Raw genomic sequence first — 55,348 nt, forward strand, 5'->3', positions numbered from 1 at the left:
GCACCGCCTGGCTCCGGCTCGCCTGGGCGGCCGTGCTGCTGGTGCTGCTCGCCCGGCCACGGCGCCGCGACTTCACCCGTCGGGGCCTGGTCACCTGCGTGCTGCTCGGCGTCGCCACCGGCGGGGTGACCCTCTGCTTCATGGCGGCGGTGCAGCGGCTGCCGCTCGGCACTGCCAGCGCCCTTGAGTTCCTCGGACCGCTGTCGGTCGCGGTGGTGCAGGGCCGGGGCCGGGCGCGGTGGTGGGCGCTGCCGGCGGCGGCCGGGATCCTGCTGCTCACCGAGCCCTGGCACAGCGGATCCGGATCGGCCACCGATCTGGCCGGCGTGGCCTTCGCCCTGGGGGCGGCGGTGTGCTGGGCGGCCTACATCCTGCTGACCCAGCGCGCCGGCGACGAGGTGGAGGGGCTCAAGGGGCTGTCGGTCTCGATGCCGGTGGCCGCACTGGTGGCCACCGCGACCGTCGGGCTCACCGGGTCGGCGCCGGCGGTGCTGGACACCCTGGACCTGCCGCTGCTGCTCGCCGGCCTGGGTCTGGCGGTGCTGCTGCCGGTGATCCCGTTCAGCCTGGAGCTGCTCGCACTGCGCCGGCTCACCACTGCCGCCTTCGGTGTGCTGATGAGCCTGGAACCGGCGATCGCACTGGTCATCGGCGCGGTGGCGCTGCACCAGATCCCGCGGCTCGCCCCGCTGGTCGGCCTGTGCCTCGTGGTGATGGCCGGCATCGGCGCGGCCCGGGCCGGTGCCCGGCCGGGTCCGGAGCTCAGCGAGCGATCTCTGTCGCCCGCGACTCCCGGATGACGGTGACCCGGACCTGACCCGGGTAGGTCAGTTCCTCCTCGATCTGCTTGGCGACCTCGCGGGCCAGCACGTGCGCCTCCAGGTCGTCGACCGTCTCCGGCTTGACCATCACCCGGAGCTCGCGACCGGCCTGCATGGCGAAGACCTTCTCCACGCCCTTCTTCGCCGACGCGATCGCCTCGATCCGCTCCAGCCGCTGTACGTAGGACTCGAGCGACTCGCGGCGTGCCCCCGGCCGGCCGCCGGAGCAGCTGTCGGCGGCCTGGGTGAGCACGGCCTCGACGGTGCTCGGCGCGACCTCGTCGTGGTGCGCCTCGATGCAGTGCGCGACCTCCTCGCTCTCGCCGAAGCGCCGGGCGAGGTCGGCCCCGACCATGGCGTGCGAACCCTGTGCCTCGTGGGTGAGCGCCTTGCCGATGTCGTGCAGGAAGGCGCCGCGGGCGACGACCTTCGGGTCCATGCCGAGCTCGGCGGCCATCACCCGGGCGATGTGCGAGGTCTCGACGAGGTGGCCGAGCACGTTCTGGCCGTAGGAGGTGCGGTACTTGAGCCGGCCGACCAGCTTGACCAGCTCCGGGTGCAGGTCGGTGATGCCGACGTCGATGAGCGCGTCCTCGGCGGCCCGCCGGCACAGCGCGTCCACCTCGTCGCCGGCCCGCTCGAACGCCTCCTCGATGCGGTGCGGGTGGATCCGCCCGTCGTCGATGAGCATCTGCAGGGTGACCCGGCCGATCTCCCGGCGCACCGGGTCGAAGCAGGACAGCAATACGGCCTCGGGGGTGTCATCGATGATGACGTTGACGCCGGTGACCGTCTCGAAGGCGCGGATGTTCCGCCCCTCCCGGCCGATGATCCGGCCCTTGACCTCGTCGGCCGGGAGGTGCACGACGGAGACGACGGTCTGCGAGGTCTGGTCGGAGGCGACCCGCTGGATCGCCTCGGTCACGATCGCCCGGGCCCGCGACTTCGCGGTCGACTCGGCCTCGGACTCGATGCGCCGGATCATCACCGCGGCGTCGTGCCGGACCTTCTCCTCCTGTGCGGCGAGCAGCTCGGTACGGGCCGACTCGACGGTGAGGCCGGAGACCCGGACCAGCTCCTGCTCCTGGCGCCGGACGTCGGCGTCCAGAGCGGTCCGCTCGCCGGCCAGGGTGTCGCGTTGTTCCTGCAGCTCCGTCCGGCGCTGCTCGAGCTCGGTACGGCCGGCCCGGATCTCCTCCTCGCGGGCAGCGAGAGCGGCGCGCAGGCGGTCGAGCTCGTCGCGTTCCTGGCCGTGCCGCCGGCGTTCCGCGGCGAGGGCCTCCTGGTCGGTGTGCAGCGCCTCGACCGCGTCGCGCATCCGGCGCTGCCCGCGGGCGAGTTCGTCGCGTTCGCCGCTCAGCGCGTCGGCGGCCTCCTTGGCCATCCGCTCGCGTTCGGCGTGCACATGGGTGCGGAGTTCGGTGGCCTCGGCGCGGGCGGCGCCGAGGATCCGGTCGGCGTCTGCCCGCGCATCGGTGCGCTGCCGATCGGCGTCGGCCCTGGCCCGCTCCCGCAGCTCCGCCGCCGCGTCGGCCGCGGCCTTCCTGATCTCGGCGGCGGCCTCGGTCGCCTGTGCGCGGAGTTCGGCCGTTGCGTGGTCCGACCCCGGTGCGGTGGTGCCGACCGCGCTCTCCGCAGGGCCGGTGCCGGCAGGCGTGTCGTCGACCGCGTGCCGGGCGTGCTGCCCGGCCCGGTCGGTGCCGGCCGTCGTGCTCCCGCCGGAAGCGGTGGCGCCCTGCGAGACCGTCTCGGCCAACAGCCGGCGCAGCACGGACTCGTCGATCGGGGTGGCGGAGGGCTTGCGGCGGACCAGGAACAGCACGGCGACCAGCAGGGCGAGGACGACGACGACCAGCACGACGACCACTGCGGTGGGCATGTGACACCTCCCGATTCCGGCGCCGTCGCGCTGACGTTGCGGCACCGTCGCACAGACGGAGGGAGGATCACCGCGGACCGCCACCCGTGCGGACGGGTGACGTCGTACAGGCGATCGACCTGGGGTCGTCGCCTTGAAGATGCCCTGAGGGACCGGGCAGGTTCGATGCAGCTGTTCTATATGCGAGGCGTAACGGTGAAACGGTTCCGCGTCGTGATTCTCCTGTGACCTCCACGTTAAGGTCGCGTCCACCGGCGGTCAAGGCGAGCGCCGCCCGGGCGCGTCGCGCCGCAGCGGCCGGCGGGGTCGGCCGGGTGAGCGGGTCACGCCGAGCGGTAGGAGTCCACCGCCTGCTCGACCACCGAGATGGTCAGATCGGGTGAGTAGCCACGCCGGGCCAGGAAGGCCATCAACCGGCGTCGGGCCGCGTCCGGGCCGGCCGCCATCGCCGGTCCGATCCGCTTGGCGACGAGTTGGGTGGCCCGCTCGCGCTCGTCGTCGCCGTCCACCTGGTCGACCGCATCGGTCACGGCGGCCTTGTCGATACCGAGCCGGCGGAGCTCGTGACCCAGCGCGGAGCGGCCCAGCCCGCGATCACGGTGCTTGGTGCGGACGTAGGCCTGGGCGTACGCCGCGTCGTCGATCAGCCCGACCTCGGTGAGCCGGTCGAGCACCCGTTCGGCGACGTCGTCCGGGATCTCCTTGCGGCGCAGGGCCTGCTCGAGGCGTGACCGCGGCCGCGGCGCGATGGTGAGCAGCCGGAGGCAGATCGCCTTGGCGGCGGCTTCCTGCTCGGAGTCGGTCGGCCCCTGCTCGGTCGTCGCCGGATCCGCAGCGCGAGATCTCGCACGTCCCGACCGTCCGGCCGCGGAGCCGGACGTCCGGGACCGCCCCTCCGTGGGGTCCGATGGATGGTCGGACCCCACGGCGGCGATCTGCTGGACGAGCAGCGCCAACCTCGCTGCTCGATCCATGTCCTGCCCGGCGGCGATCCCCGGGTCGTCCCGGTGATCGGCCGGCATGATCAGAAGTCGACCGGGGCCGGGGCCTGCGCATCGACGTCGACGCGGGCACCCACGCCGAGCTTCTCCTTGATGCGCTTCTCGATCTCGTCGGCGACGTCCGGGTTGTCCTTCAGGAAGTTCCGGGCGTTCTCCTTGCCCTGGCCCAGCTGCTCGCCGTCGTAGGTGTACCAGGCACCCGACTTGCGGACGAGCGCCTGCTCCACGCCGACGTCGATCAGCGACCCCTCGCGGGAGATGCCGGTGCCGTAGACGATGTCGAACTCGGCCTGCTTGAAGGGCGGGGCCATCTTGTTCTTCACGACCTTGACGCGGGTGCGGTTGCCGACCACGTCGGTGCCGTCCTTCAGCGCCTCGATGCGGCGGATGTCGAGCCGGACGGAGGCGTAGAACTTCAGCGCCTTGCCACCGGTCGTCGTCTCCGGCGAGCCGAACATGACGCCGATCTTCTCGCGCAGCTGGTTGATGAAGATCATCGTGGTGCCGGTGTTGCTCAGCGCGCCCGCGGTCTTCCGCAGCGCCTGGGACATCAGCCGGGCCTGCAGACCCACGTGGCTGTCGCCCATCTCGCCCTCGATCTCGGCCCGGGGCACCAGCGCGGCCACCGAGTCGACGACCACCAGGTCGATGGCGCCGGAGCGGATCAGCATGTCCGCGATCTCCAGCGCCTGCTCACCGGTGTCCGGCTGGGAGACCAGCAGCGAGTCGGTGTCGACGCCGAGGGCCCGGGCGTACTCCGGGTCCAGCGCGTGCTCCGCGTCGATGAACGCCGCGATGCCGCCGGCGGCCTGCACGTTGGCCACCGCGTGCAAGGTGACCGTGGTCTTGCCGGAGGACTCCGGCCCGTAGATCTCGATGATCCGCCCGCGGGGCAGCCCACCGATGCCCAGCGCCACGTCCAGCGCGATGGAGCCGGTGGGGATCACCTCGACCGGCGCACGCCCGTCGTCGCCGAGGCGCATCACCGAGCCCTTGCCGAACTGCTTCTCGATCTGCGCGAGCGCGATGCCGAGAGCCTTCTCGCGATCAGGTGCCGTCATGGCCGTACCCGTACCTTTCGTGTTCCCCCCGGAGGTGGGGTTTCTGCTCATGTCCCGCCTGACGCTAGATTCCGGCACCGACAGTCGCCCGGAGCGGCGGAACCGCTGTGGACACTTCGGGATGTGTGGACAACTGTAGACGTACAGATGTTCGAGCACGAACACCTCGCGGCGTGTCGCGCGCAGTTTCTTCGCGACCGGTTCTGCCGGCCCGGCGCGGCACTGCCGGAAAGGCGCCGAGAGGCGACCGGGCCTGCCCGGAGCACGTCCGGAGCACCTCTGGAACGGCCGGTCGGGCAGAGAACGCCGCCCGGCGGTGGCCGGAGGGTGGGTCCGGTAGCTCCGGGGTCCGGAGGGGCGTGGTTCCGACCGGGCTCAGTCCGGCAGGCCGTGCCGCAGCTTCTCCGGCACGTCGTAGGCCTCGCACACCGCGAGCCACACCCGCTTCGGGTCCTCCCCCGCGTCCAGCGCCTGGTCCGCGGTGAGCCCGCCCAACTCGGCGAACACATGGTCACCGGCCACCGAGGCGGCCCGGTACGGGCCGAACTGGGTGGTCATCAGGGCCCGGAACTCCGTCATGCGCACGGGATCCCACAGTACCGATCCACCGCGCCCGACCCACCGCGACCGACCCGCCGCGACCGAACCATCGCGCCCGAACCATCGCGCCCGATCCACCGCGCCGAACCACCGCGACCGAACGACCGCGACCGAACGACCGCGACCGAACGACCGCCGACCCACCGCACCGGCGGGGAGCCGAGTCCGGCGCAACGGCCGCAGGATCTCAGCCCAGCGTCGCCGGGAAGAGCTGCTTCCACGCCTCGAACATGCTCTCGGCGGTGCTCTGGGTCCCGGTGGTGGCGGTCATGAAGTTGATAACCGGGGTGGCGGCGCCGCCGTCCCAGTAGACGATGCCCTCGCCCTCGAGCGTGGCGTAGATGTAGTTCCCCTGCTCCCCGTTCTCCGTCGACCACGTGCCGCTGCCGACCTGGGTCGCGTTCTGGGTGACCACTCCGGCCGCGGCCTGCAGGTCGGCCATGTTGTCGGCCTGCATCGAGACCAGCCCGAAGGTGTCCGAGGACTCCCGGCAGAGCGTGTAGGTGGTGAGCAGGGCCTCGACCTGCCGGGCCTGGTCCTGGTCCTCGAACCCGGACAGGTCCTTGGTGCAACTCATCGCGCCGAACAACTGCCCGGTGGTGGCGGTCATGCAGGCCGTGATGCCGCGGCTGTCCGGCTCGCCGCAGTCGCCCGCAGCCGGCGAGGTCACCGGGGGGTCGGTCGTCACCGGCGGCGAGGTCGGTCCGACCGGACCGGTCGTCCCGGGCCCCGTGGTCACCGGCGGCAGCGCGGGACCGGTGGTGCCCGGACCCGTCCCGCCGCCGCCGGCCTCGTTGCCCGAGGAGCGGTTGAGCAGGATCACCGTGGTCACCACGCCGAGCACGACCACCACGGCGGCGGCGATCAGCAGCTGCATCCGGCGTTTGCGTGCCGCCGCCCCGCCGTCGCCACCGCCCTGCCCGGGATGACCGGGCACGTACGCGGGAGGACCCCCGGAGAACGGCGCGGACGGCATCGGGCCGGACGGCGGGGCCGCGCTCCACGCCGGCTGCTGTACGGGTGCGGCCGGCGGCTGGTAGCCGCCCGCCGCCGGGTAGGGCGCGGCCGCGGGCGCGAAACCTTGCTGCGCCGGAGGTGCGGAAGGGACAGCGGGGCCGGCCGCGGCAGGCGGACGCTGACCGGACTGCGGCTGACCGGACTGCGACTGGCCCGGCTGCGGCTGAGCCGGCTGCGGCTGAGCCGGTTGCGGCTGACCGGATTGCGGCATCGACGGCGGTGCGGCCGGCACCGATCCCGTAGCGGACGGTCGGCCCGGAATCTCCGGCGCACCGGGGACGAAGGCGGTCCGGGTCTGCGGCCGGGACCCGGCCGGGGCCAGCGCCGCGCCCATCGCCACCGAGGTCTCCGGCTGGTCCAGGGTGGTGGCGACCACCCCGAGCCGTTCGGTGATCATGGTCGCCACCAGCGGGATCCGGCTCGACCCGCCGACCAGGTACACCCCGGCCAGCCGGGCCGGGTCCAGTCCGGCCCGGGCGACGGTGGTCGCCACCAGGTCCACCGTCCGGGCCACCACCGGCCGGATCAGGCCGTCGAACTCGCGCCGGGTGAGCAGCGTGTCCTCGAACGGCTCGGGCAGCGTCAGGTCGGTCTGGGCGTACCGCGACAGCGTCTCCTTGGCGGCCCGCACGTCCTCGCGCAGCGTCCGCGCGGCGCGGCGGTCGGCGGCGGTACGCGGGCGCATGATCGCCTGCCAGCGGGCCGGATCGGCGGCGGAGAGCCGGCTGCCGAGGTGGTCGACGACGGCCTGGTCGAAGTCGATGCCGCCGACGTCCGGGAGCCCGGCCTCGGCGAGCACGGAGAAGCCGGTCGGGGTGCTGGTCACCACGGCGACGTCGAAGGTGCCGCCGCCCAGGTCGTAGACGGCCAGGCTGGCGCCCTCCGGCAGCGACTTGCCGGGCAGCGAGGCGAAATGTGCTGCGGCGGCGACGGGTTCGGGCATCAGCACGATCTCCGGGCCGAGGCCTGCGGCGCGGGCGGCGGCCAGCAGCACGTTCTGCCGGGCCGAGCCCCACTGCGCGGGGTGGGTCAGGTGCACCTCGTCCGGCGAGCGGCCGTTGAGCTGCCGGCGGGCCTCCTCCGCGACCCGGGCCAGCACCGCGGCGATCGCGTCGACCACCGGCACCACCCGGACCCCGAGCAGCATCTCGCCGTCGTCGATGCGGCGCTTCGGGTTCGCCTCGAACCGCTCGGGCGCGAGGCGGGCCTTGCGCTCGGCATCCCGGCCGACGGCGAGCGACCCGTCGTCGTCGACGTACACGCAGGACGGCATCCAGCCGGACCCGTCGATCGACAGCACCCGCGGCTCGCGCCCCTCGGAGCGGAGCACCGCCACCGTGTTCGACGTGCCGAAATCCAAGCCCAGGACGTCCACCGGTCCCGCTCCTTCCCCACCGTCCCGGAGGCGTTCCGGCACGATCCGCAGGGCAGCGCTGAGGGTCCAGGCCGTCCGTGCACCAACGATTGCGGATCCAGGAGGCGGCACGGGGGCGATTCCGGACATCAGGATCCGGATCCGCCCCGCATCACATCCGGGACCTGTCCTTCATCGACGCAGCAGACCCGCTCCACGGTTCCATCGGCCGGTGTGCCGGGAGTGTGTCACGCCTCCGGCGGAGCCGGAAAGGAAACACAGGCGGAGCCGGGAAGATCCGGACGAACGGCTCAGACCGGGCCGGCGCCGCTGATGGCGCGCATCCCGGTGGCCAGCGACCGCAACCGGTCGGTGGTGTGTTCGAGCGCTTCCGGTTGTACGCGGAGCTGCTCACCGGCGGCCACGGTGTCGGTGGCCGCGGTGACCAGCTCGCCGTACTCGGCGACGCCCCGGTCGATCTCCTCTACGATCATCCGGACGGTGTCGTCCAGTCCGGCGCGGCCTTGCCCGGCGGACACGTCACGGGCGCGCAGCAGGCCGGCCAGCTCCTGGGCCCGGCGGCGCAGCCGCAGTTCGGCGGCGTCGGCATCGGCGATCACCTCGCGGCGCAGGGCCAGCACGGCGTCGTCGTCGACCAGCCCGATCATCCCGACCAGCTGGCGCAACCCGTCGGACAGCGCCCCGAGCCGCTGGATCTGCCGGCGCACCATCGGCGGCACGGCCGGGCGGTCGGGCTGCGGCGGCGGGAGGGTGTCGATCAGCTTGCGCCGGTAGCGCACGTCCTTGAGACCGAGGGTCACCTGCGGCACCGACCAGAGCAGCACCGCGAGGGCGAACACCGTCCAGATCACCGCACCGGCGGTGACCGCGTCGGTGACCATCCAGTACACCTGCAGCGCACCACCGGCGGCGGCGCCGAGGGAGACCAGCGACCACGCCACGGTGCGGCGCTTGGCCGCGGCATGCCGACGCACCGCGACCCGGGACGGGTCGCGGCGCACGCGCAACGCCTCACCGGCGACGTCCCGCACCTGACCGGCGGCCTGGATGCCCTTGACCAGCGCGGTGCGGGCCTGGCGGGTGCGGGCGGGAGGTCGGCTCATGGGTGTCGTCGAGGATCCGGAGCTGCGGCGGGTCAGCCCTGCTGGTTGGTCTGCTTGTCCAGCGGGATCTGGGTGCCCGCGGCACCGGCCGAGGTGTCGATGGCCCGTCCCTGCTGGGCGGACAGCTCCGGGTGCAGCTGGGCGCGCAGCTGGTCCAGGCGCGAGGCACCGGCCATCTCCAGCGTGGACTTCTGCACCTCGAGCATCCGACCCTCGACCGAGTTCTGGTGCAGCTCGCTGGCGCCGAGTGCGTTCGCGTACCGGCGCTCGATCTTGTCCCGCACCTCGTCCAGCGACGGGGTGTTGCCCGGCGCGGTGAGCGCGGACATCGACTGCATGGAGGCGGACACCTGCTCCTGCATCTTCGCCTGCTCCAGCTGGGACAGCAGCTTGGTGCGCTCGGCCAGCTTGGTCTGCAGGTTCATCGCGTTGTTCTCGACGGCCTTCTTCGCCTGCTCGGCGGCCTGCAGCGCCTGGTCGTGCATGCGCTTGAGGTCCTCCATCTGCTGCTCGGCGGCGACCAGCTGGGTGGCGAAGGTGGTGGCGGTCTGCTCGTACTCGCCGGCCTTGACCGCATCGCCCTTCGCCCGCGCCTCGTCGGCGAGCACCAGGGCCTGGCGGGCCGAGGCCTGCAGCCGCTCGACGTCGCCCATCTGCCGGGTCAGCTTCATCTCCAGCTGGCGCTGGTTGCCGATCACGGCGGCGGCCTGCTGGGACAGCGCGGCGTGCTGGCGCTGGGCGTCCTCGATCGCCTGCTGGATCTGCACCTTCGGGTCGGCGTACTCGTCCACCTTCGAGGAGAACAGTGCCATCAGGTACTTCCAGGCCTTCACGAACGGATTGGCCATCTTGGATACGTTCCTCTCGCCTCGGCGACATCCAGCGGCGACCGACGTCGTTCGCTTGTCTGCTCCCATGGTGTCAGGTGACGCCGTCAGCTTCCACCATCACCCCGGCCGAGGCAGCGAATTCCGGGTGATCCCCGAGCCGACCCGCACCGGATCCCCCCATCCCGCCGCCACCCGTCAGGGGTGGCCCGGGTGGTGGCAATGACCCCACTGCCGAGCGATCGGTACCACCCGAGGTGCACCGATCGACCGGTGAGGTCGAACGGCAGGTGGACGGCTGGCTACAGTTCGTACCAGAGTTCGTACCAGAGTTGCACCAGGCGTCGGTCGTCCGCGGTCCCGCGGACGGTACGGCGCTGCACCCGATCGGCCCCGATCCTGGCGCGCAGGGTGATCCGCACGAGAGGACCGCAGACCATGGGCCGGCACGCCACTGCCTCCAGCCGCCGCCGGGGCATCGCCGCCTGGCCCGTGGTCATCGCGGTGGTCGTCGTGCTCATCGTCGGCGCGGTGGTCGCGTTCGTTCTCGTCAACCGGGACGACGACCAGGCGACCACCGGCTGTGCGTCCACCACCACCCTGCAGGTCGTCGCCGCCCCGTCGGTGGCCCCGGCGATCACCGCCGCCGCGGCCGCCTTCGACGCGACCTCGCCCGTGGCCCGGTCCAGCTGCGTCAGCACCGAGGTCACGGCGATGGACGGCAGCACGGTGGCGTCGAACCTGATCGGTGGGTGGACGGTGACCGGGGTGCCGGCCCCGGCGCTCTGGGTCGCCGACGACGAGACCGAGTTGACCACCGTCGAGGACGAGAACGCCGCCATCACCTCCGGTCGGTCGACCACCCCGCTGGCCACCTCGCCGGTGGTCATCGCCGTGCGCTCGGCCAACGCCGGGACGGAGATGAGCTGGGCGGACCTGGCCGGCACCACCCCGCCGATGCTGACCGACGGGTCGACGGCGTCCCTGGTGCTGCCCACCACCAACGGCAACTCGGCCACCGTGGCCGCACTCGAATCGATCGTGGCGGCCGTCCCCGGCGGCTCCGCGGGCACCGCCGGTCTGACCGCCGCGCAGGTCGACGCCTCGTCCGCCCTGCTGTCCCGCCTCGCCGCCGGCGTCACCACCGGCAACACCGCGAGCACGCTGCGGGTGATGGCGGCCGGCACCGGGGCCGCCGTCCCGGCCTACGAAGCCGAGGTGGCGACGTCCACCCCGGCCGGCGACAACCCGCGGATCGGCGCGATCTACCCGACCGGCCCGACAGCGTCGGCGGAGATCTACTCGGTGCCGCTGAGCGGCGACTGGGTCGACCCGACCACCGGCGACGCGGCCGCGCAGTTCAACTCCTACCTGTCCGGTGCCGCAGGCACCCCGTTCTTCGTGCAGGCCGGGTTCCGGGTGCCGGACGGCACACCGGCCACCTTCCCCGGTGTCGACCTGGACCACACGGTGACGCCGCTCCCCCGCGCCGACGCCGCCGCTCGCGCGGCCCTGGTCGCCGCCGGTGCCCGCCGGGTGACCACCCCGAACACCGCCACCAGCACGCCGCCGACCAGCGGGAGCACCCCGCCTGCCAGCAGCACGCCGCCGAGCACCTCGACCAGCCCGAACGGCCCCGGCAGCACGACGAGCACCCCACCGACCACACCGACGACCCCCACCACACCGACGACACCGACGACACCGACAAGCCCGAGCGCCCCCGTGCAGACCGGGCCGACGGTGGTCGTGCTGGTGGACCAGTCGGCGGCGATGCTGGAGACGGTCGACGGCAAGAACCTGAACCAGTGGGTGCAGGAGGCGATCGCGGCCACCACCGGCGCAGCGCCGGAGGCCGGGTACGGACTCTGGATCACCAACTCCGAGGTCGACAACGACGCCACCGAGCAGCTCACCCCGGGCGTGCTCACCGCCGCCCGGACCGCCGAGCTGCAGCAGGCACTCGGCGGCTGGCAGCCGACCGGCAACAACCAGACCTACGGTGCGCTGCAGACGATCTGGCCGCTGCTCGGGTCGGTCGAGGTGCCGCAGGGGCAGCAGCGCCGGCTGATCCTGATCACCGCCGACGGCGACGACACCCCGGGCCTGTCCCGCGACGAGCTCATCACCCTGCTCGAGGGCAGCACCCCCGGGCAGCTGGACATCCTGTCGCTGACCAGCGCCGTCAACGAGGGCGCGCTCGACGAGATCGCCGCCGCTGGCGGCGGCACCCATCAGCAGGTGGACCCGTCCGGTCTGGCCGACGCCCTCACCGCCCTCGCCCGGTAAGGCCCTAGGCGAACGCCTCGATCGGCGGGCAGGAGCAGACCAGGTTCCGGTCGCCGAAGGCACCGTCGATCCGGCCGACCGGCGGGAAGTACTTCGAGGACGGCAAGACGCCGGCCGGGAAGACCGCCTCGGCCCGGGTGTAGGGGTGCTCCCAGTCGCCGGCCAGTTCCTCCGCGGTGTGCGGGGCGCCGCGCAGCGGGTTGTCGGTGGCCGGCCAGACGCCCGCACCGACCTTGTCGATCTCGCCCTTGATCGCGATCATCGCGTCGCAGAACCGGTTGATCTCGCGCAGGTCCTCGCTCTCGGTCGGCTCGACCATCAGCGTCCCGGCGACCGGGAAGGACATCGTCGGCGCGTGGAACCCGTAGTCCGCCAACCGCTTCGCCACGTCGTCGACGCTCACGCCGGTGGCCGCGGTGATCGGCCGCAGGTCCAGGATGCACTCGTGCGCGACGAAGCCGCGGGCGTCGGTGTAGAGCACCGGGAAGTGCTCGTCCAACCGCCGCGCGATGTAGTTCGCCGAGGCGATCGCGGTCAGCGTGGCGCGGCGCAGGCCGTCGCCGCCCATCATTCGGATGTAGGCCCAGGAGATCGGCAGGATCGACGCCGACCCCCACGGCGCGGCCGAGACCGCGCCGATGGAGCCGAACTCCGGCCGGTCGGCGCCGAGCTCGGCGTCCCGGCCGGCGGCCGCGGCCGAGCCGGCCAGCGGGTGCGAGGGCAGGAACGGCCGCAGGTGCTCGGCGACCGCGACCGGGCCGACACCCGGTCCGCCGCCGCCGTGCGGGATGCAGAAGGTCTTGTGCAGGTTCAGGTGCGACACGTCGCCGCCGAAGGCGCCGGGCCTGGCCACGCCGACCAGCGCGTTCAGGTTGGCCCCGTCGACGTAGACCTGGCCGCCCGCGGCATGCACCACCTCGGACAGCTCGGTGATGGTGTCCTCGAAGACACCGTGCGTGGACGGGTAGGTGACCATGATCGCGGCGAGGCTGTCGGCGTGCACCGCGACCTTGGCGCGCAGGTCGTCCATGTCGATGTTGCCGCCGGTGTCGGTGCCGACCACCACCACCCGCATGCCCGCCATCACGGCGCTCGCCGCGTTCGTGCCGTGCGCCGAGGCGGGGATCAGGCAGACCGTGCGGTGCTCGTCACCACGGGAGGCGTGGTAGCCGCGGATGGCCAGCAGGCCGGCCAGCTCCCCCTGCGACCCGGCGTTCGGCTGCAGCGACACCGCGGCGTAGCCGGTGATCTCGACCAGCCACTCCTCCAGCTGCCCGACCAGCTCGAGCAGGCCGGCGGCGTCGGACACCGGCGCATAGGGGTGCAGCCCGGCGAACTCCGGCCAGGTCACCGCCTCCATCTCGGCGGTGGCGTTCAGCTTCATCGTGCAGGAGCCGAGCGGGATCATCGTCCGGTCCAGCGCCAGGTCCTTGTCCGAGAGCCGGCGCAGGTAGCGCAGCATCGCGGTCTCCGAGCGGTACTCGTGGAAGACCGGGTGGGTCAGGAACTCCGAGGTGCGGGCGGCCGCCTCCGGCAGGCCGCCGAACGCCGCCCCGTCCCCGGCACCGGAGGCACCGAAGGCCCCGGCGACCGCGTCCAGGTGCTCGTCGGTGGTCGCCTCGGACACCGAGACCTGGACGTGGTCGGCGCCGTCGCGCCACAGGTTGACGCCGAGATCCCGCGCGGCGCCGACGATCTCGGCGGCCCGGCCGGGCACGTGCAGGCGCACGGTGTCGAAGAAGCCGTCGTGCTCCACCTCGACACCCGCCGCGGCCAGCCGGCCGGCCAGGGTGCGGGCCCGCCCGTGCACCCGCTCGGCGATCCGGCGCAGGCCCTCCGGGCCGTGGTAGACGGCGTACATCGAGGCCATCACCGCCAGCAGCACCTGCGCGGTGCAGATGTTGCTGGTCGCCTTCTCCCGGCGGATGTGCTGCTCCCGGGTCTGCAGGGCGAGCCGGTATGCCGGGTTGCCGTGCGAGTCGTGGGAAACGCCGACCAGCCGGCCGGGCAGCTGCCGCTGGATGTCGGCGCGGACGGCCATGAATCCGGCGTGCGGGCCGCCGAAGCCCAGCGGGACGCCGAAGCGCTGCGAGGACCCGACCGCCACGTCCGCGCCGATCTCCCCCGGCGCGCGCAGCAGGGTCAGCGCCAGCAGGTCGGTGGCCACGGCGACCTTCGCCTCCCGGCGGTGCGCCTCGGCGATCAGCTCGGCGTGGTCGACGACGGCCCCGGAGGCGCCAGGGTAGGACAGCAGCAGTCCGAAGAAGTCACCGACCGGCAGCTCACCGCCGGCGAGGTCGGCCACCACGACGTCGATGCCCAATGGTTCGGCCCTGGTGCGGATCACCGCGACGGTCTGCGGCAGCGTGTCGGCGTCGACCACGAACCGCGCCGACTTGGAGCGCGCGGTCCGGCGGATGAGCGTCATCGCCTCGGCGGCGGCGGTGGCCTCGTCCAGCATCGAGGCGTTCGCGACGTCCAGTCCGGTGAGGTCGGAGACGGCGGTCTGGAAGTTGAGCAGGGCCTCCAGCCGGCCCTGCGAGATCTCCGGCTGGTACGGCGTGTACGCCGTGTACCAGGCCGGGTTCTCCAGGATGTTCCGCTTGATCACGCCCGGAACCAGGGTGTCGTGGTACCCGAGGCCGATCATCTGCACCATCGGCGTGTTCTTCGCGGCCAGTGCGCGCAGCTCGGCGAGCGCGGCGACCTCGGACACCGGGGCCGGCAGCTGCAGGGCCCCGGACCGGATCGCGGCCGGCACCACCGCGTCGGCCAGCGCGTCCAGGTCCGCCTGGTCCTGCGCCTGCAGGATCGCGGCGATGCCGGGGGCGTCGGGCCCGATGTGCCGGGCGGCGAAGGACTGGGGATCCAGCGGCGAGGGCGCCGAGAAGTCCACGTGCGCGCCGCTGGTGTGGTCGATCGGGCTCATCCGGTCACCTCGTGCTCGGCCGGACGGCAGGCGCCCGGGTACGAAAGGGGAACGCGGCCCGGACGGGAACAGCACCGGACCTGCGTCTCCCCCTCTGTCATCGGTGCCTGAGAGCTTCGCCGCACGGCTTGCCCCGTCGGCGGACCCGCCTGGGCGGGTCGCTTTCCAGAGGTGTCTGTCCCCCGCGGTACGGGTGCCTGAGAGATTGTCGGGGAGAGTTGCTCCTTCGGCGCCGGCCGCCGTCCGGGGACGGTTGCCGGGCTCTCCCGCGGGGGGTGATCGACGCCGCCGACGATACCAGCGGACCCATCCGGTCAGCGGCTGCGCACTGTGGCGAGCACCTCGCCGGTCGCGTCCGCAGCTGCTCCGGCGGCCACGCCGGACCGGTCCCGCCGCCGCTGCTGACGGCGGGCCAGCACCAGCACCGCGATCGCCGCGAGCAGGCAGATCGAGCCGGACAGCACCAGTGCCGGCGGCGCACCCCAGTGCTCGGTGATCGCCCCGACGATCAGCGACCCGATGGGCGTGCTGCCCAGGAAGACCAGCATGTAGATGCTCATCACCCGGCCGCGCAGCTCCGGCGCGGTGGACAGCTGCACGGTCGCGTTCGCCATGGTGTTCAGCCCGACGGAGACGAACCCGGTGGCGACCAGCACCGCGAAGTAGACGGGCAGCCACGGGGTCAGCCCGAGCACCGCCAGCACGGCGCCGAACCCGGCGCCCCAGAGCAGCAGGGTGCGCAGCGAGGTGGTGGTGCGGCGGGCGGCCAGCAGCGCACCGACGACCGACCCGAAGGCCATCGCCGCGTTGAGCCAGCCGTACAGGTCCGCCCCGCCGTCGAAGACGTCCTTGGCGTAGGCGGACAGGATGATCGGGAAGTTGTAGCCGAAGGTGCCGATGAAGAAGATCAGCACGGTGGGCCAGAGCAGCTCCGGGGTGTTCCGCACGTAGCGCAGGCCCTCCCGCAGCTGACCCCGCCCGCGGGCGGCCCGGGGCATCGGGACCAGGTCGGCCGGCCGGATCATCGCCAGCCCGGTGAGCACCGCGGCGAAGCTGAGCGCGTTGAGCGCGAAGGCCCACCCGGTGCCGACGGCGCTGATCAGCAGCCCGGCAACGGCCGGGCCGATCATCCGGGCCAGCTGGAAGTTGCCGGTGTTCAGCGAGACGGCGTTCGGCACCAGCCGGCGCGGCACCATCTCGTTGACGAAGGTCTGCCGGGTCGGGGTGTCCACCACCGTGGCCATCCCGAGCAGGAAGGCGATCAGGTAGACGTGCCAGACCTCCACCACACCGGTCAGCGTCAGCGCGGCCAGCACCACCGCCAGCGCGCACATGAAGCTCTGCGTCAGCAGCAGCAATCGGTGCTTGGGGAACCGGTCGGCGATCAGGCCGCCCCACAGTCCGAGCACGGCGGTGGGCACGAACTGCAGGGCGGTGGTCACCCCGACCGCCAGCGGGGAGTTGGTGAGCTGCAGCACCAGCCAGTCCTGGGCGATCCGCTGCATCCAGGTGCCGGTGTTCGACACCACCTGCCCCATGAAGAACAGCCGGTAGTTGCGGACGGCGAGCGCGGCGAAGGTGCTGACCCGCTCGGCGGGCGCGGGGCGCTGCCCCGGCACGGCCGACCTGTGCAGATGCGCCCGGTCCAGCAGCTGGCGGGCGTTCACGGCAGCTCCGCCAGTCGCAGCAGCGGCCCGGCGGCGGCCAGTACGGCGGCGCGGTCGGCCTCGTCGAGTCCGGCCAGCTGACCGGACAGCCACTCGGCGCGGACGGTCTTGGTCTGCTCGATGAACTCCAGGGCGGCCTGGGTGACGGACACCAGCACCTGCCGGCGGTCGTCCGGGTCCGGGTCGCGGCGGACCAGACCCTGCGCCTCCAGTCGCTCCAGCAGCCGGGTCATCGACGGCGGTTGCACGTGCTCGCCGCGGGCCAGTGCCCCGGGCGTGAGCGGGCCGTCCCGCTTGACCCGGCCGAGGACGGCCATCTCGGACGGCGAGATCTCCTGGCCGATGGTCTGGTAGCGCATCCGGCGGGACAGGATCACCACCGCGGTGCGCAGCGCCGCGACCTGATCGACATCAACAGCACCGACAGCCGGGGCATCGTTGCTGGGCGGGACCATCGGCGGCATATCGTTAGTCTACCTCAAAGATAGCCATCCTCACGATCCTCCGGGCAGCCGACGATGCCGGGAGTGAAACGGGTGAGGGGTCGGTCAGCCCGCGGTGCGGCGGGACTGGCGGCGGCGGGACAGCTCGTCCTGCTGCACCGGGACGACCTTGTCGCCCTCGACCCGCTCGGCCGGGAACTCGGCCAGCGTGCCGGTGACCTCGCGCATGGTGCCGCCGACGGCGATGCCGAACACGCCCTGGCCGCCCTGCAGCAGGTCGACGATCTCCTCCGGTGAGGTGCACTCGTAGACGGTGGCACCGTCCGAGAACAGCGTCACGCCGGCCAGGTCCTCGACCCCGCGCAGCCGCAGGTGCTCGACGGCGACCCGGATGTTCTGCAGCGAGACGCCGGTGTCCAGCAATCGCTTGACCACCTTGAGGACCAGGATGTCCTTGAACGAGTACAGCCGCTGGGTGCCGGACCCGCCGGCCTCGCGGACGGTCGGCACGACCAGCCCGGTGCGCGCCCAGTAGTCGAGCTGCCGGTAGGTGATGCCGGCGGCCTGGCATGCGGTGGTTCCCCGGTATCCCACGAAGTCGTCGGGGATCGCATCGTTGGGGAACAGCGCACCCTGCCCGTTCTCCGGCATCGAGCCGCCTCTCTGGTCCGCTCCACCCTGCCCTGCACATCGGTGCACAGCACGTCCGGATGCAAAACACATCGGTGAAGTTCGTCCCCGACGGTAGGCCGGTGCCCGGGCAGGGTCAACGATGTCGCCCGGCGTGTCCTCAACCTTGAGTTGAGGGTGAGGATCCAGGCAGACCCCGGGACCTACGGCTTCTCGAAGTCCTCGGGTGACACCGAATCGAGGAACTCGCGGAAGCGCTCGACCTCTTCCTCTGCGTTCTCGGCCGGTTCTTCCCCCTCCGCCCCCTCGGCGTCGGACTCGTCGACGGCGCCCGCCGCATCGTCCGGCGGAACCTCGATGCCGACCTCCTCCAGCACGGCGTCCTCGACGAACACCGGCACCTCGATCCGCACCGCCAGCGCGATCGCATCGGAGGGGCGGGCGGAGACGGTGGTGCCGTCGTCGAAGACGAGCTCGCCGAAGTAGGTGCCCTCGCGGAAGTCGACCACGCGGACCTGTTCGACCTTGCGACCCAGTGCGGTGATGACGTGACCGAGCAGATCGTGGGTGAGCGGCCGCTGGGGACGCATGCCGTCGAGATGCAGTGCGATGGCGTTGGCCTCGACCTGGCCGATCATGATCGGCAGGCTGCGCCGGCCGGACACCTCGGTGAGCAGCAGGATCGGTTGCTGGTTGGTGATCTCCACGCGGACCCCGACGATGCGCATCTCGATCATCCCGGTGTGCCTTTCCGCTTCACGACGCGCCCAACGCTACACGGCAGCCCGGCGTCAGCGGCCGAACTCCCGGCGCAGTCCGGACTTCACCAGCAGGGCGTGCAACCGCAGTGCGGTCGCGGCCAGCACGGCGGCCTCCGCCTCCGCCCGCTCCCGGGCGTCGGGGTCGCGCTGCTTCGCCTGCGCCGACACCAACTGGGCGACGAGGGCGGACTCCCGCTCGGCCGCCGTCCGGAACGGCCGCAGGTGCCGCGGCTCGAGTCCGGCGGCCAGCAGTTCGGCGACAGTGGTGGCGACGAGCACGGCCTCGGCGTCGTACATCCCGCCGCCGCCGGGCGCGACGATCCCGTACTGCTCCAGCTCGCGGAGATCCGCGGTGGACAGGCCGGACTCGGCCATCAGCTCGGCCCGGGTACGACGGACATCCGGCACCCGCCCGGACCCGGGGGCCCCGGCATCGCCGGCCGACACCAGCGACCGCGGCAGCCGGGGCGCGGCGTGCAGCGGCTCGGCGCCGTTGTCGATGGCGTCGAGTTGCTCCTTGATGACCTTCAGCGGCAGGTAGTGGTCCCGCTGGGCGGCCAGCACGTAGCGCAGCCGCTCGACGTCGGCCGGGCCGAACTGCCGGTAGCCCGACGGGGTGCGCACCGGGGTGACCAGTCCCTCGGACTCGAGGAACCTGATCTTGGAGATCGTGACGTCCGGGAACTCCTGCTTGAGCCTGGCCAGCACCGCTCCGATGCTGGCCAGACCCGCGCTCTGTCCTCCGGGTTGCAGGCCCGGAGCGGTCATGACGTGCGGGCGCCCTCGGACTGGCCGGTCAGGAAGACCAGACGGAACTTCCCGATCTGCACCTCGTCGCCGTTGGACAGCCCGGAGGACTCCACCGGCTCGCGGTTGACGTAGGTGCCGTTCAGCGAGCCCACGTCGGAGACCTCGAAACCCTCGCCGGTGCGCCGGAACTCGGCATGCCGACGGGACACGGTGACGTCGTCCAGGAAGATGTCGCTCTGCGGATGCCGGCCGGCACTGACCACTTCCTGGTCCAGCGGGAACCGGGATCCGGCGTTCGGGCCGCGCTTCACCACGAGCAGGGCGGTGTCCGGGGACAGCGACTCCAGCCCGCCGACCGACTCCTCCGGCACCTCCTCGGTGGTGGAGGTGAACAGGCCGCCCGGGAAGACCGTGGTGGTGTCCGAGGACAGCTGCCCGGCCTCGCGCTCACTGTCAGTCACTCGTACTCCTTCTCGCACTGCTCACCGGTACAGCTCCGCCACTTGCCAGGTCCTGCTCGTCGCCGTCCCGGGGAGCCCGGCCGCCGACTGTTGACCTCGACCGTACCGTGCGGGTCGGGTACGGGACACCCGCGCGGTGCAGTCGGTTCAGCTCTCGCCGATGGTCTCGGCGTATCCGGAGGCGTCCAGCAGGTCGGACAGCTCGCCGCCGTCGGTCAGCCGGAGCTCGAGCATCCAGCCGTCGCCGTAGGGGTCGGAGTTCACCAGCTCGGGATTGGAGTCCAGGGCGTCGTTGCGCAGCAGCACGGTCCCGGCGACGGGCGCGAAGATGTCGGAGACCGACTTGGTCGACTCGACCTCGCCGATCGAATCGCCGGTGGCGAAGGCGGTCCCGGCCTCCGGCATCTGCACGAAGACGATGTCGCCCAGCGAGTTCTGCGCGTAGTCGGTGATCCCGATGCGGACCACGGTCTCGCCGGTGTCGCCGTCGGACCCGACGGTGCGGACCCATTCGTGGTCGGAGGAGTAGAGCAGGTCCTGGGGGATCAAGGTGGTCGCGCCTCTCGGTCGGTTGCCGTCCGGACTCAGCCGCCGGTCGGCCGAGCGTATTGAAGCGTGCGCGGCGGTCGCAAGGCGGCGATCGTGACGTCGTCGAGTTGCTCGGTGGTCATGCTCCCGCCGGCCCGCCGCACGGTGTCGAGCACCCCGCCCGGGATGGCCAGTGCGGCGGCCAGCGTGGGCGGGTCGCCGATGGCCAGCACGGTGTACGGGGCGGTCAGCGGGGTGCCGTCGAGCACGATCGCCCCGGCCGTGCCGGTGAAGGCCGAGTCCACCCCGATCCGCACGTCGCCGAACTGGTAGGCCTCCGCACCGGCGTTGCGCAGTTCCTCCAGCGCGGCCAGCAGCACCTCCGGCGGGACCCCGCCGGACGGGTCGTCGATCACGATCCGCACCCCGGGCCCGTCCGCCGGCAGCGTGCCGGTGAGGATGCCCAGCACCCGCTCCTGGCGCTCCGCCTCGGCCAGTGCCGCGGCGGAGTCCGCTCCCCCGGCCTGCAATCCGCGCAGGGTGTCCTGCAGTTCGCCGATCTCGGCGGTCAGCTCGTCCTCCCGCCGCTGCAGCCCGTCCAGGATCTGCACCAGGTCGTCCGGCCGGGCGGAGGCCAGGGCGTCCCCGGAATTGGTCTGCTGCACCTGCACCACGACGGCGAAGCCGAGCAGCGCGCACAGCACCGCGATCGAGATCCGCTCGGCGGTGCGGCTTCCGGGCCGGCTCATCCGGGTGTCACGCCTTGAAGATGTGCCGGCGGATGGCCGCGGCGTTGCCGAAGATGCGGATGCCGAGCACGACGACGACCGCGGTGGAGAGTTGGCTGCCCACCCCGAGCTGGTCGCCGAGGAACACGATGAACGCCGCGACCAGCACGTTGGCGACGAACGAGATCACGAACACCTTGGCGTCGAAGATCTTGTCCAGCCGGGCACGCAGCCCGCCGAACAGCGCGTCCAGCGCGGCGACCACGGCGATCGGCAGGTAGGGCGCGAGCCAGTCCGGCACGGTCGGGTGCAGGAACAGCCCGGCCAGGACGCCCACGACGAGGGCGAGTGCGGCGTACACGGTGGCCTCCTGATCAGCGGGTGGTCGCCACAGCGGTGGTCGGTGCGGCGTCGGTCGGTGCGGGGGGCACCGAGGCGTAGCGCAGGTCGTCGGCGGAGGCCGCGGGCAGCGTGATCGCGTCGCCGACGGTCAGGTCGAACCGGATTTCGTAGAGCGAGGCGAAGGAGTTGAACCGGCCGAAGCCGGCCGTGCTCACCAGACCGACGTGCAGGGCCGACTTCTCGCCCACCGCCTGGATCGTGATCGGCCAGAACACCGGGGTGTTGTCGACCAGGATGGACGACCCGGCGCGCCGGATACTGCTGGTCGTCCGCAGCCGCACCCCGCCGACCGCGACCGCCTCGGCGCCGGCCGCGTAGAGACCGTTGACCAGCAGCTGGATGTCGCGGTCCAGGATGACCTCGCCCCCGGTGCCGGGTTCCGGGCCGTCGATGACGATCTCCAGCCCGGGCCCGGTGACCGCGGTGCGGCCGGCCCCGGCCTCCAGCACGGCGAGTCCGTCGGCGTCGCCGTTCCCGGCCGCGGCCCGCGCCGCCCGGATCCCCTCCTCCAGCGCCGACACCGACGTCCCCAGCTCGGCCTGCCGCTGCTGGGCGCGGGTGATGTCGTCGCGCAGCGCCGTGCGGGTGCTCGCCGTGCGGCCCGCGTCGTCGTCGGTGGAGCGCAGCGCGATGCCCAGCACCACCCCGGCGACAGCGACGGCCGCCAACCCGAGGGCGAGCAGCCGGCGGGGACGGTGGGGCCGGTGGTGCCGGTGGGTCTGCCCGTCGGCGGCCCGCCGCTCCGCGGCCGCCGCATAACCCGGGTCCAGGTGGTCCTGCAGCAGCGAGGTCAGCAGCGGCAGCCCGGGCCGCGGATCAGCCACTCGCGACCGGCCGGCCGGTCAGCACCGGGGTGTGCCGGAGCACCCACCCCACCTGCACCACGTAGAGCCAGCCGGCCCACATGTACAGCACCATCCCCCACACGGTGAAGGCGATGCCGATGGGCAGCGCGATCTGCGCGAGGGTCGAGTCGCCCTGCGCGAGCAGCAGGAACGGGAAGGCGTAGAGCAGGCAGAAGGTGGCGGCCTTGCCCAGGTAGTGCACCGGCAGCGCGACGTACCCGTGCCGGCGGACCAGCCGCAGCCCGATCGCCAGCACCAGGTCCCGGCCGATCAGCAGCGCCGCCACCCACCACGGCAGGATCCCGCGGATCACGAAGGCGATCAGCGTGGCGAAGATGTAGAGCCGGTCGGCAAGCGGGTCGAGCAGTTCACCCAGCTTCGAGAACTGGTTCAGCAACCGGGCCAGCTTGCCGTCGGCCCAGTCGGTGATCGCGCTGATGACGAGCACGACCAGCGCCCAGCCGTCGGCCTGCGGCCCGAGCAGGAGGTAGAGGAAGAGCGGCACGCCGAGCAGTCGCAGCACCGACAGCGCATTCGGGATCGTCCAGATGCGGTCGGTGATCTTGCCGTGCTCGATCTTGTCGTGCCCGACCTTCTTCTGCTCGCTCTTCTCCGGCTCGGTCACCCGGCGACCCTATCTGCCCGACAGGGCTTCTCGGTGGAGCTGCAACCGGGCGTAGCAGGCCAGGGTCACCGAGTCGACGATCTCACCGGAGCCGATCATGGCGCGGAACTCCGTCTCGGTGACGACGCGGTGCACCATGTCCGCCTCCGACTCCTCGCGGGACGGCTCGCCGGGGGTCAGCCCGGTGGCCCGGTAGATGTCGAAGCCCTGGGAGCAGAAGCCGAGCGCGGACTGCAGGTGGCCCAGGTGCTCCCAGTGCTCCGCGGTGTACCCGGTCTCCTCGGCCAGCTCGGCCCTGGCCAGCTCCAGCGCACTGCCGCCGGGGCTGCCCACCGGCCAGCCGCCCATCGGGAACTCCCAGGACCGCCGGCCGATCGCGTACCGGTACTGCTCGACCAGATGGAAGCAGCCGTTCTCCTCGGCGATGACCACCGCGAAGTCCGGCTTGTCGACCACGCCGTAGGTACCGCGGCTGCCGTCCCGGCGGACGAACCGGTCCTCGCGGAACTGCAGCCAGGGACTCCTGAACACCAGGGTGCTGCTCAGCGTGCGCATCTCGGGCTCCGCGCCGGAACCGGCGGTGGCGCTCACAGCTGCGTCCCGTCCGGCACGGTCCCGCTCTCCCCCGGCCCGCCGACGGTGGCCACACCGGTCACCACCACGTCCGCACCGAAGGTCCAGTCGCCGACCACGGTCAGCCGCTCGCAGCCGGCGAGCGACGGCGGTCCGGCGGGGAAGCGCTGCTCGAACCCGGCGAGCAGTTTGTAGACCCCGTCGAGGTCCACCAGCGGTGCGGCATCCCGCTCCGGGATCAGCGTCAGCCGGGCGTCGTCGTCCAGTGCGTAGGCGTCCGAGCGCACCACCAGCAGGTCGGAGGTGGTCTTCACCGGGAGGAACCGGGAACGGTCCACCTCGATGGCCGTCGCGCCCTCGAACACGCCGATCGCGGCGCCCATCGCGGTCTCGATCTGCACCACCGACGGCGAGGACGGGTCGGCCGGGTCCACCGTCTTGACGTTGCGGATGATCGGCAGGTCGATCACCCCGTCCGCCCGCAGCACCCCGGCCAGCGCCTCCAGGTCGATCCAGAGGTTGTTGGTGTTGAAGTAGCGGTGCCGGTCGATGTCGCCGAACGCGTCGGCGTCCTCCGGCGCGGTCTGCGCCGACTCCCGGAGCACCAGGTTGCCGTCGGACCGGCGGCGGGCCAGGTGCCCGCCCTTGCGGTCGGCGGCGGTGCGCCGGCACAGCTCCATCGCGAACGGGCTGCCGGACTCGGCGAACCACCCGGCCACCCGCGGCTCCGGCCGGGCGCCGAGGTTGTCCGAGTTCGAGACGAACAGGTACCGGTAGCTGCGCTCCAGCAGGGCATCGAGCACACCGGAGGCGACCAGCGCCGTGTACAGGTCGCCGTGCCCGGGCGGGCACCACTCCAGGGTCGGGTCGGCGGGCCACCGCACCGGGGTCAGATCCTCCACGAGCAGCTTCGGTTCCTGGTTCTGCAGGAAGTCCACCGGCAGGCCGTCGACCGCCAGCTCCGGGTGCCGCTCCAGCGCCTCGAGGCTGTCGGTCCGGGTGCGGAACGAGTTCATCAGCAGCAGTGGGAGTTCGATGCCGTAGGCGGCCCGCAGGGCCAGGATCTGTGCGGCCACCACGTCCAGGAAACTGCGCCCGTCACGGACCGGCACCAACGACTTCGCCTTGTCCATGCCCATCGACGTGCCGAGGCCGCCGTTGAGCTTCACCACCGCGGTGCGGGCCATGGCCGCGGCCGCGACGTCCTCGGCGATGTCCAGGTCGGCCAGCCGGGGCAGGTCGTGCACCGGCTCGATGTCGGACTCCCGCAGCAACCCGGTGTCCCCCGCGGCCAGTGCGCGGTAGGAGTGCGCGAACGCGGCGATCGCGGCCGGGTGCACCCCGGCCTCCCTCATCAGCGTCTCCGCCTGGTCGAGTCCTGCAGGGCTGGTGTCGGGGGTGTCCGGCATGGGCGCGATGGTAGGTCACCGCCGTTTCACGACAGCGCCGCTCCTCTGACGTGCTCGAAGATGAGGTTGGTCTCGGTGAGCGCCACCTCGGGATGCGCGGACAGGGCGTCGACGACGAAGTCGCGCAGCGCCCCGGCGTCGGCGGTGGCCACGTGCAGCAGGAAGTCGTCGGCCCCGGCCAGGAAGTACACGTCCAGCACCTCCGGCCGCTCGCGGATGCGCCGGGTGAACTCGGCCATCCGGCCGCGGTGACCGGCCTGCAGCCGGACCGCGATCATCGCCTGCAGCGGCAGGCCCAGCGCCTCCGGGTCGATGTCCGCCCGGTAGCCGCGGATCACCCCCGACTCGCGCAGCGCCCGGACCCGGCCCAGGCAGGTCGACGGGGCGATGCCGACCCGCTCGGCGAGCGCGTTGTTGGTGATCCTGGCGTCCTCGGCCAGCACCCGCAGGATGCGCCGGTCCACCTCGTCCGGCAGCGGCCGAACATCCTGCGGGCGGACCCGGGGACCGCTCGCCGGATCCGAAGATGACAGTGCCATACCATGATCGTATCGAATCTTCTTCAGATGCCTTCCCAACTTCCACGCACTTGTTCACAATTCTGGGGTCCAGACTGCCACCGCCGCCAGACCAGGCACGACCGTGTCGAGAAGAGGAAAGATCATGCGCATCGGCGTCCCGTCCGAGGTCAAGAACCGCGAGTACCGGGTGGCGCTCACCCCTGCGGGTGCGCACCAGCTCGCGGCCGCCGGCCACCAGGTGCTGGTGCAGTCCGGTGCCGGCGCGGGCTCCCGGATCCCCGACGAGGAGTACGTCGCCGCCGGCGCCACCATCGTCGCGACCGCGGAGCAGGCGTGGGGCGACGCCGAGATGGTGGTCAAGGTCAAGGAGCCGATCGCCTCCGAGTACGGCTTCCTGCGCGAGGACCTCACCCTGTTCACCTACCTGCACCTGGCCGCCGACCGGCCGCTCACCGAGCGGCTGCTGGCCGCCGGCACCACCTCGATCGCCTACGAGACCGTGCAGCTGGCCGACCGGTCGCTGCCGCTGCTCGCCCCGATGAGCGAGATCGCCGGCCGCATGGCCCCGCTGGTCGGCGGCTACCACCTGATGCGCAACGAGGGCGGCCGCGGCGTGCTGCTCGGCGGCGTCCCGGGTGTGGAGAACGGCAAGGTGGTGGTGCTCGGCGGCGGTGTCTCCGGCGCCCACGCGGCCACCATCGCGCTCGGCATGCGGGCCGACGTCACCGTCATCGACCTGTCGCTGCCGACACTGCGCCGGATCGACGGCCAGTTCCACGGCGCCGTGAAGACCATCGCCTCCAACGCGTACAACATAGCCGCGGCGGTCCGCGAGGCCGACCTGGTCATCGGCGCCGTGCTGATCCCGGGCGCCAAGGCGCCGAAGCTGGTGACCAACGAGCTGGTCTCGCAGATGCGCGAGGGCTCGGTCCTCGTCGACATCGCGGTGGACCAGGGCGGTTGCTTCGAGGACACCCACGCCACCACCCACGACGACCCCACCTTCACCGTGCACGGCTCGGTCTTCTACTGCGTGGCGAACATGCCGGGCGCGGTGCCGCGCAGTTCCACCTTCGCGCTGACCAACGCGACGCTGCCGTACGTCTCGGCGCTGGCCGGCCACGGCTGGCGGGCCGCGCTGGGCGCCGACCCGGCGCTCGCCGCCGGCCTGACCACCCACGGCGGCACGCTGACCAACCTCCCGGTCGCCGAGGCGCACGACCTGACCGCCGTCACCCCGGCCGCCGTCCTGGTCTGAACTCCGGGGTCCCCGCGCCTGGTGCGCGGTGGGGTGTGACCCCGCCGCGCACCGGGAACCCGGCTGGCGCACCATGAGGTGCACGGCACCGGAAGAAGCCCGGAGCCGGACGGCGAAAGGGAGATCGAGATGCCGACGCGTACCGCACGGACCGAATGGAAGGGTGGCCTGCAGGACGGGTCGGGCTCGGTGAGCCTGGTCAGTTCCGGGGCCGGGACCTTCGACGTGTCCTTCCCCCGCCGGGCCGCCGACGAGGCCGGTGGGGTCACCAGCCCGGAGGAGCTGATCGGCGCGGCGCACACCTCCTGCTACTGCATGCAGTTCTCCGCGCTGCTGGGCGAGGCCGGCGCGACGGTGAACAGCCTGGTCGCCGATGCGGTCGTCGGTCTCGGCCCGGACCCGGCCGGCGGCTTCCGGCTGACCGGCATCAAGATCACCGTGCGCGGGCAGGTCGAGGGTGTCGACGAGGCGACCTTCAAGGAGGTCGCCGAGGCGGCCAAGGCCACCTGCCCGATCTCCAAGGCGCTCACCGGCGTCGAGATCTCGCTGGACGCCGCGTTCGCCTGAGCCCGGGGCTCAGCCGAGCCCCAGCTCCGACATCACCTCGCCGAGGGCACGGTCCAACAGGGCCACGCCCTCGGCGAGCTCGTCCTCGGAGACGGTCAGCGGCGGCGCGATCCGGAACGTCCCGCCCATGCCGCGGATCTGCACCACGTTCATGTGCAGGCCCAGTTCCATGCAGCGGCGGGTGACCGCGGCGCCAAGATCGTCGGACGGCTGTTTGGTCTCCCGGTCCAGCACCAGCTCCATCCCCTGGAACAATCCCCGGCCGCGCAGATCGCCGACCACCGCGTACTTCTCGCGCAGCTCCTCCAGGCCGGCGCGGAGCAGCGTCCCCTTCTTCTCCGAGACGGCGGCCATGTCGTCGCGTTGCAGCACGTCCAACACCGTCACGCCGACGGCCGCGACCATCGGGTCGGAGACGTGGGTGGTGTAGAAGAGGTACCCGCGCTCGTGCGCGATCGCCTCGATCTCGGCGCTGGTCACCACCGCGGCGAGCGGCAGCCCGGCACCGAGAGTCTTGGACAGGGTGAGGATGTCGGGCACCACACCGTCCCGCTCGAACGCGTACCAGGCACCGGTGCGGCAGAGGCCGGTCTGCGCCTCGTCGACGATCAGCAGCATCCCGCGTTCCCGGCACTTGGCCTGCAGCGCGGCGAGGTAGCCGGGCGGCGGGTCGATCAGCCCGCCGGAGGACAGGATCGGCTCCACCAGGCAGGCCGCGAGGCTGCCGACGGACTGCGCGTCGACCAGCATGAAGGCGTGGTCCAACTGCCGCTGCCAGTCGAAAGTGCCGTCGGGGTGGGTGAAGTCGGGCCGGTAGGAGTCCGGTGTCGGGATGGCGATGTTGCCCGGGGTGGCCGGCCCGTAGCCGGTGCGGCCGGAGCTGTAGGTGGCGGCCGCGGCGGCCCCGGTCATCCCGTGCCAGGACCGGCTGAAGGAGACGACCTCGAACTTCCCGGTGACCAGCCGGGCCATCCGCAGCGCCGCCTCGTTCGACTCGGCGCCGGTGGACAGCAGCAGCACCTTCTCCAGCGGGTCCGGCAGCGTCTCCACGATGCGCCGGGCCAGGTCGACGACCGGCCGGGACAGCATCCCGCTGAACAGGTGGTCCAGCTCCCCGACGTACCGGCGCACGGTGGCGACGATCTCCGGGTGCGAGTGACCCAGGATCGAGCTCATCTGGCCGGAGGTGAAATCCAGCAGACTGCGGCCGCTCTCGGTCCACAACCGGGTGCCCTCCGCCCGGACGACGATCTCCGGGGTGAAGCTGCCGCCGTACCGGATCAGGTGCCGGTCCACGTCCGTCCAGAACTCCTCGGTCATGGACCGGCATGCTATCCGGAGGATGGCCTCCCGGTCAGCAGTCACTTGGTCAGCGGCACCGCGACGGTGAACGGCTGACCCCAGTAGGCGACGAACTTCTGCTGGGCCGGGACCTTGTACCCCGCAGGCACCTTCGTGGTGACGACGCAGTAGGTGGCCGGGGCGGCGGAGCTGCTCACGGTGCCCGAGGACGGGGTGGTCCAGCCGCCGAGCTTGGACTTGCACGCGGCATCGCGGATCTCGAAGGACACCGCACCGACCGCCTTGCTGCCGTCGCGGTAGCTGAGCGAGCCCTTCGCGGTCGGGGCGGCGACGGACTGGCCGCTCTGCACCAGGTCGGTGAACTCGGTGGTGCTCCAGATCCCGGTGGTGCCGGTGACGGTGGCCGTGCCGACGTACTTGTACTTGCTCGACAGGATGTTCGCCTCGTGCGCCGGCGAGGCCATGTAGGCGTCGAAGACCTGCTGCGGGGTGGCCGTGACAGACGTTGCCATCGCGATGTTCTCACCCCACATCGTGCGGTTGGAGGCGCCGCCGGTGCGGGCAACATCCTCCCAGGCGTTGGGGTTGCGCAGCAGCTGGCCGCCGGACTGCCCGGTGGCCATCTTCTGCGACCAGCCGAGGGCGGTCGAGACCAGACCCTTCGCCTCCAGCACGGGGTTGAGCCCCTTCGCCTGCCGTGCCCGGTTGATCAGCGCCACCAGTTCGGCGTCGAAGGAGGTCATCCGGGTCGGCGCGGACCCGGCCGCCGCCGGGGCCGCCGAGGCGGTCGACATCCCCAGCACGGCAACGGCGGACAGCAGCAGCGTGAGCAGCACGGCGCGGGCCCGGCGCAGGAGAGTGGCGGTCATCGGTGTCGTCCTTCGTGGAGGTTCTCGGTCTGGTGGCAGGTGCTGATGGGGGTGCGCGTGCAGATGGTGGAGCCGATGGCGGGCCGCTGTGGACATGGAGGTCACGATCCGTGGCGGACCCATCAGCGGCGATAGCTCACTGTAGTCGCAGATCGACAATGAGTGACAGATCCCGAGAGGGTGGTGTCACCTAGCTCTGCGTAGCGAAGACTTACTCTTCGTTACGACAATCCATCTCCCGGAGCACCGCACTGCCCCGAGCGCCTGTCCGCATCGTCACGAGGACCCTCGGTGAGAACGCCTTCATCAACGGCTCATCACCGGCTCACCGGACCGCCGGAGATTCGTGGTGCGGCGCCGGACGGTCCGGATGCCGACACGAGAGGTGGTCGACATGACCGACATCAACACAGCCGACTCCAGGCGCCCGGGCTTCCTGCGCCGACTGGCTGCCGCCGGTGCGGTGGCCGGCATCGCCCTCACCGGCAGCGTCGTGCTGGCCGGACCGGCGGCCGCCGAGGAGCGTCGTTGCACCGGGTCGATCGGCCGGGTGACGCTGGACAACGTGGTCGTGCCGGCCGGGCGCACCTGCATCCTCACCGGCACCAAGGTGGAAGGGACGGTGAAGATCGAGCGCGGCGCCACCTTCCGGGCCAACGGGATCACGGTGAAGGGCAACGTCCAGTCCCAGGCGCACAAGCTGGTCCGCATCGACAGGTCGGTGATCGACGGGTCGATCCAGCTGAAGAGCGGTGGAGTGCTCTACCTGGAGCGCAACCGGGTGGACTCCGACATCCAGCTGTTCTCCAACAAGGGCCGCCAGTACGTCTTCGCCAACCGGGTGGAGGGCAACCTGCAGTGCAAGTCCAACTCCCCCGCGCCGGTCGGCGGGAAGAACGTCGTGAAGGGGAACAAGGAGGACCAGTGCCGCCGGCTCTGACCCGGTGCGGTTCATGAGTGCGGCCGCGGGGGTTGTCCTCCCGCGGCCGCAGCTGTTCCATGGTGCGGTGCCCCGGCAAGGGTCCGGAGCCGCGAACGACAGGTAGGCGGCGACGATGCCCCGCACCAGGACGACCGGGATCCTGCTCGCACTCGCGGCGTTGATCGGCGGCCTGACCGCCGGTCCCGTTGCGCCCGCCGGGGCTGCACCGGCAATGTCCGCACCAGCTGTGGCCGCCGCGGTCTCGTCGACCCCGACACTGCGGTCCTGGGTCCTGCACCAGACGAAGCTGGTCGCCAATCACTACTTCTCGAGCAGCGCGACCAACGGCTGGAGCTGGGCCACCTACTTCCAGGGCAACCAGGCGCTGTACGGGACGGCGGGCGACGACGCCTACCTGAACCGCTCGATCACCTGGGGCACCGCGAACCGGTGGGTGCTGGGCACCGAACTGCCGGTGGCGGACCGGTTCACCGCCGGCCAGGTATACATGGACACCTACGGCGGGGTCGGCGGGCGGATCGCCGAGAACGAACGGGCAGTGACCGCGCGGCTGTCCGGCGACAACCGGTTGACCCCGTTCATCGACGGCATGTTCATGGTCCTGCCGGATTTCGCCAAGGTGCGGACCCGGACGAAGAACCAGGCGTACTCGACGAAGTTGCGCGACTACTTCGTCTTCGCGCGGGACGACGCCACCGGGTCTTTCCCGGGCAGTGGCCGGCCCGACTGCACCGGGTACCCCAAGGGTCTGCGCGATCCGGCGACGGGGTTGTGGTGGCGGGACTGCATCGCCAAGGGCCCCGCAGCGAACGGGGCCTTCTGGGGGCGCGGGAACGGCTGGGTGATGGCCTCGATGGCGCGGGTGCTCGGCGAACTGCCGGCGACCGATCCGTACCGCGGCGACTACGTGCAGGCGCTGACGACTCTCGCCGAGGCGCTGCGGCTCCGGCAGAGCAGCCAGGACGGCATGTGGCGCACCGATCTCGCGAACCCGGCGCGCTTTCCGGCGCCGGAGGTCAGCGCCTCGGCGTTGATCGCCTTCGGGATGGCGTACGGGATCCGCGCCGGGTTGCTGGACCGGTCGGTCTACGGGCCGGTGGTGGCCAGGGCGTGGAACGGGATCCGGCAGTTCATCGGGGCGGACGGGACGGTGTCGAACTGCCAGGACACCGGCTTCGAACCGGGTCCGATCGGCCGCACGCAGCCGTTCTGTGCCGGGGCGGTCGTGCTGGCTGGGTCCGAGATCTCCCTGCTGTATCCGGATCTCGCGCTGGGGCGCCCGGTGACGTCGGCGAGCGGCGGCAACCCGGCGTACCTGGTGGACGGCAACCGCAGCGCGGTGTGGGTCGCGGCCGCCGGGTACCCGCGCGGGGCGGTCGTCGACCTGGGCAGCACCAGGGTGGTGTCCAGCAGCTACCTGATCGGATATCTCGACCGGGCGTACAAGTACCGGATCGACGTCGCCACCGCCGGTCCGGCGGGACCGTGGCGGACGGTGCTGGACCGGACCGGCAACGTGGTGACCGGCTCGAACAACGAGTGGTTCGCCGATACCGCCGCCCGCTGGGTCCGGCTCACCGTCACCGGCGGACCGTCGGGCGTCAACCAGGTCAGCATCGAGGAGTTCGGCCTCTACCACGTCTGGTAGCGCTCAGTGATCAGTTGCGAGGCAGACGTGTGGCAGAGCTGACATGCCGTGTCGCAGAGCCGTGATCGTTACGGCGCTGGCGAGGATGACCTGACTGTCCCGTCCAGCAGGAGGTTCTCGTGCACATCCGGAACAAGGTCATCGCCGTCACCGTCGCGGCCGTCGCAGCGCTGGGCGGGGGTGGTTTCGCCCTCGGCAGCGCCATGGCCGCTGCGGCGCCCGGACCGCTGTCCCCCGCGGCGACGTTCACTCCGGTGGAGCCGTGCCGGCTCTACGACTCCCGGGTCGATCCGGGCGCCAAGATCGGGAACAGGGAATCCGTCGCGCTGGCCGCGCGCGGTGAATGTGGCATCGATCTGCAGGCCTCCGCGCTGGCGGTGACCGTGTCCGCCGTCGGTCCCACCGGCAACGGATACCTTCGTGTCGCCCCGGCGGCGGACGCCGGCGGCAGCGTGGTGCCGGGCGCGGGAGTGACGACGGTGTTGACCTACTCGGGCAACCAGAGCACGACCAGCGGCGCGGTCATTCCGCTGCGCTACCCCGACGCCGACGGTGCGGAGTTCTTCCTCACCAACTACGGCGCGACCACCAACGTCGTGCTCGACGTGACGGGCTTCTACTCGCCGTTCGCCATTCCGTAAGCGGCGATCCGACGGCGGGGTGCTGCGGGAGCGGGCACCCCGCCGCCTGGCCGGTTCCCGGGTCAGTACGACGGGCCCCTGCGGCAGCGGGCACCTGCCGTGGTCGGCCGGGACCACTACGAACCCGTCGGGCGCGGTGCCGAGCGGGCGCCGGCCGAGCGGATGCCCAAGCTGCGGCGCGCCGACTACCCGACTCCCGTTCAGAACGGCGGGGTGTCGTCATCGTGGTCCTCGGGCTGCCAGGCGGGTTCCCACTCGCCGGGGTCGGTGATGGCGGGTGGGGGTCTTCGGGTGGTGCGGCCGAGGGCGCTGACCAGCGTCGCTGAACGGTCGTTGTGTTCGGTGATGGTCCAGGCGGTGAAGGTCTTCAATCGGTGGTGGAACCGGCAGAGCGGTCGGAGGTTGCGCAGGGTCGTCTTGCCGCCGGCGGCGGGATTGTTGTGGTCGAAGGGCTCGCCGTGGTCGACGTCGCAGCGTTCGGCTGTGCGGTTGCAGCCCACCCAGGAGCAGGTATGGGTCAGCAGCATGACCTTGCGGCGCAGACTCCCGGGCGGGACATAGACGCGGTCGGACACCCCGACGGGTGCGCCGGTGTCCGGGTCGATCACCAGCAGAGTGACCGAGTTCGCGGCCTTCAGGAGCTGCCGGGCGAGGTCGGGCGAGATGCAGCCGAACCCGGACATGTCCCCCGGGTGGTCGGCCAGACCGGCGAGGGCTTCCAACGAGATGGTGATGACGCCGTTCCAGGGCAGCGCCGGGTTCACGGCGCGTTCCTGCCACACCGGAGCTCTCCACTTCTTGTCGGGCGGGCGGGGGGTGTCGGGGTCATCGGGCGAGGTCGGTCCGAACGGAGGTGGGTCGCCGGGATCAGCGTCGCCGGGCTCCGGCCGGTCTCCGAGTGGCCCGCCTGATCGGTGTCGGGCGGCTCGTATTGTGAACATCCAGTGCGCTCCTGGGCCAGCGGATGTTCAGAATCGCAACGGTTCTCGGGCTCAGAACCCGCCGCTGCAGCGATGTCCGCGGGTCGCCTGTCCGGTGTCTCGGCGGTGTCGCGGCCGGCTCCGATTTCAGCGTTGTCGTCGTCCTGAGGGTGACCGTCGACGGCCACGTCGGCTGGATCATCGGACTCACCTTCGTTCTCGGAGCCGTCACCCACCGAGCTCTGGTCGACAGCCACGTCGGCTGGTGCATCGGACACACCCGTGTTGTCGGGGCCGTCACCCACAGAGAACATGTTGACAGCCCCGTCGGTATCACTGTCAGCGTCGATACCTGGGGAGTCCTCGGCGTTGTCGACGGCTTCTGAGACATCAGCCGCAACGGCGTCGGAGGGATCGGTGTCCGTGCCGACCGAACCGGTGTCGGCCCTGGCGGTTCCGGAGGTGTCGCCGTCCGACTGGTATCCGGCGTCCGCGGCGGACTCGGACACCAGATCGTCGGACTCATCGCCCGCCGTTTCATCGCCCTCATCCTCAACGGCATCGACGGCATCGCCGTCCGGCTCCCTGCCCGCTGTCCCATCGATACTGTCGCCCACGTCGGCGATGTCGTCGATGTCGGCAGTATCGCAGTCCGCCTCCTCGACGACGGACTCATCCTCATCATCGGACCCTGGTACGGCTGCATCGGCAACACGATCATCCGGCTCTCCGCCCTCGGTCTCATCAGCGAGATCGGCGGCGGCAACTGGTTCATCGACGACGTCCTCGTACTCATCGTCGTCGGGCATGTCTCCGCCGGCGGCGACGTGTGCGGCGGCAGCGAGGATCTCACGGAGGTCGATGGTGCCGTGGGTGTGGAGCTGTTCGAAGATCGCAGCGAACGCATCCGCCCGGCACTGCTCCAGCGTGCGGCCGCCGGCGTTGCCCATGGTGCGGGCGATCTGATCGACCAGCTGCTGCACCAGCTGGGCATTCTCGGCGGTCAGGTCCGCGTAGAACCGGGCCATCGCCCCGTCCAGGTCGTAGCGGCCGGTGCAACGTCGGTTGAAGGCACGCTTCTCCGCCTCCGCCGCGTCCTCGGGTTCCAGGTCGGTGACGATCCGTTTGAGCAGGTACTCCAGCTTCGCCGGCGCCAGCCTCGGGGCGATCTTCAACGCCCGGCGTTCGAACTCGCACCACAAGGCGAGGTCGTTCAGCTTGCACGCGTACTTGTGGATCATCGACGCCCGGGTCTGATCCAGCACACCCTCACGCAAGAGCTCGAGGGTGTCGGGCAACTCCCTGACCAGGGCAAGGGCCCGCTGCACATAGATGTTCCCCGACTTGGGCGAGAGCACCAGCGCCGCGACGATCTCGCCACCTGCCATGTCCTGCCGGGCCTTGGCCTGCTCCAGGGTGTCCATCAGGTCGAAGAACTCCGCCTGCGAATCCGGGTTCGACGCCCGCAGATCGTAGACCCGCTCCGCGGCAGGGTCCTCACCCGCAGCGGAGTTTTGGCCGGCGGTACTGTCTTGACCGGCGGCGCCATCCCGACCAGCAGCGCCTTCATGATCATCAGCGTTGCCCTGACCAGCACCGGCGCCGACACCCGAGCCGGTGTCCTCACCAACAGCGGAATCCTGACCAGCTGTGCTGTCCTGACCATCAGCGCAGTCCTGATCATCAGGGGCTCCATTACCCGTGCCGGTGCCCTCACCAATAGCGGAATCCTGACCATCAGCGCTGTCCTGATCAGCACCAGTGCTCTCGCCATCGACACCCTGACCACCGGGGCCCTCACCTGCGGCGCTGCCAGCACGGCGAGAATCCTCTCCCGCGGCGTGCCGGCCAGGTGCGTCCTGATCGGCGGCGGAGCCCTCATCCGCGCCGGTGTCCCTGGCGTGCTTGGCGTGCTTGGCGTGCTTGGCGGGGTGCTTGAGCAGACCCTCGGCGGAGGGGATCACACCGGGCTCGGCCAGCCGGACCATCCACCCCTGCATCACGGCCTGCAGGTACGAGATCGCCTGGTAGCCCGCGGCAATCCCATCGATCACCGTCCGGCCGGACAGCTCGGCAGGGTCAAGGGTGGACAGTGCACGCAGCGCGTCTTCTGCGCGCTGCGCTGCCGGCGCCGTCTCCGACGATGCTGTCATGAATGCCACCCCTTCCGCCTGCGCCAACCTGATCCGCGAGATCCGTTGTGTCCACCTCCCCCCGGAGGTCACTGATTCGAGACTACCAGGCCAGCAGTATTTTTAGGCAGTTTGTCCACAACTACTTCGCTCCGCGACCACCCGTCAACCCGCCGTGGTCGACCCCGGCAGCCGGCATCACGGGCTCGGTGGGAGCGGCGCCGGGCCGTTCACGACCCATCGCAGGTCCACTGAACCTGCGCGGTCGCGATGTCCCGCAGCATGGCCGATCCCACCGACAGCCGGCTCCTCGACGGTCGGGACCTGCTGCGCCCGACCCGCCGACGCCGTCCTCAGATGGCCTACCCCGCTCCCACAGGCTGGTCCGCCGACCAGAACCGACTGCCGAGCAACAGCTCTCACGAAGGCAGATGTCCGCCTCGGACGACCCTGCCGGCTGATCGGTCGACCACCGACCCCTCCCCCGACCCGAGCGCCGCCTCGATCTCCGGCAGCCGGGCGCGTCCGCGCCCGTCGACCCGGCCGCCACGGTCGTCATCAACGAGGTCTACTGCGGTGGCGGCAACAGCGGTGCCACCCTGACGCGACCGGAGAACCAACGCAATTCCCCGTGCGTCGGACATAGCCAAACACGCTCTCACCTGCGACGATCACGCGATGCGAAGTCGTTCGCGCGACATGTGGTGGGGTACGGCGATCGAGGCGCCCGATCCGGGCGCACTCGCGGTGTTCTACGCCCGGCTGCTGGGCTGGGAAGTGGTGCAGATGGCGGAGGACCAGGCGATCGTGACGCCGCCACAACCGGGGGTCTACATGGTGTTCCAGCGCGCGGAGGACTGGACCGCGCCGGTCTGGCCGCCCGTCCCCGGCGCCCAGCGGCCGATGATGCACCTGGACTTCGAGGTCGGCGACCTGGAAGAGGCAGTGGGCGAGGCGATCTCGTTCGGCGCCACCCTCGCGGAGGACCAGCCGCAGGAGCGCGTGCGGGTGATGTTCGACCCGGCGGGCCACCCGTTCTGCCTCTGCCTCGACGGCGACTGATCGATGTTGTTCGTCGGCGACGCCTGGCAGGGCGACCACCACGACATCGAGGTACAGGATGCGAACGGGAGGATCGTTGCCCGAGCCCGGCTGCCGGAATCCCTCGAGGGCATGGGGCGGCTGCACGAGCTCATTGCCGAGCACCTGACCGACGTAGATGTCGACCCGGAGACCGGTGGCCTGACGGCGGGCCGAGTCCTCATCGGCACCACAGCCCCTCGCGGTAAATGGGTCTCGGCGCTGATCGGCCCCGGGTACACCGTCTACGCGATCGACCTGTCCACGAGAGACCGGCCACGCACCGACACCGACACCGACACCGACACCGACACCGACACCGAGGACAACGTTCCTACATTGGCCGGAGTCGTTCGACAGGAGCCGGCGGGGTTCGGTCCACCGGAGGGCTCCACTCCGGCGGACAAGGACCTCATGCTGATCTCACGGATCCAGCAGGGCTGCGTCTGGGACCGGATCCGCGAGCGGTCGCGACTACGGTCGGCGTTGCTCGAGTACTTCCCGGCCTGGCTGGCCGCGTTCGACGACCCGGCGGACAGAGACTCGCTGGAGCTGCTGCTGCAGGCACCCGATCCTTCCCTTGCCGCCGCGCTGTCGTTCTCCAAGATCTCCGCCGCGCTGCGGCGGGCAGGTCGTTCCGACGTGCCGGGCAGGGCGTCCACCATCCAGCAGCTGCTGCGCGCGCCGGCCGTCCGCCGTAGTCCGATGGCGGAGCAGACCTACGCCCGTACCGCGATCTCCGCCGCGAAAGGCATCGAGATGATCGACGTCTCCATGGCCGGGATGCGGGAGATCGTGGGGCAGGACGGCTGGCCGACCGGACACTGACAAGCCCGGCCGAGCCCAGCCCCGCCGCACCGATCAGCTCAGCCGCTCCGTCAGGTGCACGACGACGTCGTCACCGTCGGTCTTCCCGATGGTCTTGCGGATCGCCGCGGCCACCGGCAGCTTGTGGGTGCCGTCGCCGAGCGCCATGAACGCACCACGGAAGGGCGTCCCGTCGACGGTGCCGGCCACCTTGACCAGTCCCCTGGTCCCGAAGATCGCCGCGGAGTCGGGCAGCTGCACGCAGGTCCAGGTGTCACCCTCCCGCACCCGGCCCAGGGTGGCGGTGAAGGTGATGTCCAACGGTCCGGCGTTGCTCCCCATCGAAGCAGCCTGCCTCAGTCGACCTCCGCAGGCAAGGGACGACCGCCCCGGAACCGAGTGGCCACCAGGGCGATGGCGACGGCCACCACCAGGGGCATCCAGAACGGCATGGCAGCAACAGTTGTCGTCCAGCCGGCCGACCCGATGACGAGCACCAGCACGGCCACGCCGATGGCACCGCCCAGCTGGTTCATCACGAAGAGGATGGTCCCTGCGGTCGGCGCCGACTCCGCCGGCAGGCTGCGGTACATGGCCGTCACGGTCGGGCTGGCCACCGCCCCCAACCCGAGTCCGACGACCAGGTCGACGACGACGAAGACGACGACCGGCAGCCCGGGGCCACCGATCAGCAGAATCCCGAACCCCGCGGCGGCGAGCAGTGCGCCGGAGATGACCAGGGCGCGCGGATCCATCCGGTCGGCCAGTGCCCCGGCGATCGGCATGACAACGAGAGTGCCCACGCCGTAGGGGATCAGCAGCAGGCCGGCGGTCAGCGCGGACAGCCCGGCGACGTCCTGGAAGTACTGCGGGACGGCGAAGAAGACCGGGTACACGGCGGCACCGACGAGCGCCATGACCACCACGGGAGCGGTGAACCCCCGCTGCCGGAACACCGAGACGTCAACGATGGCAGATGATCTCCGACGCAGCGACCACCACACGAAGACCGCCAGCACCAGCACACCGACGACCAGCGTCGGCAGGAAGCGCACGGTGATGCCGTGCAGCACGCCGACCAGTCCGACCGAGAGCAGCAGCAGTCCGACCAGGTCCAGCCGACCGGTTCCGGGCTCGCGACCCCGGACCACGACGAAGGAGGCGAGCAGCACCAGCACCCCCGCACCGAGCACCACCCAGAACGAGCTCCGCCAGCCGGAAGTGGCGACCAGGGCGCCACCGAGGAACGGTCCGGCCAGCGGCCCGATCGCCATGACCGCGGACACCACACCCATCATCCGGCCGACCCGATCACGCCCGGCCGCCTGCGCCAGCGCACTCAGCATCACGGGTTCCAGTGCGCCGCCTGCACCCTGCACCGCACGGGCCACCACCAGCCATCCGAGGGACGGCGCGAGTGCACTGCCGGCGGCGCCGACGAGGAACAGCGACAGCGAGACCAGCCAGGTCCGGCGCAGTCCGAACCGGACACTCGCCCAGCCGCCGACCGGGATGCTGATCGCCGAGACCAGCAGGTACGCCGTGGTCACTGCCTGCCCCGACGCGACCGTGACACCGAACTCGCCCGAGATCGCCGGCAGGGTCACGCCGGTCATCGTCGTACCGAGCAGAGCCAGCAGTCCGCCCGCGACCAGCACCGACGCCAGCAGCGGCAACCTCGGAGTGAACTCATAAGTTCTCTGATCTGAATTCATGCGTTCAACTGTACGCCTGAGTTCAGTTCACGCAACGTCTTGGTAAGATCGGTCCCATGACGGCACCACCTGACCGCGGCACCCGCATCCTCGAGGCGGCCCTGGCCGTGTTCGGCCGGGACGGTTTCGCCGACGGCAGCGTGGACGACATCGCCCGGACCGCCGGGGTCGCGAAGCCGACCGTCTACAGCCGGTTCGGCGACAAGGGGGCCCTGTTCGTCAGCGCGATGGCCCTGGGCGCGGAGAAGGCGAACCGGCGGATCGAGCAGGTCATTGGCGAGCTCGACACCCGGACCGCAGACCTGCGGGCAGCGCTCGAGCGGCTCGGGTTCGCGCTGTCCGAGTGCATGGTGTCGGAGGAGGGCTCGGCCGTGGTGCGACTGCAGGTCTCGGAGGGGCGCCGCTTCCAGCAGCTGGCGGATCAGGATCGCCGCGAGGCCCATCTCGAGCTGCTGGCCGGCAAGCTCGCACTGCTGTCGTCCGCGGGCAGGCTGCAGATCCCGGATCCGCACCGTGCGGCCCGCCAGCTGATGGCGCTGGTGACGGCCGACGCCATCGCGCTCAGCGGCACCGGCACCCGGCCGCTCTCCGAGGACCAGATCGACGCACCGGTCCGCGCCGGGGTCGACCTGTTCCTGACCGCCTATGGGTCTTAGACGGTCAGCACCAGCAGGTGCTGGCCGCCCCCGGCCTCGACCGAGCAGCGGATCTGCAGGTCCGGCGCCAGCCGGGACATCCGGTCGGTGAGCCAGTCGGCGAGCTCCCGGCCCTCCGCCGCACCCGGGCAGCGACCGACCACCTCGCGACCGCCCTTGCGGCGCAACCGGTCCGCGGAGGTGAGCAGCACCGCGGGATCGGCGACCATGCCGTCGGCCGGCCAGCTGATCACCGGCGTCACCGCGCCCTTGCGGGTGTTGCACGCCCGGTGCGCCAGCCGCTCGACGGCGCCGGGCGCCTTCTTCTTCGAGGCGGTGAAGTAGCTGTCGACGCTCGGCCCGCGGGCGTCGTTCACCGAGCGGTCCGGATCGACCGGCTCGTCGCAGACCCAGCAGCGCCAGCCGTCGCGCTCCCCGACCTCGTCCATGGTGGCCATGCCGGTGACGCTAGCAGCGGCGTACCGTCAGTGGCATGGGTGACTCCGAGGAGACGACGACGCCGGACAACGGCCCGATCTCCCGCGCGCTCGAGGGACCGGAACTGCGCTGGCCGGAGGACAACGACACCTCCGAGGAGCCTGCGGACCGGCGCACCCCGAACCCGGGTGCCGTGTTCCTGACCGGCCTGACGGTCCTGCCGCACTGACCCGCCGCCGATGAACCCGCTGCTGCTCCCGGTCGTCGCGGCGCAGGGCATCCGGGTCCGCCGGACGACCGAGATCCTGCCGGAGGCAAAGGGTCCGACCACCGGCCGGACGCCGGGGCGGGAGCCCGCGCTGCGACTTTCGGTGATCGGCGAATCCACTGCCGCAGGATGCGGAGCCGCCACCCACGAGCAGGCCTTCACAGGTGCGCTGGCGAGAGCGCTGTCCGGCAGGACCGGTCGGGCGGTGGAATGGCAGGTGCACGGCAGCAACGGGGCGACCGTGCGCCGGGTCCGCCACCAACTGCTGTCGCGCCTGGACGGCGAGGTCGACCTGGCGGTGCTGCTGGTCGGCGTCAACGACGTACTGCGCCGGCGGTCGGTGGCGGAGTGGTCCGCGGACCTGGCTGTGGTCCTCGACGGACTCGCGGGATCAGCGACAACGGTTGCCATGACGGGGATCCCGCCGTTCGCGGACTTCCCCTCCCTCCCCCGTACCCTGGGCCGCTACCTCGGTGAACGCGCGAACGCACTCGACGACGCGGCCCGCCGCCTCTGCGGGACACGCGACCGCACGTTCTGGATCGGTGCCGCACACCTGCTCCCGTCGGATCCGGGCTTCTTCGCCCGGGACGGCTTCCATCCCTCCGCCCAGGGGTACGAGCAGTGGGCCGGAGCGGTCGCCGGCGAGTTGTCCACACCGACGGGAAAACAACTGGGGCAGCGGCTTTCCGGCAGCTAGAGTTCTCGCCGTGCCGAACAAGATCACTCCGAAGCTCCTGTCGTGGGCCTCCATCCTGGAGGACAACACCCGCGCACAGGCGGAGACCGCTGCCCGGATGCCGTTCATCGCACCGCACATCGCTCTCATGCCCGATGCCCACCTGGGCAAGGGCGCCACCGTCGGCTCGGTCATCCCGACCGACGGTGCGATCATCCCTGCCGCCGTCGGTGTCGACATCGGTTGCGGCATGATCGCCGTGCGGAGCCAGTTCACCGCGGACGAGGTGCGTTCCGCCGCAACGCTGTCCGGCCTGCGGCAGTCGATCGAGCGGTCGGTGCCGTTGTCCGCCGGGCATCACAACTCCCGGATGACCGATACGGCAACGGCTTTCGCCGACGAGCTGACGGAGCTGGCGGACGGGGCCGGATTCGACCCGGCCCGGTACGCCAAGGGGTGGCGGCTGCAGCTCGGTTCGCTGGGCTCGGGCAACCACTTCATCGAGGTGACGGTGGACGAGACCGACCGGGTGTGGCTGTTCCTGCACTCGGGCTCGCGGGGTGTCGGCAACAGGATCGCGCAGCGGCACATCGCTGTCGCGCAGGACTGGTGCCGGCGGTGGTTCGTCAACCTGCCCGACCCCGACCTGGCGTACCTCGTCGAGGGGACGGCCGAGTTCGACCGGTACATCGCCGAGCTCCGGTGGGCGCAGCACTTCGCGCTGCTCAACCGGGCCGAGATGATGCACCGGGCGGTCGACGCACTGGCCCGGCACATGGGTCGGGCCGTCGAGCGGCTCGAGACCATCCAGTGCCACCACAACTACACGACCCGGGAGCAGCACCTCGGGCGGGAGGTGTGGCTGTCGCGGAAGGGTGCGATCGACGCTCACGAGGGCGTGTCCGGGCTGATCCCCGGATCGATGGGCACCGCCTCGTACGTCGTCACCGGCAAGGGCAACAAGGCCGCGCTCTGCTCGGCGCCGCACGGCGCCGGCCGGGCCTACGGCCGGAACGCCGCCCGGAAGGTGTTCACCCACGACGACCTGCGGGCCGCCATGGTGGGCATCGAGTACCGGGACACCGCGGCGTTCGTCGACGAGATCCCGCAGGCCTACAAGCCGATCGACCAGGTGATGGCCGACGCCGCCGATCTCGTCGAGATCCGGCACACCCTCCGGCAGATCGTGAACGTGAAGGGCGACTGAGAGACGGCGTCCACGAGCAGGAAACGCGGCTGTCGGCCATTTCCCAGGTAGGTGGCCGACAGCGCGTTTGCGCATCACATCGCCGGACCGACGCTCTCGCCCAGGGCGATCATGTTCCCTCACTGTCACGGAATTCGGCACCCCGCTCTGCCGTGCCCTTGCTCGGATAGTTGCCGTCGATCAGGGCGATTCCTTCGACAGTTGACAAGCCGGGCAGGTCGTAGTTCTCGAACACGACTCCCCGTGACCTGAGTTCAGTCACTGTGAAGTCCAGATCATCGACTGTGAAGGCGATCTGGGTGAATCGACCTTGGGATCCCCCGGTGGATTCAAAGAGGCAGAATTCCGTCCCGGCCATCAGATACCTGAGTCCACCGGCCCGCACCTCGACCGGTTGGAGTCCAGTTTCTCGACGTAGAACCGGCGGGCACGTTCCAGGTCCTGGGCAGAAGCCGGACTGCGACCATCTTTGCATCGCTCAAACCGCTCATCGGTCAACTCCCGTTCCTGCTCCGGGCTCAGGTCGGAGTCCGGTCATCGCCAAGCCACTCCCGGGATTGAACGGATCGGATTGGTGGTCATGGACGATCAACCATCTGCCGTTACGTCTCTCGAGTCCGACGGTCGTGCGGAACCACATGTCGACCTCGGCCCCTGTCTGCAGGGTGCCCGTCACGTGACTGATCATGTGAGCGAAGGCCACCGATTCTCCGGTCGAGATGTGCACCTCGACGTTCTCCCACCCTGGGTAGCCTTCATACGTACCCAGCCATTCGGCGAGCCGCCGGCGTACTGCTTCACGACCGTGATGTCTGAGCGGAACGACCACGTCAAACAGCACGACATCGTCTGCGACGTCGATGAGCATGGAGTCGAGATCCCCCCGGGACGCGGCCATCGCGCGCCTTCCGACCAGTGCATCGATCATTCCTTTGTTGTCCATGCCCCTTCGATTCCCATCTCTGCCCTTCTCGGCACCCGCTCGGCCGACGACGGCTCGATCTCTGGACATCCAGCAGTCTTGATGCGAAGGTTCGGGGATGGGAACGGTCATCGCGTCTGGCTCCATGTCCCTCGACGGCTACGTCGCCCTCGACGACAACACTGTCGGCCCCCTCTTCGACTGGTACGAGGCGGGGACGGTCGAGTGGGCCAATCACGGTGACGTCCCACCGTTCCACCTCACCACGGAAAGTGCCAAGTATCTGGAATGGACCCGCCACGTCGGAGCCGTGGTGGCCGGGAGAAACACCTTTGACTTCACCGACGGTTGGAACGGTACCCACCCCTTCGGATGTCCGGTGGTCATCGCAACCCACGAGGCACCGACGGGTTGGGACCATCCCGGCTCGGAGAACTTCTCGTTCGTGACGGACGGCATCGAGGCGGTGATCGCCCGCGCGAGAGAGGTCGCGGGCAATAAGGACATCGCGGTCACAGCAGGCGAGGTGGCCACGCAGGCCGTCCGGGCGGGGCTGATCGACGAGATCCGCGTCGACCTCGTGCCCGTTCTTCTGGGCAGGGGGAGGCCCTTCTTCACAACCGATCCGTCGAACGCACTCCTACTGCAGGATCCGATCGAGGCGATCACGGCCAAGCGGGTCGTCCACCTGCGATTCGCGATCCAACGCTAGAAGTCGTCCGTAGGTCGAACGGCCGAGGGCCGGATCAGAGGGCATTCAGCGCTCCGATCCGGCCCTTCGCCGTGCCGTCGGGATGACAGGATTTGAACCTGCGACCCCTTGACCCCCAGTCAAGTGCGCTACCAAGCTGCGCCACATCCCGGCCACCCGGTCTCCCGGGCCCGACCATGTTACCGCAGCGTCCGGGCGAACCACGCCACCGCGAGCCGGTCCACCTCGGCCGTGGCCGGCCACTGCGGCGCCGGTTCCAGCCCGGGCTCGTCGGCCAGCGCGTGGCCGAGGCCGGCCACGATGTCGGTCCGAGCGCGGTCGCCGAGAGCGGCGGTGAACGCGGCCGCGGACTCCGCGAACTCGGGCTCGTCCTGCGCCCCTACCACCGTGAGAACCTCGGCCGAAGCAGGGATCTCACCCACCCGCGCCACCAGGTCCATCCGGTCCGCCACGGCATCGGACTCGGCCGACCACGGGTACTCGACGCCGTACTGCCGCCCCGTCGCGGCCACCGCCGCGCGCAGCTGGACGATCGGCGAGACCAGCACAGCGCTGACCGCCTTCATCGCCGGGTCGAGCAGCAACTGCCCCGCCACCGCCGACCCCTGGGACCCGCCGAGCAGGCCGACCGGCCCGTCGCCGATGCCGTGCGCCGCCTTCACCGCGGCCAGCGCTGCCGGCGCCTCGGCCACCGCCTGGTCGGTGATCGGCCCCTGCAGGTTCATCACGGCGTCCTCGTAGCCGAGCCGCATCAGCTCGTCCATGCCACCCTCGGGCAGCCGCGACCCGCTCATCGGCAGCTGGAAGTAGATCCGCCAGGCGTCCAGCCCGGCCAGCGGCAGCGCCGCGGCGAAGGCCGCGGCTGTGCGCGGGGAGTCCATCAGGTGCCAGGCGAGCACCACCGGCGCGGCCGGATCGCCGGAGATCGGCGGCACCAGCACGTACGGAACCCCTGCGGCCACACCCTGGATCGTCTCGCTCATGACGTTCTCCTCACCTCGACTGAACTGTACGTCGTCCAATTTATACTGGACGTTGTACAGTTGCAAGCATGGGTGCCCGCGGACCCGGCCAACGGGCCGGACTGACCACACGGACGGTGCTGGACGCCGCGCTGCTGCTGATCGACGAGCAGGGCGGCGGCCCGGCGGCACTGACCATGCGCGCGCTGGCCGAACGGCTCGGTGTCCGGCCCAACACCATCTACAGCCACGTCGCGAACAAGGACGACCTGGTCGACCTGCTGCTCGACGACCTGCTGACCCGGATTCCGCTGCCCGACCCGGAGGCCGCCGATCCCGCCGACGAGCTCGAGCGGGTCATGCTCGACACCTACCGGGTGCTGCTCCAGCACCCCGACTGGGTGCCGTCGTTCCTGCAGCGGCAGGGTTCCCGCGGACCGGCGGCCCGCGCACTGGGCGAGGGCATGCACCTGCTGCTGGCCCGGACCGGCGTGCCGGCGGAGGACCGGCAGGAGGTGGTCCGGGTGCTCATCGTGCACACCATCGGTGCGGCGGCGTTCGCTGCGCCGGCCTCCCAGGTCCCACAGGACCTGCTGGACAACGGGTTCCGGCGCAGCCTGGGGTGGCTGATCAGCGGGGCGACTCAGCGGCCGCGGCGGAGCTCGACCAGCACCTCGTAGTGCGTCGTCTGCGGGAACATGTCCAGCACCCGCGCCCGCACCGGGCGCAGCGCCGGCATGGCCGCCAGGTCGCGGGCGAGAGTGACCGCGTTGCAACTGGAGTACAGCACCGACCGGATCCCCGATCCCTGCAGCCACCCGGCCAGCTCCGGGCCGATGCCCCGCCGGGGCGGATTCACCACCACCAGGTCCGGGCGCTGCTCACGGCGGGAGCCGAGCGCGAACGCGGTGGCGTCGCCGACCTCGAACCGCAGCGACCCGGGACGCTCGCGAGCACTGATCAGCGCCGACCCGATGGCTTCCTCGCTGCTCTCCACGCCGACCACCGTGCGGCCGGCAGCGGCCAGGTGCAGCGCGAATCCGCCGACGCCGCAATAGAGATCCCAGACCGACCGGGGCGCGAGATCCCCGGCCCACTCGGTCGCCTGCCGGTACAGCTCGGTGGCCACCACCGTGTTGGTCTGGAAGAAGCTGCGGGCCCGCAGGTGCAGCACCACCTCACCGGTGCGCATCGGCAGCGAGTCCTGCTCGGTCAACGGCAGGTCGACCGGGCCCTCGAACACCGCCTTGTGCTCCGGCTGCAGGTTCACCGAGACCACCGTGACCTGCGGCAGCGCATCGAGCAGGGACGGCAGGTGCTTACGGATCCGGGACACCGACTCCTGCGAGCGCAGCACGAAACGGACCGCGAGCTCCCCGTCCGGGGATTCGGTGAGCAGCAGGTACTTCAGCTCACCGCGGCGCTCCGGCACCGAGTACGGCTGCAGCCGGGCGGTGGTGACGAAGGTCGCCAGGGCCGGGAACACCGCCCGGATGCCGGGCGAGCAGATCCCGCAGCCGGTGAGATCCACTCCCCCACCGGCGGTGTCGAGGATGCCGATGGTCGGGGCGTCGACCGTCCCGCCGACCACCATCTTCGCCTTGTTGCGGTAGCCGCTCTCCGGGCCGGAGAACGGCGGCAGCCACTCGATCCCCGGGAAACCGGCGAGCAGATCCTGCGCGTGCCGGTGCTTCTCGGCCAGCTGGTCGGGATACGCCCGCCCCATCCAGGTGCAGGAAAGGCAGACCTCCGCGTCGAAGTACCCGCACTGCACGTCAGCGCCGCCGGTCCGGGGCCTTCTTCTCGCGCACCCGCACGTTGATCCGGATCGGCGAGCCGGAGAACCCGAAGTCCTCGCGCAGCCGGCGCTCGATGAAGCGCCGGTAGCCCGCCTCCAGGAACCCGGAGGTGAAGAGCACGAAGGTCGGCGGCCGGTGCGAGGCCTGTGTCGCGAACAGCACCTTCGGCTGCTTGCCGCCGCGCACCGGCGGCGGGGTGCCCTGGATGAGCTCCTTCAGCCAGGTGTTCAGCCGGCCGGTCGGGATGCGCCGGTCCCACGACTCCAGCGAGGTCCGCAGCGCCGGTGCGAGCCGGTGCACCCCGCGCCCGGTCTTCGCCGAGATGTTGATCCGCTCCGCCCACGGCACCCGGACCAGGTCCCGCTCCAGTTCGCGGTCGCTGTCCGACCGCCGGTCGGCGTCCACCAGGTCGGCCTTGTTCATGGCGATCACCAGGGCCCGGCCGGACTCGATCACCATCGAGATCACCCGCTGGTCCTGCTCGGCCATCGGCTCCGCCGAGTCCACCAGCACGATGGCCACCTCGGCGGCCTCCAGTGCCGACTGGGTGCGCAGCGAGGCGTAGAACTCCATGCCCTTGGCCTGGTTCACCCGGCGCCGCAGACCTGCGGTGTCCACGAAACGCCAGAGCTCGCCGTCCAACTCGACCAACGAGTCGACCGGGTCGACCGTCGTGCCGGCCACCGCGTCGACCACCGACCGCGACTCGCCGGTCAGCTTGTTCAACAGCGAGGACTTCCCGACGTTCGGCTTGCCGAGCAGCGCCACCCGGCGCGGCCCCTGCGACCCGCCGAGCAGCTCGGTGGGTGCGGTCGGCATCACCTCGAGGATCTTGTCCAGCAGGTCACCCGACCCGCGACCGTGCAGCGCGGACAGCGGGAACGGCTCGCCCAGTCCGAGGTTCCACAGCAGCGCGGCGTCGGCCATGGTGCGCTCGTCGTCGACCTTGTTGGCGACCAGCACCACCGGCTTCTTCGAACGGCGCAGCACCCGGGCGATCGCCTCGTCCACCGCGGTCGCGCCGACCATCGCGTCGACGACCACCACCACCGCGTCCGTGGTCTCCATCGCCCGCTCCGCCTGCTGCGCCACCGCGATCTGCAGGCCCTCGGGATCCGGCTCCCAGCCCCCGGTGTCGACGACGACGAAGCGGCGGCCGTTCCACAGCGCGTCGTAGGACACCCGGTCCCGGGTGACACCGGGCTTGTCCTGCACGACCGCCTCACGACGACCGATCAGCCGGTTCACCAGTGTCGACTTGCCGACGTTGGGCCGGCCGACGACGGCGACGGTCGGCACGTAGGCGGCCTCGCCGCCGGCCTCGTCCGAGGGGTCGAAGCCGTCGTCCTCCCAGCCGGTGAACTCGCCCTCGTCCGACCAGGTGCCGTCCATCGGCTCGAGAGAGCCTGCGGACCAGTCATTCTCGCTCATCTTTCCTCCTGCTACCGGGCGGCCAGCAGGCCGTCGAGTTCCCGGACGGTGGCCGCGAGCTTCTCGCGGACCTGGTCCGTCGCCGCGGCGACCGCGACCTTGCCGGCACCCTGCGGGACCGGGAACGGGTCACCGATGAGCACCGAGACGGTGGGACGGAAGCGGCGGCGGGACCCGGCCGGGCGCTGCACCCCGCGCAGGGCCACCGGGAGCACGACCGCGCCCGACCGGGCGGCCAGCCAGCCGGCGCCGCTGAACACGTGCTCGACGTTGCCGTCGCCGCGGGTGCCCTCGGGGAACAGCCCGATCACGCCGCCGGCGCGCAACTGCGCCAACGCGGCCAGCATCACCTCGCGGCTGGGCACGTCACGGTCGATCGAGTACTGGCCGACGTTGCGCAGCAGCCAGCCCAGCGGGCCCTTGACCGCCTCGGCCTTGATCAGGAACGACACCCGGCGGGTGGGCACGGAGAAGAGCACCGCGCCGTCCATGAAGTTCATGTGGTTGGCGACCAGCAGCACCGGGCCGGTCGGCGGGATGCGTGCCCAGCCGGCCACCCGGACCCGGTACAGCAGGGTGTGCACGGTGATGCCGATCCGGCGGCCGCGGTCCATCCACCGACCGTCGCTGTGCTCGGGGGTGGGGTCGTCGGCGCCGGGCAGCCGGAAGAACCGGCCCGGCCGGGTGAAACGGGTCACCGGATGCCCCGCTCCGAGGCGAGACGCAGGATGTGCGAGACGGTCTCGTGCGCCTCCAGGGTCGACGAGTCGACCAGCACGGCATCCTCCGCAGCCTGCAGCGGCGCATGGGTGCGGGCCTGGTCATGGCTGTCCCGCCGCTGAAGGTCCAGCGCGACCGCGGCCAGGTCCTGGCCGGCATGCGCTGCCACGGAACGGTTCTGACCGTGCCGGCGGCGGGCCCGCTCCTGCGCGTCGGCGGTCAGGTAGATCTTCAGGGTGGCGTCCGGCGCGATCACCGTGCCGATGTCGCGGCCCTCCACCACCATCCGCCCGCTGTGCGCGATGTCCTGCTGGCGCTGCTTGAGGAAGGCCCGCACGGCCGGATTCGCCGACACCGGCGTGACGGCGAGAGTGACGTGCTGGCCACGGATCTCGTCGGACACGTCGACGTCCCCGAGCCGGTGCCGCTGGGCATCCGGGTCGGTCGGGGTGACCAGGTCGACGGTCGGCAGCAGCGCGGCGACCGCCGCGTCGTCCGCCGGGTCGACCCCGGACCGCAGCACCGCCAGCGTGACGATCCGGTACATCGCACCGGTGTCCAGGTAGCCGGCACCCAGCCGCCCGGCCACCCGCCGGGCGACCGTCGACTTGCCGGTGCCCGACGGTCCGTCGATGGCGATGACAAAACCGCCTGCAGGAACTGCGGTCCCAGAGGTCACAGGCCGACCGCCTTGTACAGCTGGGCGATCTCGACCGGGTTCAGCTTGCGGATGGTGCCGGGACGCTGATGCCCGAGGCGCACCTCGCCGATCTGCGTCCGCACCAGCCGGGACACCGGGTGCCCGACCTCGGCCAGCAGCCGTCGCACGATGTGCTTGCGGCCCTCGTGCAGGACGACCTCGACGACGGCACGGTTGTTGTGGAAGTCCTTGATGTCGAAGTGGTCGACCTTCACCGGGCCGTCCTCGAGCTCGACACCCGCACGCAGGCGGCGGCCCAGATCACGCGGGATCGGTGCCGGCACCTCGGCCATGTAGGTCTTGGCCACGCCGTAGGACGGGTGGGTGAGCCGGTGGGCGAGCTCGCCGTCGTTGGTGAACAGCAGCAAGCCCTCGGAGTCCATGTCCAGCCGGCCGACGTGGAACAGCCGCGCCCCGGCATCCGACCACTCCTCGAGCAGCTGCCCGACGTGCGGCCGGCCGCGGTCGTCCGACATCGTCGACAGCACACCGGGCATCTTGTTCAGCGCCAGGTAGATCTGGTCGTCCTTCAGCACGATCCGGTTGCCGTCGACATGCACGACGGCGGTCTCCGGGTCGACCCGGACACCCATCTCGCGCACCACGATGCCGTCGACCTTGACCCGGCCGAGCCGGATCAGCTCCTCCGCCTTGCGCCGCGAGGCGACGCCTGCCTGCGACAGCACCTTCTGCAACCGGATGCCCTCGCCGTTGTCGGCGTCGTCCGGCTCGTCGGTGCCGGCGGCCGGCCGGTGCTGCGGTCCCTTGGACCGTCGTTGCTCAGCCATCCCTGGCTCCGTTCTCCCACTCGATGTCGTCGATCTCCGGCAGCAGCGGTCCCAGCGAGGGCAGTTCGTCCACCCCGCCGAGACCGAGCCGCTCCAGGAACAGTTCGGTCGTCGCGTACAGCAGCCCGCCGGTGTCGGGATCCGTGCCGACCTCCTCGATCAGGCCGCGTGCGGTCAGCGTCCGGATCACCCCGTCCACGTTGACCCCACGCACCCCGGCGATCCGGGACCGGGTCACCGGCTGCCGGTAGGCGATCACGGCGAGGGTCTCCATCGCCGCCCGGCTCAGCCGGCTCTGCTGGCCGTCCAGCACGAACCGCTCCACCACCGGCGCGAACCGGTCCCGGGTGTACATCCGCCACCCGCCGCCGATCTGCCGCAGCTCGATCCCGGAGCGGGCGGTCGTGTACCGCTCCGCCAGCGCCAGCAGTTCGGTGCGCACCCGGTCGACGCGGTGGCCGACGGCCGCCGACAGCGCACCCTCGGTGACCGGGGTGTCGACGACCAGCAGCACCGCCTCCAGTGCGCCGGACAGCTCGTCCTCGTCGACACCGCCGACGAGATCGTCGGTGTCGTCGTCGGTCTCGTCGTCGCTGTCACCGGGCAGGTCCCCGGCACCGGTCGGCTCCGGCGCATCGGGCAGCTCCGGGGTGTCGGCCGGCTCCGGGCCGTCGATCGACTCCACGGCGTCCACGGGCTCGATGTCGGCCGCCGGATGCTCTGCGAGGTCCGGGGTCTCGGGCGCGCTCACTCGTACTCCTCCTCAAGGGCGCCGGCCGTCTGCTCGTCCGACAGCCCGGTCCAGCGGACGGTCAGCCGGCCCAGCGGCTCCGGCTGGTCGAAGGCGACCGCGGCCTCCCGGAAGAGGTTGAGCAGACCGAGGAACCGGGCCACCACCTCCAGGGTCTGCTCGCAACCGGCCACCAGCTCGTCGAAGGTCAGCGTGCCGTGCTCGGCGAGCAGGTCACGGATCGCGGCGGTGTGCTCGGCCACCGACACCGGTGAGGTGTGGATGTGCGCCAGCGACACGGTCGGCGGCGGTTTCGGCCGGAACACCGCCGCCGCCAGCTCGGCGAACGCGGCGGCGTCCATGCCGAGGGTCACCTCGGGCAGCAGGCCCAGGTACCGGTCCTCCAGGGTGACCGCCCGCGGGTAGCGGCGCAGCGCGGTCGCCTCCAGCTCGGTGAACAGCGCCGCCACCTGCTGGTAGGCGCGGTAGGCCAGCAGCCGGGCGAACAGCAGGTCGCGCGCCTCCAGCAGCGCCAGGTCCTCGATGTCCTCGACCTCGGCGTCCGGCAGCAGCCGGGCTGCCTTCAGGTCCAGCAGCGTCGCAGCCACCAGCAGGAACTCGGTGATCACACCGAGGTCGGCGTCCTTACCGAGACCCTTGATGTGGGCGATGAAGTCGTCGGTGACCTTGTGCAGCGCCACCTCGGTGACGTCCATCTGCCGCGCCGAGATCAGTTGCAGCAACAGGTCGAACGGCCCGTCGAAGTTCGTCAGCTGCACCCGGAAGCCGGGCACCGGCCCACCCGGTCCGACCGGACCGTCAGGTCCGGCTGCGGCGGGGGCGGCCGGCACGTCGGGGGTCGCCACCGCCCCGGTCACCCTGCGATCACTTCCCGGGCGAAGGCCCGGAACGCTTCGGCCGCAGCGGATGTCGGCGCGTAGCTGGTGATGGGTTCGCCGGCGACGGTGGTCTCCGGGAACTTGACGGTGCGGGAGACGACGGTGTCGTAGACCTGGTCACCGAACCGCTCCACCAGCATGGCGACCACGTCACGGGCGTGCACGGTGCGGCCGTCGTACATCGTGATGAGCACACCGTCGATGGCCAGGTCCGGGTTGATCCGGTCCTGCACCTTCTCGATGGTGTCGACCAGCAGGGCGACACCGCGCAGCGAGAAGAACTCCGCCGCCACCGGCATGATCACCCCGTGCGCGCAGGCCAGCGCGTTCACCGTGAGCAGGCCGAGCGAGGGCTGGCAGTCGACCAGCACGTAGTCGTAGGCGTGCAGCACCGGCCGTAGTGCACGGGCCAGCGTGTGCTCGCGGCCGACCTCGTTGATCAGCTGCACCTCGGCCGCCGACAGGTCGATGTTCGCCGGGATCAGGTCCAGGCCCTCGACCTTGGTCGGCACCAGCACGTCGGTGATGGTGGTCTGCCGTTCCAGCATCAGGTTGTAGACCGTGCGCTCGAGCTCGTGCGACGGCACGCCCAGCCCGGCGGACAGGGCGCCCTGCGGGTCCAGGTCGACCAGCAGCACCCGGCGCCCGTAGCCGGCCAGCGCGGCGCCCAGGTTCAGGGTGGAGGTGGTCTTGCCGACCCCGCCCTTCTGGTTGCACATCGCGATGATCCGGGCCGGCCCGTGCGTGGTCAGCGGGGCCGGCTCCGGTCGTGGCCGGACCGGCCGGCCGGTGGGACCGAGGTCCGGGCCGTCGGCGCCGACCGGCGCGGGCGCGGCCGGCCGGGGCACCGTGAACAGGGTGCTCCGGTCGGAGTGGCCGTTGGTCGACACCGGCTCCGGCTCGGTGGTCTCGCCCCCGGTCTGCTCGCCCCCCGTCTGCTCCGGTTCGGTCCGATCCGCGATCCCGGCCGACGCCACCTCGCTGTCGGCAGCACCATCAGGCGCGTGAGCCACTTCGGGCTCGGTGGCCACAGCGATATCGGTGGACTCGGCCGGCACGGGAGTCCCGGCCGAGGAGCGGTGGTCCGGTGGGCGGGGAGCCCCGGCCGCGGTGATCCACTCCGCGTCGTCCGGTGCGCTCATCTGCCGCTGCTCCCCTGCTCCGGGTCGTCATCCCGACGACCTTCGCTCCAGACTAGGTGCCGTCCGGTTCGATCTCCAACACGCGCCGGTGCGCGGCGGGTCGGCCGGGAGCCGGATCGGCGGGTGCCGGCACCAGCCCGGCCCGGTGCGCCACGACGACCAATCCGGCGCGATCCCTCACCTGCAGCTTCGACAGGATGCGGCCGACATGGGTGCGGGCCGTCGCGCCGCTCATGTACAGCCGGGCACCGATCTCCTCGTTCCCGGCGCCGGTCCCGACCTCGGCGAGCACCTCGATCTCCCGCTCGGTCAGCCCGGCCAGCACCGAGCGGTCCGCGGCCGGCGCAGCGGTCGCGGCGGCGATGACCCGGGAGGTGACGGCCGGTGCGAGCGTGCCCTGCCCGGTGGCGGCGGCCCGGATCGCCGCCCGCAGCTCGTCCGGGGCGGTGTCCTTCAGCAGGAAGCCGACGGCGCCGGCCCGCAGCGCACCGAACACCAGCTCATCGGTGTCGAAGGTGGTCAGCGCGAGTACCGCGCACGGCAGCCCTGATCCGGCGATCTCCCGGATCGCGGTGACGCCGTCGGTGCCGGGCATCATCAGGTCCATCAGGGCCACATCCGGGCGGTGCTCCCGGATCGCCCGGACGCCCGCGGCACCGTCGGCGGCCTCGGCGACCACGACGATGTCCGCCGACCGGCCGAGTAGCGCGGCGATCCCGGTCCGCACCAGCGGCTGGTCGTCGACCACCACCACTCGGATCGGCGTGCCCGCACCGCCGGTCATCGGCCGACCCCCGCGGGCAGCGGGTCGACCGGTCCAGCCGGATCAGGCAGGGGTACCGGCAGGCTGCAGTCGATCCTGAAGGTGCCCTCCCCGGTCGGGCCGGCGTGGAAGGTCCCGCCGAGCAGGTGTGCCCGCTCCTGCATGCCCACCAGGCCGAACCCGGATCCGGTGCCCGTCGCGCGCGCCGGGCCCGGATCGGTGATCCGCAGCTCGAGCACCCCGCCGACCCGCCGCAACTCCACTTCCGCGGTGGCGGCGGCCGAGTGCCGGACCACGTTGGTCAGCGCCTCCTGGACGATGCGGTGCACGGCGGCACCGACCGCGGCAGGCAGCACACCGGGCCCGGTGTCGACCGAGAGCCGCACCCGGAGTCCACCGGCACCCGCCGTCCCGACCAACTCGTCCAGCCCGTCGATCCCCGGGGTCGGGGCGGTACCGCCGCCCCGGAGCGCCGCGACGGTGCGGCGGACGTCGGCCAGTCCGGCACGGCCCGCCGTGCGGATCTCGCGCACCGCGGTTCTGGCGACCGCCGGGTCGTCGTCGAAGGACTCGAGCGCCAGATCGGCCTGCACGGTGATGGCCGCGAGCGAATGCGCGAGTGCGTCGTGCACCTCGCGGGAGACGGCCTGCCGTTCGGCCCCGATCCTGGCCGCCGTGTCACGCCGGTGGTCCGCCTCGGCCCGCTCCGCCTGCCGACGTGCGTCGGCCCGCAGCCGGCGGCGGGACCGCACGGTGTCCCCCAGTGCCAGCACCGCGACGATCAGCGCCAGTTGCGGGGCGGTGTCGAAGGCGAGCAACTGGGTCGCGTCCTCGCCCTCGGCCAGCCGGACCACCACCGACACCACCAGCATGGCCAGCCCGGTCGCGGCACCCAGCCGCCAGCGACCGACCTCCGCGACGGAGAACAGCGCGCCGGCGATCGGCAGCGCCATGCCGACCGGCGGGTACTGCGCGGTGTAGTAGACGGCGAGCAGTACCAGGGTGGCGGCCAGCACGACCCGCGGCGCGCGGCGGCGCAGCAGCAGCACCGCCCCCAGCAGCAGACAGATCGTGACACCGACGGCGTCCGGCCCGCGGTCCCCGGACTCGACCCGGGCGGCCATGGCCAGCACCAGTACGCCTGACTGCACCACGGCGAAGGCGGCGTCGATCCAGCGCGGTCGCAGGTCCCGGCCGGTCGCGGTCATGCGGTCCAGGATAGGAAGTCCGGCCGGGGTGGGCATCCGCCCACCTGCGTATCCGGTGGGATCGGTGGGTACGCCGACGGGCGTAGGCGGTCGGGTCCCCCGGCGGATCCGCAGCGGCGCCCGCCGCCCGAGACTCGTTCGGGTGGACAGACTCCCACCCTCGCCCCCGACGACCATCCCGAGACCGCCGGTGCCACGCTGGCTCTGGCCGCTGCGGG

At 71.4% G+C, this 55,348-nt stretch carries 58 protein-coding genes, 1 tRNA gene and 2 riboswitches (2 of these 61 cut by a window edge); of the genes, 16 read left to right on the forward strand and 43 right to left on the reverse strand.

The features are described from left to right. A protein-coding gene (locus tag GIS00_RS21675; protein WP_154770505.1) for an EamA family transporter crosses the window boundary here: on the forward strand, positions 1–800 show its 3' portion. Its footprint begins 124 nt before the window's first position; 800 of the gene's 924 nt are visible here — the last part of the coding sequence; its start codon lies beyond the left edge, outside the window; it ends in the stop codon at positions 798–800. Here GIS00_RS21675 and rny read toward each other — a convergent pair. From rny to GIS00_RS21710, 7 genes are all read right to left on the reverse strand, one after another. Then, positions 763–2,700: a ribonuclease Y gene (gene rny, locus GIS00_RS21680; RefSeq protein WP_154770506.1), complete on the reverse strand. Its 1,938-nt coding sequence runs from the start codon at positions 2,698–2,700 to the stop codon at positions 763–765. The genes GIS00_RS21675 and rny overlap by 38 nt on opposite strands. A 323-nt stretch (positions 2,701–3,023) precedes the next feature. Further along, a complete protein-coding gene (locus GIS00_RS21685; protein WP_154770507.1) occupies positions 3,024–3,722 on the reverse strand; it encodes a regulatory protein RecX in 699 nt (232 codons plus the stop codon). A gap of 2 nt (positions 3,723–3,724) precedes the next feature. Next, entirely contained in the window at positions 3,725–4,762 is a 1,038-nt protein-coding gene (gene recA, locus GIS00_RS21690) for a recombinase RecA (RefSeq protein WP_154770508.1), read from the reverse strand. A gap of 375 nt (positions 4,763–5,137) precedes the next feature. After that, the gene (locus GIS00_RS21695) at positions 5,138–5,347 is read right to left on the reverse strand and encodes a DUF3046 domain-containing protein (RefSeq protein ID WP_407666898.1); all 210 of its coding nucleotides are present in this window, start codon (positions 5,345–5,347) and stop codon (positions 5,138–5,140) included. 202 nt (positions 5,348–5,549) lie between these two features. After that, entirely contained in the window at positions 5,550–7,754 is a 2,205-nt protein-coding gene (locus GIS00_RS21700; protein ID WP_322098279.1) for an Hsp70 family protein, read from the reverse strand. Between the two features lie 290 nt (positions 7,755–8,044). Then, complete coding sequence (pspM, locus tag GIS00_RS21705) at positions 8,045–8,857, reverse strand: phage shock envelope stress response protein PspM (protein WP_154770511.1); 813 nt, start codon at positions 8,855–8,857, stop codon at positions 8,045–8,047. A gap of 32 nt (positions 8,858–8,889) precedes the next feature. Continuing rightward, positions 8,890–9,705: a PspA/IM30 family protein gene (locus tag GIS00_RS21710; RefSeq protein ID WP_154770512.1), complete on the reverse strand. Its 816-nt coding sequence runs from the start codon at positions 9,703–9,705 to the stop codon at positions 8,890–8,892. A gap of 417 nt (positions 9,706–10,122) precedes the next feature. On the opposite strand from GIS00_RS21710, the gene GIS00_RS21715 reads away from it, so the two are divergent. Next, a complete protein-coding gene (locus GIS00_RS21715) occupies positions 10,123–11,973 on the forward strand; it encodes a substrate-binding domain-containing protein (protein ID WP_196073399.1) in 1,851 nt (616 codons plus the stop codon). Positions 11,974–11,977: 4 nt separating this feature from the next. Here the strand turns inward: GIS00_RS21715 and gcvP are convergent, their stop codons facing one another. The 15 genes from gcvP to GIS00_RS21790 form a co-directional block, all read right to left on the reverse strand. Next, positions 11,978–14,902, reverse strand: coding sequence for an aminomethyl-transferring glycine dehydrogenase (gcvP, locus tag GIS00_RS21720; protein ID WP_154770514.1), 2,925 nt, complete (start codon positions 14,900–14,902; stop codon positions 11,978–11,980). Positions 14,903–14,986: 84 nt separating this feature from the next. Further along, a riboswitch (glycine riboswitch) is annotated at positions 14,987–15,077 on the reverse strand. Continuing rightward, a riboswitch (glycine riboswitch) is annotated at positions 15,078–15,181 on the reverse strand. 35 nt (positions 15,182–15,216) lie between these two features. Beyond that, complete coding sequence (locus GIS00_RS21725; RefSeq protein ID WP_322098280.1) at positions 15,217–16,569, reverse strand: MFS transporter; 1,353 nt, start codon at positions 16,567–16,569, stop codon at positions 15,217–15,219. Beyond that, positions 16,566–17,024 carry a MarR family winged helix-turn-helix transcriptional regulator gene (locus GIS00_RS21730; protein ID WP_154770627.1) on the reverse strand — a complete coding sequence of 153 codons (459 nt, stop codon included), beginning with the start codon at positions 17,022–17,024 and terminating at the stop codon, positions 16,566–16,568. The genes GIS00_RS21725 and GIS00_RS21730 overlap by 4 nt, the downstream gene beginning before the upstream one ends. Positions 17,025–17,117: 93 nt before the next feature. Next, positions 17,118–17,663 (reverse strand): MerR family transcriptional regulator, encoded by a 546-nt coding sequence (locus tag GIS00_RS21735; protein ID WP_154770515.1) that lies wholly within the window; start codon positions 17,661–17,663, stop codon positions 17,118–17,120. Between the two features lie 182 nt (positions 17,664–17,845). Beyond that, the gene (locus GIS00_RS21740; protein WP_154770516.1) at positions 17,846–18,379 is read right to left on the reverse strand and encodes a bifunctional nuclease family protein; all 534 of its coding nucleotides are present in this window, start codon (positions 18,377–18,379) and stop codon (positions 17,846–17,848) included. Between the two features lie 54 nt (positions 18,380–18,433). Beyond that, a complete protein-coding gene (gene ftsR / locus GIS00_RS21745; RefSeq protein WP_154770517.1) occupies positions 18,434–19,171 on the reverse strand; it encodes a transcriptional regulator FtsR in 738 nt (245 codons plus the stop codon). Next, positions 19,168–19,614: an oxoglutarate dehydrogenase inhibitor Odhl gene (odhI, locus tag GIS00_RS21750; protein ID WP_322098281.1), complete on the reverse strand. Its 447-nt coding sequence runs from the start codon at positions 19,612–19,614 to the stop codon at positions 19,168–19,170. Before odhI ends, ftsR begins: the two co-directional genes overlap by 4 nt. Before the next feature lie 147 nt (positions 19,615–19,761). After that, the gene (gene gcvH / locus GIS00_RS21755; RefSeq protein WP_154770518.1) at positions 19,762–20,163 is read right to left on the reverse strand and encodes a glycine cleavage system protein GcvH; all 402 of its coding nucleotides are present in this window, start codon (positions 20,161–20,163) and stop codon (positions 19,762–19,764) included. 35 nt (positions 20,164–20,198) lie between these two features. Further along, positions 20,199–20,891 carry a DUF881 domain-containing protein gene (locus GIS00_RS21760; protein ID WP_154770519.1) on the reverse strand — a complete coding sequence of 231 codons (693 nt, stop codon included), beginning with the start codon at positions 20,889–20,891 and terminating at the stop codon, positions 20,199–20,201. 7 nt (positions 20,892–20,898) lie between these two features. Then, positions 20,899–21,231, reverse strand: coding sequence for a small basic family protein (locus GIS00_RS21765; protein WP_322098282.1), 333 nt, complete (start codon positions 21,229–21,231; stop codon positions 20,899–20,901). Positions 21,232–21,244: 13 nt separating this feature from the next. After that, positions 21,245–22,096, reverse strand: coding sequence for a DUF881 domain-containing protein (locus GIS00_RS21770; RefSeq protein ID WP_154770521.1), 852 nt, complete (start codon positions 22,094–22,096; stop codon positions 21,245–21,247). After that, positions 22,089–22,694, reverse strand: a complete 606-nt coding sequence (locus tag GIS00_RS21775) for a CDP-alcohol phosphatidyltransferase family protein (RefSeq protein WP_407666907.1) — start codon at positions 22,692–22,694, stop codon at positions 22,089–22,091. The genes GIS00_RS21770 and GIS00_RS21775 overlap by 8 nt, the downstream gene beginning before the upstream one ends. Positions 22,695–22,751: 57 nt before the next feature. Then, entirely contained in the window at positions 22,752–23,297 is a 546-nt protein-coding gene (locus GIS00_RS21780) for an NUDIX domain-containing protein (protein ID WP_154770630.1), read from the reverse strand. Between the two features lie 32 nt (positions 23,298–23,329). After that, positions 23,330–24,724: a UTP--glucose-1-phosphate uridylyltransferase gene (locus GIS00_RS21785; RefSeq protein ID WP_154770522.1), complete on the reverse strand. Its 1,395-nt coding sequence runs from the start codon at positions 24,722–24,724 to the stop codon at positions 23,330–23,332. A gap of 26 nt (positions 24,725–24,750) precedes the next feature. Continuing rightward, positions 24,751–25,263, reverse strand: coding sequence for an Lrp/AsnC family transcriptional regulator (locus tag GIS00_RS21790; RefSeq protein ID WP_154770523.1), 513 nt, complete (start codon positions 25,261–25,263; stop codon positions 24,751–24,753). 124 nt (positions 25,264–25,387) lie between these two features. Here GIS00_RS21790 and ald point away from each other — a divergent pair, with 124 nt between their 5' ends. Further along, positions 25,388–26,503 carry an alanine dehydrogenase gene (ald, locus tag GIS00_RS21795; protein WP_154770524.1) on the forward strand — a complete coding sequence of 372 codons (1,116 nt, stop codon included), beginning with the start codon at positions 25,388–25,390 and terminating at the stop codon, positions 26,501–26,503. A gap of 129 nt (positions 26,504–26,632) precedes the next feature. After that, entirely contained in the window at positions 26,633–27,070 is a 438-nt protein-coding gene (locus tag GIS00_RS21800) for an OsmC family peroxiredoxin (RefSeq protein WP_154770525.1), read from the forward strand. A 9-nt stretch (positions 27,071–27,079) separates the two neighbouring features. Here the strand turns inward: GIS00_RS21800 and GIS00_RS21805 are convergent, their stop codons facing one another. Together GIS00_RS21805 and GIS00_RS21810 are read right to left on the reverse strand one after the other, a co-directional pair. Further along, a complete protein-coding gene (locus GIS00_RS21805) occupies positions 27,080–28,390 on the reverse strand; it encodes an aspartate aminotransferase family protein (protein WP_154770526.1) in 1,311 nt (436 codons plus the stop codon). Between the two features lie 41 nt (positions 28,391–28,431). Next, positions 28,432–29,241, reverse strand: a complete 810-nt coding sequence (locus tag GIS00_RS21810) for a CAP domain-containing protein (protein ID WP_196073400.1) — start codon at positions 29,239–29,241, stop codon at positions 28,432–28,434. Between the two features lie 394 nt (positions 29,242–29,635). Between GIS00_RS21810 and GIS00_RS21815 the strand changes: the two genes are divergently transcribed. The 3 genes from GIS00_RS21815 (at position 29,636) to GIS00_RS21825 (ending at position 32,473) form a co-directional block, all read left to right on the forward strand. Next, positions 29,636–30,181 carry a hypothetical protein gene (locus GIS00_RS21815; protein WP_154770528.1) on the forward strand — a complete coding sequence of 182 codons (546 nt, stop codon included), beginning with the start codon at positions 29,636–29,638 and terminating at the stop codon, positions 30,179–30,181. Between the two features lie 115 nt (positions 30,182–30,296). Beyond that, positions 30,297–31,832, forward strand: a complete 1,536-nt coding sequence (locus tag GIS00_RS21820; protein ID WP_154770529.1) for a glycoside hydrolase family 88 protein — start codon at positions 30,297–30,299, stop codon at positions 31,830–31,832. A 119-nt stretch (positions 31,833–31,951) separates the two neighbouring features. Further along, positions 31,952–32,473 carry a hypothetical protein gene (locus GIS00_RS21825; RefSeq protein WP_154770530.1) on the forward strand — a complete coding sequence of 174 codons (522 nt, stop codon included), beginning with the start codon at positions 31,952–31,954 and terminating at the stop codon, positions 32,471–32,473. Between the two features lie 200 nt (positions 32,474–32,673). On the opposite strand, the gene GIS00_RS21830 is transcribed toward GIS00_RS21825, so the two are convergent. Further along, on the reverse strand, positions 32,674–33,237 hold the full coding sequence (locus GIS00_RS21830) for an HNH endonuclease signature motif containing protein (RefSeq protein ID WP_154770531.1): 564 nt from the start codon (positions 33,235–33,237) through the stop codon (positions 32,674–32,676). Beyond that, positions 33,234–35,546, reverse strand: coding sequence for a DUF222 domain-containing protein (locus tag GIS00_RS21835; protein WP_154770532.1), 2,313 nt, complete (start codon positions 35,544–35,546; stop codon positions 33,234–33,236). The genes GIS00_RS21830 and GIS00_RS21835 overlap by 4 nt, the downstream gene beginning before the upstream one ends. A gap of 657 nt (positions 35,547–36,203) precedes the next feature. On the opposite strand from GIS00_RS21835, the gene GIS00_RS21840 reads away from it, so the two are divergent. Both GIS00_RS21840 and GIS00_RS21845 read left to right on the forward strand, forming a co-directional pair. After that, positions 36,204–36,587: a VOC family protein gene (locus tag GIS00_RS21840; RefSeq protein ID WP_230313925.1), complete on the forward strand. Its 384-nt coding sequence runs from the start codon at positions 36,204–36,206 to the stop codon at positions 36,585–36,587. 3 nt (positions 36,588–36,590) lie between these two features. After that, positions 36,591–37,433: an IS110 family transposase gene (locus GIS00_RS21845; RefSeq protein ID WP_154770533.1), complete on the forward strand. Its 843-nt coding sequence runs from the start codon at positions 36,591–36,593 to the stop codon at positions 37,431–37,433. Between the two features lie 33 nt (positions 37,434–37,466). On the opposite strand, the gene GIS00_RS21850 is transcribed toward GIS00_RS21845, so the two are convergent. Together GIS00_RS21850 and GIS00_RS21855 are read right to left on the reverse strand one after the other, a co-directional pair. Beyond that, positions 37,467–37,754, reverse strand: a complete 288-nt coding sequence (locus GIS00_RS21850; protein ID WP_154770534.1) for a DUF1905 domain-containing protein — start codon at positions 37,752–37,754, stop codon at positions 37,467–37,469. A 14-nt stretch (positions 37,755–37,768) separates the two neighbouring features. Beyond that, complete coding sequence (locus GIS00_RS21855; RefSeq protein WP_154770535.1) at positions 37,769–39,127, reverse strand: DHA2 family efflux MFS transporter permease subunit; 1,359 nt, start codon at positions 39,125–39,127, stop codon at positions 37,769–37,771. A 56-nt stretch (positions 39,128–39,183) separates the two neighbouring features. On the opposite strand from GIS00_RS21855, the gene GIS00_RS21860 reads away from it, so the two are divergent. Beyond that, complete coding sequence (locus GIS00_RS21860) at positions 39,184–39,783, forward strand: TetR/AcrR family transcriptional regulator (protein ID WP_154770536.1); 600 nt, start codon at positions 39,184–39,186, stop codon at positions 39,781–39,783. Here GIS00_RS21860 and GIS00_RS21865 read toward each other — a convergent pair. Beyond that, positions 39,780–40,220 carry a hypothetical protein gene (locus GIS00_RS21865; RefSeq protein ID WP_154770537.1) on the reverse strand — a complete coding sequence of 147 codons (441 nt, stop codon included), beginning with the start codon at positions 40,218–40,220 and terminating at the stop codon, positions 39,780–39,782. The two genes, GIS00_RS21860 and GIS00_RS21865, sit on opposite strands and share 4 nt — an antisense overlap. A 35-nt stretch (positions 40,221–40,255) precedes the next feature. On the opposite strand from GIS00_RS21865, the gene GIS00_RS21870 reads away from it, so the two are divergent. Genes GIS00_RS21870 through GIS00_RS21880 form a run of 3 tightly spaced genes read left to right on the forward strand, consistent with a single transcriptional unit; the run spans position 40,256 to position 42,354 of the window. Then, positions 40,256–40,429 (forward strand): hypothetical protein, encoded by a 174-nt coding sequence (locus GIS00_RS21870; RefSeq protein ID WP_154770538.1) that lies wholly within the window; start codon positions 40,256–40,258, stop codon positions 40,427–40,429. A gap of 10 nt (positions 40,430–40,439) precedes the next feature. Then, a complete protein-coding gene (locus GIS00_RS21875; RefSeq protein ID WP_154770539.1) occupies positions 40,440–41,168 on the forward strand; it encodes an SGNH/GDSL hydrolase family protein in 729 nt (242 codons plus the stop codon). A gap of 10 nt (positions 41,169–41,178) precedes the next feature. Further along, on the forward strand, positions 41,179–42,354 hold the full coding sequence (locus GIS00_RS21880; RefSeq protein ID WP_322098285.1) for an RtcB family protein: 1,176 nt from the start codon (positions 41,179–41,181) through the stop codon (positions 42,352–42,354). A 109-nt stretch (positions 42,355–42,463) separates the two neighbouring features. Here the strand turns inward: GIS00_RS21880 and GIS00_RS27995 are convergent, their stop codons facing one another. Next, positions 42,464–42,712, reverse strand: coding sequence for a VOC family protein (locus GIS00_RS27995; RefSeq protein WP_230313926.1), 249 nt, complete (start codon positions 42,710–42,712; stop codon positions 42,464–42,466). A 129-nt stretch (positions 42,713–42,841) separates the two neighbouring features. Then, positions 42,842–43,408, reverse strand: a complete 567-nt coding sequence (locus tag GIS00_RS21890; RefSeq protein WP_196073401.1) for a YybH family protein — start codon at positions 43,406–43,408, stop codon at positions 42,842–42,844. Here GIS00_RS21890 and GIS00_RS21895 point away from each other — a divergent pair. Continuing rightward, positions 43,395–43,988, forward strand: coding sequence for a dihydrofolate reductase family protein (locus tag GIS00_RS21895; RefSeq protein WP_154770541.1), 594 nt, complete (start codon positions 43,395–43,397; stop codon positions 43,986–43,988). The genes GIS00_RS21890 and GIS00_RS21895 overlap by 14 nt on opposite strands. A gap of 77 nt (positions 43,989–44,065) precedes the next feature. Here the strand turns inward: GIS00_RS21895 and GIS00_RS21900 are convergent. Continuing rightward, positions 44,066–44,139: transfer RNA gene (locus GIS00_RS21900), tRNA-Pro, on the reverse strand. A 28-nt stretch (positions 44,140–44,167) separates the two neighbouring features. Then, a complete protein-coding gene (locus tag GIS00_RS21905; RefSeq protein ID WP_154770542.1) occupies positions 44,168–44,971 on the reverse strand; it encodes an alpha/beta hydrolase in 804 nt (267 codons plus the stop codon). A gap of 68 nt (positions 44,972–45,039) precedes the next feature. Here GIS00_RS21905 and GIS00_RS21910 point away from each other — a divergent pair, with 68 nt between their 5' ends. After that, a complete protein-coding gene (locus tag GIS00_RS21910) occupies positions 45,040–45,630 on the forward strand; it encodes a TetR/AcrR family transcriptional regulator (protein ID WP_154770543.1) in 591 nt (196 codons plus the stop codon). On the opposite strand, the gene rlmC is transcribed toward GIS00_RS21910, so the two are convergent. The 10 genes from rlmC to GIS00_RS21960 form a co-directional block, all read right to left on the reverse strand. After that, positions 45,594–46,724, reverse strand: coding sequence for a 23S rRNA (uracil(747)-C(5))-methyltransferase RlmC (gene rlmC, locus GIS00_RS21915; protein ID WP_407666899.1), 1,131 nt, complete (start codon positions 46,722–46,724; stop codon positions 45,594–45,596). The two genes, GIS00_RS21910 and rlmC, sit on opposite strands and share 37 nt — an antisense overlap. A 1-nt stretch (position 46,725) precedes the next feature. Continuing rightward, a complete protein-coding gene (der, locus tag GIS00_RS21920) occupies positions 46,726–48,180 on the reverse strand; it encodes a ribosome biogenesis GTPase Der (protein WP_154770545.1) in 1,455 nt (484 codons plus the stop codon). Positions 48,181–48,191: 11 nt separating this feature from the next. Then, positions 48,192–48,878, reverse strand: coding sequence for a lysophospholipid acyltransferase family protein (locus GIS00_RS21925; RefSeq protein ID WP_322098286.1), 687 nt, complete (start codon positions 48,876–48,878; stop codon positions 48,192–48,194). Further along, positions 48,875–49,579: a (d)CMP kinase gene (gene cmk, locus GIS00_RS21930; RefSeq protein WP_322098287.1), complete on the reverse strand. Its 705-nt coding sequence runs from the start codon at positions 49,577–49,579 to the stop codon at positions 48,875–48,877. The genes GIS00_RS21925 and cmk overlap by 4 nt, the downstream gene beginning before the upstream one ends. Further along, the gene (locus GIS00_RS21935; RefSeq protein ID WP_154770546.1) at positions 49,576–50,388 is read right to left on the reverse strand and encodes a pseudouridine synthase; all 813 of its coding nucleotides are present in this window, start codon (positions 50,386–50,388) and stop codon (positions 49,576–49,578) included. The genes cmk and GIS00_RS21935 overlap by 4 nt, the downstream gene beginning before the upstream one ends. Next, positions 50,381–51,139, reverse strand: a complete 759-nt coding sequence (gene scpB / locus GIS00_RS21940) for an SMC-Scp complex subunit ScpB (protein ID WP_322098288.1) — start codon at positions 51,137–51,139, stop codon at positions 50,381–50,383. The genes GIS00_RS21935 and scpB overlap by 8 nt, the downstream gene beginning before the upstream one ends. Then, the gene (locus GIS00_RS21945) at positions 51,136–51,984 is read right to left on the reverse strand and encodes a segregation and condensation protein A (protein ID WP_322098289.1); all 849 of its coding nucleotides are present in this window, start codon (positions 51,982–51,984) and stop codon (positions 51,136–51,138) included. Before GIS00_RS21945 ends, scpB begins: the two co-directional genes overlap by 4 nt. Before the next feature lie 8 nt (positions 51,985–51,992). Then, the gene (locus tag GIS00_RS21950; protein ID WP_407666908.1) at positions 51,993–52,865 is read right to left on the reverse strand and encodes a ParA family protein; all 873 of its coding nucleotides are present in this window, start codon (positions 52,863–52,865) and stop codon (positions 51,993–51,995) included. Positions 52,866–53,211: 346 nt separating this feature from the next. Beyond that, positions 53,212–53,943: a response regulator transcription factor gene (locus GIS00_RS21955; RefSeq protein WP_154770548.1), complete on the reverse strand. Its 732-nt coding sequence runs from the start codon at positions 53,941–53,943 to the stop codon at positions 53,212–53,214. Then, positions 53,940–55,130, reverse strand: a complete 1,191-nt coding sequence (locus GIS00_RS21960) for a sensor histidine kinase (RefSeq protein WP_196073402.1) — start codon at positions 55,128–55,130, stop codon at positions 53,940–53,942. Before GIS00_RS21960 ends, GIS00_RS21955 begins: the two co-directional genes overlap by 4 nt. A 190-nt stretch (positions 55,131–55,320) precedes the next feature. Here GIS00_RS21960 and GIS00_RS21965 point away from each other — a divergent pair, with 190 nt between their 5' ends. Continuing rightward, on the forward strand, positions 55,321–55,348 hold the 5' end (the start) of the coding sequence (locus tag GIS00_RS21965) for a hypothetical protein (protein WP_154770550.1). Its footprint extends 347 nt past the window's final position; the window shows 28 of its 375 coding nt (coding positions 1–28); the start codon lies at positions 55,321–55,323; the stop codon falls past the right edge of the window.

Source organism: Nakamurella alba (genome assembly GCF_009707545.1).
GTDB classification, from domain to species: domain Bacteria; phylum Actinomycetota; class Actinomycetes; order Mycobacteriales; family Nakamurellaceae; genus Nakamurella; species Nakamurella alba.

What these genes read in the sequence shown, in the direction of transcription:
- rny (WP_154770506.1), bottom strand. Translation starts at nt 2,700, where the DNA reads ATGCCCACCGCAGTGGTCGTCGTGCTGGTCGTCGTCGTCCTCGCCCTG.
- GIS00_RS21685 (WP_154770507.1), bottom strand. Translation starts at nt 3,722, where the DNA reads ATGCCGGCCGATCACCGGGACGACCCGGGGATCGCCGCCGGGCAGGAC.
- recA (WP_154770508.1), bottom strand. Translation starts at nt 4,762, where the DNA reads ATGACGGCACCTGATCGCGAGAAGGCTCTCGGCATCGCGCTCGCGCAG.
- pspM (WP_154770511.1), bottom strand. Translation starts at nt 8,857, where the DNA reads ATGAGCCGACCTCCCGCCCGCACCCGCCAGGCCCGCACCGCGCTGGTC.
- GIS00_RS21710 (WP_154770512.1), bottom strand. Translation starts at nt 9,705, where the DNA reads ATGGCCAATCCGTTCGTGAAGGCCTGGAAGTACCTGATGGCACTGTTC.
- GIS00_RS21715 (WP_196073399.1), top strand. Translation starts at nt 10,123, where the DNA reads ATGGGCCGGCACGCCACTGCCTCCAGCCGCCGCCGGGGCATCGCCGCC.
- gcvP (WP_154770514.1), bottom strand. Translation starts at nt 14,902, where the DNA reads ATGAGCCCGATCGACCACACCAGCGGCGCGCACGTGGACTTCTCGGCG.
- GIS00_RS21730 (WP_154770627.1), bottom strand. Translation starts at nt 17,024, where the DNA reads ATGGTCCCGCCCAGCAACGATGCCCCGGCTGTCGGTGCTGTTGATGTC.
- GIS00_RS21735 (WP_154770515.1), bottom strand. Translation starts at nt 17,663, where the DNA reads ATGCCGGAGAACGGGCAGGGTGCGCTGTTCCCCAACGATGCGATCCCC.
- GIS00_RS21740 (WP_154770516.1), bottom strand. Translation starts at nt 18,379, where the DNA reads ATGATCGAGATGCGCATCGTCGGGGTCCGCGTGGAGATCACCAACCAG.
- ftsR (WP_154770517.1), bottom strand. Translation starts at nt 19,171, where the DNA reads ATGACCGCTCCGGGCCTGCAACCCGGAGGACAGAGCGCGGGTCTGGCC.
- GIS00_RS21760 (WP_154770519.1), bottom strand. Translation starts at nt 20,891, where the DNA reads ATGAGCCGGCCCGGAAGCCGCACCGCCGAGCGGATCTCGATCGCGGTG.
- GIS00_RS21780 (WP_154770630.1), bottom strand. Translation starts at nt 23,297, where the DNA reads ATGCGCACGCTGAGCAGCACCCTGGTGTTCAGGAGTCCCTGGCTGCAG.
- GIS00_RS21785 (WP_154770522.1), bottom strand. Translation starts at nt 24,724, where the DNA reads ATGCCGGACACCCCCGACACCAGCCCTGCAGGACTCGACCAGGCGGAG.
- GIS00_RS21790 (WP_154770523.1), bottom strand. Translation starts at nt 25,263, where the DNA reads ATGGCACTGTCATCTTCGGATCCGGCGAGCGGTCCCCGGGTCCGCCCG.
- ald (WP_154770524.1), top strand. Translation starts at nt 25,388, where the DNA reads ATGCGCATCGGCGTCCCGTCCGAGGTCAAGAACCGCGAGTACCGGGTG.
- GIS00_RS21800 (WP_154770525.1), top strand. Translation starts at nt 26,633, where the DNA reads ATGCCGACGCGTACCGCACGGACCGAATGGAAGGGTGGCCTGCAGGAC.
- GIS00_RS21805 (WP_154770526.1), bottom strand. Translation starts at nt 28,390, where the DNA reads ATGACCGAGGAGTTCTGGACGGACGTGGACCGGCACCTGATCCGGTAC.
- GIS00_RS21810 (WP_196073400.1), bottom strand. Translation starts at nt 29,241, where the DNA reads ATGACCGCCACTCTCCTGCGCCGGGCCCGCGCCGTGCTGCTCACGCTG.
- GIS00_RS21815 (WP_154770528.1), top strand. Translation starts at nt 29,636, where the DNA reads ATGACCGACATCAACACAGCCGACTCCAGGCGCCCGGGCTTCCTGCGC.
- GIS00_RS21820 (WP_154770529.1), top strand. Translation starts at nt 30,297, where the DNA reads ATGCCCCGCACCAGGACGACCGGGATCCTGCTCGCACTCGCGGCGTTG.
- GIS00_RS21835 (WP_154770532.1), bottom strand. Translation starts at nt 35,546, where the DNA reads ATGACAGCATCGTCGGAGACGGCGCCGGCAGCGCAGCGCGCAGAAGAC.
- GIS00_RS21840 (WP_230313925.1), top strand. Translation starts at nt 36,204, where the DNA reads ATGCGAAGTCGTTCGCGCGACATGTGGTGGGGTACGGCGATCGAGGCG.
- GIS00_RS21845 (WP_154770533.1), top strand. Translation starts at nt 36,591, where the DNA reads ATGTTGTTCGTCGGCGACGCCTGGCAGGGCGACCACCACGACATCGAG.
- GIS00_RS21850 (WP_154770534.1), bottom strand. Translation starts at nt 37,754, where the DNA reads ATGGGGAGCAACGCCGGACCGTTGGACATCACCTTCACCGCCACCCTG.
- GIS00_RS21855 (WP_154770535.1), bottom strand. Translation starts at nt 39,127, where the DNA reads ATGAATTCAGATCAGAGAACTTATGAGTTCACTCCGAGGTTGCCGCTG.
- GIS00_RS21860 (WP_154770536.1), top strand. Translation starts at nt 39,184, where the DNA reads ATGACGGCACCACCTGACCGCGGCACCCGCATCCTCGAGGCGGCCCTG.
- GIS00_RS21865 (WP_154770537.1), bottom strand. Translation starts at nt 40,220, where the DNA reads ATGGCCACCATGGACGAGGTCGGGGAGCGCGACGGCTGGCGCTGCTGG.
- GIS00_RS21870 (WP_154770538.1), top strand. Translation starts at nt 40,256, where the DNA reads ATGGGTGACTCCGAGGAGACGACGACGCCGGACAACGGCCCGATCTCC.
- GIS00_RS21875 (WP_154770539.1), top strand. Translation starts at nt 40,440, where the DNA reads ATGAACCCGCTGCTGCTCCCGGTCGTCGCGGCGCAGGGCATCCGGGTC.
- GIS00_RS27995 (WP_230313926.1), bottom strand. Translation starts at nt 42,712, where the DNA reads ATGGCCGGGACGGAATTCTGCCTCTTTGAATCCACCGGGGGATCCCAA.
- GIS00_RS21895 (WP_154770541.1), top strand. Translation starts at nt 43,395, where the DNA reads ATGGGAACGGTCATCGCGTCTGGCTCCATGTCCCTCGACGGCTACGTC.
- GIS00_RS21890 (WP_196073401.1), bottom strand. Translation starts at nt 43,408, where the DNA reads ATGACCGTTCCCATCCCCGAACCTTCGCATCAAGACTGCTGGATGTCC.
- GIS00_RS21905 (WP_154770542.1), bottom strand. Translation starts at nt 44,971, where the DNA reads ATGAGCGAGACGATCCAGGGTGTGGCCGCAGGGGTTCCGTACGTGCTG.
- GIS00_RS21910 (WP_154770543.1), top strand. Translation starts at nt 45,040, where the DNA reads ATGGGTGCCCGCGGACCCGGCCAACGGGCCGGACTGACCACACGGACG.
- der (WP_154770545.1), bottom strand. Translation starts at nt 48,180, where the DNA reads ATGAGCGAGAATGACTGGTCCGCAGGCTCTCTCGAGCCGATGGACGGC.
- GIS00_RS21935 (WP_154770546.1), bottom strand. Translation starts at nt 50,388, where the DNA reads ATGGCTGAGCAACGACGGTCCAAGGGACCGCAGCACCGGCCGGCCGCC.
- GIS00_RS21955 (WP_154770548.1), bottom strand. Translation starts at nt 53,943, where the DNA reads ATGACCGGCGGTGCGGGCACGCCGATCCGAGTGGTGGTGGTCGACGAC.
- GIS00_RS21960 (WP_196073402.1), bottom strand. Translation starts at nt 55,130, where the DNA reads ATGACCGCGACCGGCCGGGACCTGCGACCGCGCTGGATCGACGCCGCC.